Below are 56,231 nucleotides of genomic sequence, written 5' to 3'. Positions count from 1 at the left end.
GCCCGCGAAGAACTGCGGGACGACGTCGATGCGGCCGACGCCGCGCTTGCGGCCGATGTCTCCACCAATGGCTCGACCCAAGAGCTGAACGACGCCGTTACCGACGCGCAGGCTGCGCTGGATGCTCGTCAGGATCTTCTTGAGGCTGTCGAGGATGCGCAGACGGCTCTCACCGCTGACATCAATGCCGATGGCACGACCGCAGAGCTTCAGCAAACAATCGCCGACGTTGAATCTGCGCTTCAGACCCGCGGCGCGCTGGAAGGCGATCTTGCATCGGCGCAGAATGCACTCAACGCCGACATTTCCGCGAACGGCTCGAACGACGACCTCGACGACGACCTTGCAGCTGCTCAGACCACTCTGAGCAACCGCGTTACGTTGGAAACCGCAGCGACCAACGCCAACCTCGCGCTCCAGCAGGACATTGGCGCCAATGGTCCCACCACAGCGCTAAATGCGGCCGTGACCGCAGCGCAGGCTGAGATCACTCAACGCGCAGATCTCCGGGACAACGTTGCTAACGCTCAGCAGGCACTGGACGATTTCAATGCTGAGGCGGCTGCTGTTGAGAATGCGATTATCCAGATTAACCTTGGCAACCTAAGTGTTGTTGGTACCCTGATTGATGCTTTAGCTGACCTGAATATATCGATTAACCTGCCACTTCTTCTCGACGATCCAGTCCTTTACCTCTCTACCAACGGAGAAGCGATCGAAGAAGATATCGCGGAAGACCGCGCCGAATTGCAAGCCGATGTGGATGCCGCTCAGACGGCCCTCGACGCCGACATTGCCGCGGATGGCACCGATGCTGAACTTAACCAGGATTTGGATGACGCACTGTCTGAGGTAGCGGCCCGCACCGCTTTGGAGCAGGCGTCTGCCAGTGCCAACACGGCTCTCCAGACCGACATCGCGACGAACGGAACAACTCAGGCTCTCCAGCTTGCCGTTTCGACCGCTCAGGCGGACATCGACAATCGCGATGCTCTCGATCAGGCTGTCGCAGATGCCCAAGCTGCCCTGACGGCTGACGTTCTGGAAAATGGCTCCAACAGCGACCTCCAGCAGGATCTGTTGGCCGCTCAACTAGATCTCGACGAACGCACAACTCTCGAAAACAATCTCGGCGACGCTCAGCTGGCCCTCGCCGCCGATGTGAGTGCCAACGGCACCAATGCGGAGCTCGCGGCAGAACTCACGGAAGCTCAGGCGGCCGTGACGGCCCGTACCGCGCTTGAAACCGCTCTGGCGGACGCCCAGACGGCGCTTCAGACCGACATCACGACCAACGGTTCGGATGCCGACCTCGCCGACGCCGTCGGTGACGCCCAGGATGCCTTGGACGCCCGCGCGGCTCTGGAACAGGCCGTCACCGATGCCGAGGCTGCACTTGCCACGGATGTTGCCGCGAATGGCACCACCGAGGAGCTCAACCAGGCCGTGACGGATGCCCAGGCCGCCGTCGATACCCGCGCCGATCTGGTGGCGGATGTCGATGAGGCCCAGGACGACGTGGACACCATCCTCGTCGACAATCCTGAGCTCGGGGAACTCGACGATGCAATCGAGGCCGTGGCCGACGCCGAGGGCGCCATCGCAATCCGCGAACAGCTGATCCAGGACGTCGCCGACGCCCAGGGCGATATCAGCCAGCTCGTGGCGCTTCAGCAGGCGGTCGATGACGCCGAGACCACCCTCGCCGACCTCGGCGTGGATGCGATCGAAGTCATCGATGCGAGCACGGAGTTCGCGACCGACGGCAACGACCTGTTCGTCTTCACCGATCAGAGCAGCACGATCACCGGCTTCGGTGCCGCGGGTCAGGACGCCCTGTTCATTGGTCCGAACTACACCGCCGTCAACATCGGTGCGGACGTGAACCTCGGCAACGGCAATGTCGGCAATGTCGCCGGGCTGGAAGTGTTCATCCAGGACACCGGCAACGACACGGTTCTCTACTTCGAGAACCAGACGTTCGCCGGCAATGCGGGTGACGCGAACCGCTTCACGACCGTGACGCTGGCCGGCGTGGACGCTGAAGACATCTCCGTCGATGCCAACGGCTTCCTGCGCTTCAACGCGGAACTCGACCAGGTCGCCTGATAGCTCCCAAACTGCCACGCAACGGCCCCGTCTTCTCACGAAGGCGGGGCTTTTTCATTGTCTCGGAGGTCCCGTGGATTTCCCGACCTCGATCCGGAATTTCCTGAAACAGATGTTGCGGAATCTGCACCATCGGCCCTAAATCGGTCCTCATGGCCGACAGTTTTTCCAGCCTTGTCGACAAGATCCGATCCCGCTTCGTGGACCTCAGCCCGCAGCAGCGCATTGCGGCGGCGTTCGTTCTGAAACGGCCCGAGGATGTCGCCATCGTCTCCATGCGCACCCTCGCCTCCCATGCCGGCGTACAGCCCGTGACCTTCGTGCGCCTTGCGCGCACGCTCGGGTTTTCCGCCTGGGAGGATTTCAAGGAGCCGTTCGTCGAGCGGATGCGGGTGGCCCCGGCGCTCTATTCCGATCGCGCACGGCGGCTGTCGGACATCGACCCCGGCGAGCTGCACCGCAGCCACCTCAAGACACTGGAGGCCACGCAGGGCCTGAACGATGCCGCCGTGTTCGCGGCGGCGGCGGAAGCGTTCGAGCGCGCGCATAACGTATTTGTGGCCGGTTTCCGGGCCTGTTTCGGGCCGGCCCATGCCTTCGCTTATGTCTACCGCCTGTTCCGACCCGATGTGGTGCTCCTGTCCGGCATGGGCGGTAGCCTGGAGGCCGAGCTTCGCGCCGTGGACGAGGAAGACGTGGTCGTCATCATGGGTTTCCGGCCCTATTCGCGCGAAAGCGTGATCGTAGCCGAACACGCCGCACGGCGCGGGGCCACCCTCATCGCCATCGCCGACAGCCCACTGGCGCCGTTCGCGCGCGAAGCCAAGATCGTACTGACCTTCTCCACCGAGGGGCCGAGCTTCTTTCCGTCGCTCGTCTCGGCCTGGGCCATCGCCGAGCAATTGCTCGACGTCATTGTGGCGCGCGGAGGGGAAGCTGTGCTCGAACGGCTAAAATCCGCCGAGGCACAGCTTCAAGCCTTGGGAGTATTCGTCCCCGCCTATGACGCCTCCGAGGGCTGAGCGCGGCCGCTAGATCGGCTTGAGTCCCGCCTCGATTTCCGCGCGTCGCGGCTCGAGGAAAGGCGGCAGAGCGAGCCGTTCGCCGAGACTTTCCAGCGGCTCGTCCGCCGTGAAGCCCGGCCCATCGGTCGCGAGTTCGAACAGCACGCCGCTCGGCTCGCGAAAGTAGAACGAGCGGAAATAATAGCGCTCCACCTCGCCGGAATTCGGCAGCCGCGTCTCGCCGGCGATGCGTTCGGCCCAGGCGGTGAGCTGTTCGGCATCGCCGACGTTGAAGGCCACATGGTGGACGCCGCCGGCACCGGCCTTCACGCGCGGCAGATCAGGCTGCACCGCAACGTGAAGCTCAGCATCCGGGCCACCCTCGCCCATCTCGCAGACGTGGACCTGATGGATCGCGGTGTCGGGGTGGGCATAGCTGCCCTTTCGCCGCATGTTCAGGACGCCGGTCAGAAGGGGTTCGGTGCGGGCCAGATCCGGAACGCTGATGGTGACCGGCCCGAGACCCCGGATCTGATGCACGGGCGGAACCGGGCTGCGATCCCACGGATGGGCCTCGCCTCGACCGCCATCCTCCACGAGGACGAGGCGCTGCCCTTCCGGATCGGCAAAAGCCAAAGCCGGGCGGCCGGCCTGCTCGAATGCGCGGGCACCAATCCCTTCCCCGTTCAGCCGCTCCTTCCAATAGGCCAAGGCATCCCGCCCCGCGACACGCAGGGAGATATGGGTGATCGAGTGCGTGCCGGGATGCTCCCGTGCGGCGTGTGGGATGTCGAAGAAGGTGAGATCGGTGCCCGGACTGGCGAGCCCGTCGGCGTAGAACACATGGTAGGACGATACGTCATCCTGATTGACGGTCTTCTTCACCAGCCGCATGCCGAGGATGCGGGTGTAGAAATCCATGTTGTCGGCAATGGTCGCCGTGATGGCCGATACATGATGAAGGCCGCGAAGATTCTGGGCCATGATCCTGTTCCTCACCGGAGCCATTCCGGTTCACAGCGAATCTGGCAAGCGCGCGGGCCCGTAACCAGCCCCTGAACTGCACGCGCTTCATGCATCCGTGCAATCTATTGGCGGTCGACCGGCGGCAGGCTCTTCACATAGACCGCAATGGCGCGCCGGTCTTCCTCGGACAGCCGGGCTGTGTTGCGAACGACGCGCGCCATCTCGCCTCCCACCACATCGCCTTCCGGGGTCGAACCGTCTTCCAGCAGGAACGCGATGTCGTCTTCCGTCCAGTCGCCAATGCCGCCGCGCCCGGAGGTGATGTTGGGCCCGCCGATACCGCCTCCAAAACGGCGATCCTCGATCAGCCCTCCGGCAACAGTCCGCGGGGTGTGGCATTCGCCGCAATGCCCGAGCGCTTCCACCAGATAGGCGCCCCGGTTCCAAGCCTCGCCCCGCGCGGGATCTGCGGGCACTTTCTCGTCGCCCAGATAAAGCCGCTTCCAAAGGCCGACGCCGCGACGAACAAGGGCGAGGTTCAGCGGAAAATCATGACCCGGCGATGTATCCGAGGCGGCTGGAAGCGTCTGCATATAGGCGAAGAGATCGCGCGCATCGGCCGGTGTGATGTTGCGGTAGGAGACGTAGGGGAAGGCCGGATAATAATGCTGCCCCTGCGGCGACGTGCCGGCCACGAGTGCCGTGACGAATTGCTCTTGCGTCCAGCCGCCGATGCCGTGCTCCGGATCGGGTGAGATGTTGGGCGCCGTGAATGTGCCGAACGGGCTCTTCAGCCTCAAGCCGCCGCCGAGCGCCAGTGGATCCTGCCCGCCCGGTATTGCATGGCAGGAACCGCAGCCGCCGGCGTAGAAAATACGCGCCCCATTCGCCACGTCGCCCGGACCGTCGAGCACGGCGGACACGTCAATTCGCGCCGGCGTCGTCAGCGCCCAGAACGCGGTGCCGCCAGCCAATGTGATCGCGATCAGAGCCAGCGAAAAAGGACGGGCGCGCATCATCAAATCTCCCGGCCACACGCTAGCACGCACAGGCACTTAGTAAGGCTTTCGGCCCTAATCTTCACCAGGTGTTGAAGTCCCATATATCGATCCGATATATGTGCGGCGGATATAGGAGCTGCCCCAGCGTGAATGTACAGACCGTGTGCCTCGCCCTACTCGCCCACGGCGAAGCCTCCGGCTACGACCTCAAGAGGCGGTGGACGGAGGGTCCCTTCGACCATTTCGTCGAGGCGAGCTTCGGTTCGATCTATCCGGCGCTGGCGCGACTGGAACAGCAGGGCTTCGTCACGGTCCGCACGGAAAGTCAGACGGGCAAGCCCGCCCGCAAGGTATATTCGCTGACGGAGACCGGCCGGAAAGCCTTCGTCGAGGCGCTGAGTGCGCCTCCGGAGCCGGACGTCTACCGCTCGTCCTTCGCTCTGATCGCGCTGTGTGCGCCCTTCCTGCCCCGCGAGGTGATAGCAGGCGCCATAGACACCCGCATCGCGCAGCAGCGCGGGCAGTTGGCCGAGCTTGAAGCGGTGCGCCCTGAGTGCAGCTATCCGCCGATCAAATGGCTGCTCGAATGGGGCATCCGGCATTTCTCCGCCGATCTGGCACATGTCGAGGCCTACCGATCGGAACTTGAAACGCTGAGCGATACCGGCACGCCCGGCCTCAGCATCGACGTCTCTCCCGCACCCAGCAAGGGGCATTGATCGATGCGTTGGCGCTTGTTCGTTCGTCCCCTGCTGGTCGTCGGCCTGGCATTCGTGCCCTTGGCCCAGCAGGGCGGGGCTGCCGAGGAGCCGGCGGCAGCAAACGCGGAGCGGCGGCCGCCGGCCGTGACCGTGGCCCGGGCCGAGCGCCGGGAAATCGCCGAAGAGGTCAATGTTTCCGGCACGCTTGTGGCGCGCGAGGAGGTGCTTGTCGCACCTGAAATCGAGAGCGTGGCCGTGACCGAGATCCTTGTGGAGGAAGGTGACCGCGTGGAGAAAGGCCAAGTGCTGGCCCGTCTGTCCCGCACCTCGCTCGACGCCGAGGCCGCACAAGTCGCGGCCAACATCGCCCAGGCGCGCGCCCAGATCGCGGAAACTGAGGCTGCCGTGCAGGAGACCCGGCAGGCGCTCGAACGCAGCACCACCCTGCGCCGCAGCGGCACGGCGAGTGCGCAGCAATACGATCAGGCGCTTTCCGCCTCACAGACCGCCGAGGCGCGCCTCAACGCCGCTCGGGAAAATCTCAAAGTGGTGGAAGCCCAGAAGCAATTGCTCGACGTGCGGCTGGCACACACGGAAATCCGCGCCCCGACTTCCGGCATCATCAGCCGCCGCACGCTTCGGCTGGGGGCAATCGCGTCCATGGCCGCCGATCCTTCGTTCCGGATCATCGAGAACGGCGATATCGAGCTGGAGGCCGAAGTGGTCGACGCCACCTTGGCCCGTTTCGAAAAGGGGCAGCCCGTGCGCGTGACGCCGTCGGGAGTGGCGCAGGCCCTGCCCGGCAAGATTCGGCTGATCTCGGCCGAAGTGAGCCCCACCACTCGTCTCGGACGGGTGCGCGTGGCGTTGAACGACAGCGGACGCGCCATCGTGGGCACTTTCGCGTCCGGAATCGTCGAGATCGGCCGCAGCACCACCATCACTCTGCCCCTTTCCGCCGTCACGGTCGCGCGCGGCAAAAGCACGGTGCAGGCGCTCGCGGGAGAGAAGGTCGTCACCAAAGAGGTGACGACAGGGCTGAGGTCCGCCACCCATATCGAGATCGTGTCGGGCCTTTCCGAAAACGAGATGGTGGTGGCCAGGGCCGGGTCGTTCCTGCGCGATGGCGATGTCGTCACGCCGGTTGAGCTGCAAAGCGGAGAGGACGCGCCTCGATGAGGCTGAACATTTCGGCGGCATCGATCCGCCGTCCCATTCCCGGCCTCGTCTTGTTCGTCGTGCTGACGGTGCTCGGCCTTTTCGCGTTTCGCGACCTGCCGGTCACACGCTTTCCGAACATCGACGTGCCGATCGTCTCGATCAACGTCACGGAAGCGGGCGCGGCCCCGTCCGAGCTGGAATCGCAGGTCACCAAGCAGATCGAGGATGCTGTCGCCAATCTGGTGGGCGTGAAGCATGTCCGCTCGACGATTTCGGACGGCCTGTCCTCGACGTTGATCGAGTTCCACCTCGAAACCAACACTGACCGCGCCGTCAACGACGTCAAGGACGCCATCGCCAAAATCCGCGCGGAGTTGCCGCGCACCATCGACGAGCCCGTGGTCGAGCGTCTCGATGTCGAGGGGCAGTCGATCGTCTCGTTCGCCGCAACCTCACCCGGAATGACGCTCGAGGAATTGTCGTGGCACGTCGATGACGTTGTGAAGCGGCAATTGCAGGGGCTGAGCGGTGTCGGCCGCGTCGAGCGCATCGGCGGCGTCAACCGCGAGATCAAGGTGGAGCTCGATCCCGACCGGCTCCGGGCGCTCGGCGTCACCGCCGCCGACGTCAACCGGCAGGTGCGCGCGCTCAACATCGATCTGGCCGGCGGGCGCAGCGATATCGGCGGGCAGGAACAATCGATCCGCACGCTGGCCAATGCGCGGACCGTGACGGATCTCTCGGAGCTGAAGATTTCGCTGCTGAACGGCAGGCAGATAAGGCTGTCCGAACTTGGCACGGTGACGGACGGGGCTGAAGAATCCCGCTCGTTCGCGCGTCTCGACGGCGCGCCCGTGGTGTCGCTCAGCGTCTATCGCAGCAAGGGCGCGAGCGACGTCGAGGTCGCGCGGGCGGTCGACCAGCGGCTGGCGGAAATGACCGCTGCAAATCCGGATGTGACGTTCTCGAAGATCGACGATTCCGTCGAATACACCGAGGGCAATTACGAATCCGCCATGCACACCCTGCTGGAAGGCGCGTTGCTCGCCATTGTGGTGGTGTTCCTGTTCCTCCGCGACATCCGCGCGACACTCATCGCCGCCGTCGCTCTGCCCCTGTCGGTCATCCCCACGTTCTTCGTGATCGACATGATGGGATTCTCGCTGAACCTCATCAGCCTTCTCGCCATCACGCTGGTGACCGGAATTCTGGTCGATGACGCGATCGTCGAGATCGAGAACATCGTTCGCCATATGCGTATGGGCAAGTCGCCCTATCGCGCCGCGATGGAAGCGGCCGACGAGATCGGGCTCGCTGTCATCGCCATCACCTTCACGATCATCGCGGTGTTCGCCCCCGTCAGCTTCATGGGCGGCATTGCCGGGCAGTATTTCAAGCAGTTCGGCCTGACGGTGGCGGTCGCCGTCTTCATCTCGCTGCTTGTCGCGCGCCTCATCACGCCTCTGATGGCGGCCTATTTTCTGCGCCCGCACAAGCACGTGGAGGAGCGCGACGGCTGGCTGATGCGCAAATATACGGGCGCGCTGAAGGTGTCGCTGCGCCATCGCTGGTTGACCCTGTTCGCGGGCCTCGGGCTGTTCGCCGTCTCCATCTGGAGCGCGGGCCTGCTTCCCACCGGCTTCATGCCGAACGAGGACGCGGCGCGCATCGTGGTGTCGGCCGAACTGCCCCCGGGTTCCACGCTCACGGATACCGAGAAGGCCACCGACGCCATCACGGAGAAACTCAGAGCATTGCCGGAGGTGATGTCGGTGTTCGTGCTCGGCGGCACCACGCCAACGGGGTCGCTCGAAGTGCGCAAGAGCGCCATCATCGTGCGCCTCACGCCGAAGAATACTCGCCAGCTGACCCAGAAGGATCTGGAGGTCCGCGTTTCACAAATCGTGAGCGAGATCCCCGATCTGCGCGCCTTCTACGTCAACGAGCGTGGCGAGCGGGAATTGTCGGTCACGCTGACCGGCAGCAACGCCGAAGATCTCGCGCGCGGTTCGGAGATGCTGGAAACCGGCATGCGCCGGATTGCAACCTTCATCAACGTGGCGCCCGCGACGGGGCTGAGCCGGCCGGAATTGCTGATCCAGCCGCAGCTCGACCGAGCGGCCGATCTCGGCATCACCACCGACACGATTTCCGAGACGATCCGGGTCGCCACGATCGGTGACGTGGATTCCAATCTGCCGAAGTTGAACACCGGCGAACGGCTGGTGCCCATCCGCGTGCAATTGCGCGAGAACGCCCGCGCCGAATCCGGTGTGCTGCAAACGCTGGCGGTGCCGATCGCCGATGGCGGCTCGGTCCCGCTCGCGGCCGTCGCCAATATCTCATTCGGCGAGGGCCCCTCCTCCATCGAGCGCTACGACCGCCAACGCCGCATCGCGCTGGGCGCCGACCTCACCGGCGGCATGCAATTGGGCCAGGCGGTGGAAGCCGTGCTCGCTCTGCCGGAAGCCCGCGACCTACCGAAGGGCGTGACCATCGTCCAGAGCGCGGACACCGAGATCATGAACGAGGTGTTCGGCGGCTTTGCCATGGCCATGGGCATGGGCATCATGATGGTGCTGGGCGTGCTCGTCCTGCTGTTCGGCGGCGTGTTCCAGCCCTTCACCATCCTGGCCTCGTTGCCGCTGGCCGTGGGCGGCGTCATCATTGCGCTGCTTCTCAGCGGCGATGCGATCTCCATGCCCGTCGTGATCGGCATCCTGATGCTGATGGGCATCGTGACGAAGAACGCCATCATGCTGGTGGATTTCGCCATCGAGGCGGAGCGCCATGGCGCACATCGCGACGAGGCCATCATCGACGCCGGCCGCAAGCGCGCGCGTCCCATCATCATGACCACGATCGCCATGATCGCGGGCATGGTGCCATCCGCGCTGGGCATCGGACAGGGCGGCGAATTCCGCTCTCCCATGGCCATTGCCGTGATCGGCGGCCTGGCCGCATCGACGGCGCTGTCGCTGATGTTCGTGCCGAGTTTCTATACGATCATGGATGATCTCGGCCGCTTTATGGGCCGCGTGTTCGGGCGCTTCCTGGGGCCGACAGAGGATCTGGACCAACCCGCGCCTTCTCACACGAACGACCGGCCGGGGCCACATCTCGCCGAGGCCGCCGAATGAGGCGGCCCCGGAAAGGCTTCCGCTAGGCGGCGTCGGGATCGCCGTTCGACACGGGGCCATGGTCTCGCGACAGGCGCCTATAGCTCGCGAACGCGATCGGAAGCGTGATGAGATAGGCGAAGGCGACCAGGCTCAGCATTTCCCATGTGTAACTGACGAGCAAAGCCGTCAGCAGAACGATGGCCACGAAGACCGGGGCCACCATGTCGCGCCGCACGCGCGCGGTTGATTTCTTGAACGACCAGGTCGGCAATTGGCTGACCATCAGCAGCGCGACAACCACGCAATAGACGAGCGACACGGAAGCGCTCACGACCGGCAGATCGATCGAGCCGAGATGGCCGAGATAGATCGGCAACATCACCAGAAGCGCGCCCATCGGCGCCGGAACTCCGACGAAAAAGTCCTGTGCGAAGGCTGGCTTCGGCACTTCCAGCGCCACGTTGAAGCGCGCGAGGCGCAGCGCTGCAGCCACGGCGAAGACGATGGAGCCGGCCCATCCCACCGATTGCAGATCGTGCAGCGTCCAGATGTAGAGAAGGACGGCGGGCACCACACCGAAATTGACGAAATCGCACAGGCTGTCGAGCTCCGCGCCGAACCGGGACGTGCCTTTCAGCAAACGCGCCAGCCGGCCGTCGAGTGCGTCCAGAACCGCCGCCGCAACCACGGCATAGACCGCAAGCTCCATCCGGCCTTCCATGCCCATGCGGATGGCGGTGAGACCGATGCAGATCGCGAGCAACGTGATAAGGTTGGGAATGAGCACGCGGATCGGCACCGGGCCAATGCTGCGCATCTTCGGCGCGGACGCCTCTTCCGTGCCATCGTCCTGATCGTGCATCATGCCGGGACCCTCGATCATTCGCTGCGGAAGCCGACGCGCGCCGGCGCGCCCAGAAGGTCGGCGATCACGGTTTCTCCACCCACCGCAGTCTGGCCGACCGAGGCGAAAACACTCGATCCGGCGGGCAGGTAAACATCGAGCCGCGAGCCGAACCGGATGAGCCCAAAGCGTGCGCCCGGCAAAGCGTGATCGCCCTCCTCCGTCCAGCAGACAATGCGCCGCGCGATGAGCCCTGCGATCTGAACCACAGCCACCTGTCCGGCCAAACCGTCGATGACGAGGCCATTGCGCTCATTATCCTCGCTCGCCTTGTCGAGATCGGCGTTGAGGAACTTCCCGGGGCGATAGGCCACCCGGCTGACGGTGCCGCTGATGGGTACGCGGTTCACATGGACGTTGAAGATCGACAGGAAAATCGAGATGCGCTGGCGCGGCTCGGGACCGAGTCCCAGTTCAAGCGGCGGCACGGCATAATCGACGGCCGTGACGAGCCCGTCGGCCGGCGACACGACGAGACGGTCCTCCGTGGGCGTGACGCGGATCGGATCGCGGAAGAAATAGGTCACGTAGACCGTCAGGATCAGGCCGATCCAGCCGAGGGGCTGCCATAGCAGCATCAGGACAATCGCCAGGGCAAAGGCAATCGCGATGAACGGATAGCCCTCCCGGTGAATCGGAGGAATGAACTTACGGATCGAGTCGAATACGGACGAAAGCATTGTGGCCTCACGCGGAGGCCAGCGGGATAGCACATATGCGCGCTGCGGTTACAGGCCTATCGACCCCGCAGGGAAAACCCTTTCCTTCAAATATGCTCTATCAAACGGTCGACGCAGCCACCGCGACGACCGGCGGCTTGTCGAAATCGTCTTCGGCAATCGTGCTTTCGGCATCCTCTTCGTCGATGAAGTCGCCATCCTCTCCGGTGCGCGCGAGAAGTTCGCGGGCCTGATCGGCCTCGCGCTGGCGCGCCCACATTCCGGCGTAGAGGCCATTGCGCTCCAGCAGGTCCGCATGGGTACCGCGCTCCACCACCTGACCAGCCGCAAGCACGATGATCTCGTCGGCGTTGATGATGGTCGAGAGGCGATGCGCGATTACCAAAGTCGTGCGCCCGCGCGAGACGCTTTCCAGCGCCGCCTGAATCTCCTGCTCGGTGTAGCTGTCGAGCGCGGAGGTCGCCTCATCCAGAATAAGGATCGGCGGGCTTTTCAGAATGGTGCGGGCGATGGCGACACGCTGCTTCTCGCCGCCCGACAGTTTCAGGCCGCGCTCGCCCACCTCGGTGTCGTAGCCCTTGGGAAGCGCCGCGATAAAGCCGTCGATCTGAGCCATGGCGGCGGCGGCCTCGATCTCGGCATCGCTCGCATCCCATCGCCCGTAGCGGATGTTGTAGCGGATGGTGTCATTGAACAGCACCGTGTCCTGCGGGACCATGCCGATGGCATCGCGCAGGCTCGCCTGCGTCACGTCACGGACGTCCTGCCCGTCGATCGTCACACGCCCATCGGTGACGTCGTAAAAACGGAACAGCAATCGGGAGATGGTGGATTTGCCGGCGCCGGATGCGCCGACGATCGCGACCGTCTTGCCGGCGGGCACCTCGAAAGAAACGCCTCTCAGGATCTTGCGGTCGGGATCGTAGGAGAAGCGCACATCTTCGAAACGGATCGCACCACCCCTCACCTCCAGCGGCGTGGCGTGCGGCTTGTCCTCGACCTCGACGTCCTCTCCGAGCAGTCGGAACATGGCCTCGAGGTCGGTCACCGCCTGCTTGATCTCGCGGTAGACCCAACCCATGAAATTCAGCGGCTGATAGAGCTGGATCATCATGGCGTTGATGAACACGAAGTCGCCGACACTGTTGCGGCCGGCGCGCACATCGAGCGCGGCCATGCCCATGCAGATCGCCAGCCCCAGGCTGAAGATCACCGCCTGCCCGGCGTTCAACCAGGACAACGAGGTGTAGGTCTTGACCGCCGCGGCCTCGTAACCGGCCATGGAGCGGTCGAAACGCCGAGCTTCGCGCTCCTCGTTGCCGAAATATTTGACGGTCTCGTAATTCAGCAGGCTGTCGATGGCCTTGGAATTTGCGTCGGTATCCTGCTCGTTGAGGACACGGCGGATGCCCAGGCGCCATTCGCTGGCCACGTAGGTGAACCAGAAATAGACGACGAGCGTCGCAAGCACGACAAGCACGTAGCGCCAGTCGAACTGGTAGGCCAGGATGCCGAATACGAGCAGAAGCTCGATGATCGTGGGCGCCACCGTCAGCAGCGCGGTTCGCGTCAGCGTTTCGATTGCGGTGCGGCCGCGCTCGACCACGCGGGACAGGCCGCCCGTGCGGCGGCGCAGGTGAAACCGCAGGCTCAGGCGATGGACGTGCTGGAAGACGCGCAGGGCCAGCCGACGCACCGCGTGCATGACAACGGCGGCCGTCAGCGCATCGCGGATCTGCGCCAGGACCACCATCATCACGCGGCCCAGACCGTACAGTGCGACAAGCGCGACCGGGCCCGCAAAGACCATCGCCAACCATGTGCCGTCATCGACCGGCGTTCCCGCCGGCGCCGTCAAAGCATCCGTTGCCCATTTGAAGGCGTATGGAACGGAAACGGTGATGAGCTTGGTGAGGACCAGCAGGACGAAGGCAATGGCGATGCGCGCCTTCAGGTCCGGGCGGTCGCCCGGCCACATGAAGGGCTGCAGATCGCGCATCGCACGGAAGAATCCTGCGCCCTCGGCATCAACCCGACGCGGCGCGAAAGCAGCGGACTGGCCGCGCGGCGACGCAGCCGCGGGCGTGGTTGAGGTCATGGGATGGGATCTTCCGTGAAAGCCAGATGGGACCTCATATAGGTTGCCCGACGGCAGCCTGCGAGGCGTGTGTCCTCAAGAACGAGGCGGCATCACAAAGATCTGGCCCGGATAGATGCGGTTGGGATCGCGAATCTGCCCGGAATTGGCCTCGTAGATCGAGGAATAGCGAACGCCGTAACCATAGGTCTGGCGGGAGATGCGCCACAGATTGTCGCCGCGCTTCACTTCGAAGGTCTCGAGCGCCTTCACCACCGGGTTTGCCGAGGCGGCCTCGGTGGCGGCGGTCTCGGCTGTGACGCCGCTCGGGGCGGTTTGTGTGGAAGCCTGAGAGGACGCGGCGGCAAGAGCTGCGGATGCGATGGGACCTGTCGCGAACGGCACTTCCGAACGCGCGATGACCTCGCCCTTGTCGTCCACCTGGTCGGCGCGGATCGCATAATTGCCGGCATCGAGCCCCTGCTCCACCGTCAGGCTCCAGCGATTGTCCTTGCCGATGGTCGCCTCGGCCAGAACCTGACCGTTCAGGTAGATGCGCGCCCGGCCATCCGCCGGCCCGCTGCCCTGCACGAAGAGCCGACCGTTTTCCGCTTCCACGGCCTCGATCCGCAATTGGGGCGCGGCGGCCGGTGTCGCGGCCTGTTGCTTCGCCTCGTCGAGGCTGGCGACGCGATTTTCCAGATCGGTGGCGGCGTCCGGCTTGGTCGAACCGGACTGGAGCACCTGCGAAGGCTTTCCCGCTTCCCCTGCGACGACGAGCACCTCGCCGCCGGGATGATTGGGCACGGACACCGCAACCGACTTCGCCGACAATGTTCCCGCGGCCCGCAGCGTCAATTCGTGGCTGCCGGACGCGAGAGGCGGCGGTGACATCACGAACTCGCCGGCATCGTTCGCCTTGGTGCGATCGACCACATTGCCATTCGCGAGCAGTTCAACATCCGCACCTGGCTCGGCCCGGCCGGCCACAAGGGTCTGACCATCCGGCTCGACGCGCGCAATGTCGAAACTTGGAACGGCTGCGGAAGGTTTGGGTGGCACAGCCGAGGACTGATTCGGCGAAGGCGTGGTGGGCGGAGCGGAACCCTGCCCCGGAGCGGGTGCCGAAGGACCCGCAGGCGGCACCGCCGGGCTTGTTCTTGTCGTGTCTTGAAGACGCGCCAATATGGTGATCACGACGGTGATCGCGATGACGATCGCAAGAATGACGATACGGCGCGGGTTCATTTGTCAGTCTTCCTTCGAATTCACACTTTGTTCATTCAACGCGCGACCGCAACCCTTCTCTTTCACAATCATCAGCCATCATGCTTGCGTTGTGCCGGCGCGATTGTGCGGATCGCTTCGCGGCACTGAGGACACATCATGCAATTGATCAAGTCTGTTTGCGTCTATTGCGGCTCGGGCCTTGGCCGAGATCCCCGGCATGAGGAAGCAGCCCGCGTTCTGGGGCGTATCTTCGCCGAGAACAATATCGAACTCGTCTACGGCGGCGGCGGCAACGGCCTGATGGGCACCGTGGCCCGCAGCGTGATCGAACATGGCGGCCGCGTCGTGGGCATCATTCCGGAGTTTCTGGTCCGGCGCGAAGCCATGCTGGAGAGCGTCAACGAGCACATCGTGGTCGATGACATGCACACCCGCAAACGCCTGATGTTCGAGCGTTCCGACGCCTTCGTTGCCCTGCCCGGCGGTGTGGGAACGCTGGAGGAATTGGTGGAGCAGCTCACCTGGGCGCAGCTCGGCCGCCACCACAAGCCCATCATCATCGCGAACATCAACGATTATTGGGCACCGCTGCTGGCGATGTTCGAGCACATGACGGCCCACGCCTTTATCCGCGAAAGCCTCTGGGTGCCTTATCACGTGGTGAACGATGTCGAGAGCATCGTGACGGTGATGGAGCAGGCCGCCGAGGACGTTCTGGACTCTGGCAAGCGCCCCAAGAAGAGCGTGGCCGAAACGCCATTGGAGAAGATGTGACCACCGCCGCCTCTTAAGGCGCCGGCGCTTGTGCCTTGATGAGCTTGTAGGTCACGCTGTCGATGAGGGCCTGGAAGCTGGCGTCGATGATGTTGGGCGACACGCCGATCGTAGTCCAGTTCTCGCCGGTCGAGTCGGACGATTCGATGAGCACGCGCGTCACCGCCTCCGTTCCGCCGTCCAGGATGCGCACCTTGTAATCCGCCAGCCGCAGATCGGCGATGTAGGGCTGGTAGATCCCGAGATCCTTGCGCAACGCCAGATCGAGCGCGTTGACCGGCCCGTTGCCTTCGGCCACCGACATGTGCAGCTCACCGTGGACGGAGACCTTCACCACGGCCTCGCAGACGGTGGCGAGATCACCCTGCGCATTGTGCCGAAGCTCCACCGAGGTGCGGAAACCTTCGACATCGAAGAATGCTGGCACGTGGCCGAGCACGCGCCGTGCCAGAAGCTCGAAACTTGCCTGGGCGCCTTCATAGGCATAACCGGCCGTCTCACGCTCCTTCACGATCTCCAGCAGCCGCGTCAGCGCGGGGTCATCCTTGCCGAGCTTGATGCCGATACGCTCCAGCTCCGCGAGCAGGTTCGACTTGCCGCCCTGATCGGACACGAGAAGACGCCGCCGATTGCCGACGCTCTCGGGCTCCACATGCTCGTAGGTGCGTGGATCCTTCAGGATGGCCGAGGCATGGATGCCGGCCTTTGTCGCGAATGCGTTCGCCCCGACATAAGGCGCATGCCGATTGGGGTTGCGGTTCAGCATCTCGTCGAGCGTGCGAGAGGCGAGCGTCAGCTCCCGCAGCGATTCATCGGATACGCCGATCTCGAAGCGATCGGCGTATTCCGGCTTCAGCTTGAGGGTGGGAATGAGGGAGACGAGGTTGGCGTTGCCGCACCGCTCGCCGAGACCGTTGAGCGTGCCCTGAATCTGGCGCGCGCCGGCATCGACGGCCGCCAAGGCATTGGCCACCGCGCAGCCCGTATCGTCGTGCGGGTGGATGCCGATGTGTGAACCCGGGATATGGCGCGTCACTTCCGTCACGATGCGGAACACCTCATGCGGAAGGGTTCCGCCATTGGTGTCGCACAACACGACCCAGCGCGCGCCTTCCTCGTAGGCGGCTTTCGCGCATTGCAGCGCATAATCGGAATTGGCCCTGTAGCCGTCGAAGAAATGCTCGCAATCAATCATCGCCTCACGGCCGGTCGCAATCGCGGCCCGCACTGTTTCGCGGATCGATTTCAGGTTCTCGTCAGGCGTGGTGCCGAGCGCCACCTCGACATGATAATCCCAGCTCTTCGCCACGAAGCAGAAGGCGTCCGCCTGCGCGGCCAGAACGGCTTGGAGGCCGGGATCGTTCTCGGCGGATCGGCCCGGCCGCTTGGTCATGCCGAAGGCCGTGAACCGCGCGTCGCCGAAATGCCGCGCCTCGGCAAACAACGCACTGTCGGTCGGGTTCGCTCCCGGAAAGCCGCCCTCGATGTAATCGATGCCCAAGCTCCCCAACAGGCGGGAGAGAGAGAGCTTCTCCTCCAGCCCGAAATCGACCCCGGCGGTCTGCTGACCGTCGCGCATAGTCGTATCGAACAGATAGAGGCGCTCGCTCACCGCGCCACCTCCCAGGTCGAGCCTTGGGGACCATCCTTGACGATGATGCCCTGCGCGGCCAATTCGTCGCGGATACGATCGGCTTCAGCAAAATCCCGCGCCTTGCGGGCTGCCAGACGGGCTTCCAGCCGCTGTTCGATCTCGGCCACCGGCAGCGTCGGCTCGGGCGCCGTTGCCGCGCGCCAATCCTCGTACATCTTCGGCCGAAAACCGAGGAAGGCCAGCGAACCCGCCAGTGCCTTGCGGCCCGCCTGGCCGCGAAGCTGATGCAGTTCCGCGATCATCTGCGGCGTATTGAGGTCGTCGCACAACGCATCGAGAACGCCCTGCGCGGGCCGCGGATCGGCACCCTGCCCAGCTGCGTCGAACCAGGAACCAAGCGCTTTTTCCGCTTCCTGGAGGTTCTTCAGCGTCCAGTTGATGGGCTGGCGATAGTGCGTCCCAAGCATGGCCAGCCGGATGACATCGCCCGGCCAATCCTTCAGCACTTCGGTGATCGTGATGAAATTGCCGAGGGATTTCGACATTTTCTCACCTTCCACCTGAAGGAAGCCGTTGTGCATCCAGACATTCGCCATGACCGGATTTCCGAAGGCGCAGCAGGTCTGGGCCATCTCGTTTTCGTGGTGCGGGAAGACGAGATCGATGCCGCCGGCATGGATGTCGAACACCTCACCCAGATAGCGCCAGGACATGGCCGAGCATTCGATATGCCAGCCCGGCCGGCCACGGCCCCAGGGGCTGTCCCAGCCCGGCAGGTCCTGCGCGGACGGCTTCCAAAGCACGAAATCCATGGCATCGCGCTTGTAGGGCGCCACATCCACGCGCGCTCCTGCCTCCATCTCGTCGAGCGAACGATTGGCGAGTTTTCCATAGGCCGGCATCGACGGCACATGGAACAGCACATGGCCTTCCGCCTCATAGGCGTGGCCCCTCTCGATGAGACGCTCGATCAGCGTGATCATCTCGGTGATATGCTCGGTTGCGCGGGGCTCGACGTTGGGCGGCAGTGTGCCGAGCTCTGCCGCGTCGTGCCGGAAATCGGCGGCGGTGATGTCGGTCAGCTCGCGGATGCTGGTGCCCTGCTCGGCGGCGCGCGCGTTGATCTTGTCGTCCACGTCCGTGATGTTGCGGACGTAAGTGACGCGGCCGGGCCCATAGAGATGGCGCAGCAGCCGGAACAGCACATCGAACACGATGACCGGCCGCGCATTGCCGATATGCGCGCGGTCGTAAACGGTCGGTCCGCACGCATAGACCCGCACATTGGCGGGATCGAGCGGCGCGAACTCCGTCTTGGTGCGCGTCAGGGTGTTGTAAAGCCTGAGAGACATGGGCGATCCATACGTCGGGCCGCCCCGGCGATCGTGCTCTCTGGAAGGAATTCAGACAGAAACGGCCGCGGCGAGCTGAAAGCTAGCCGCAGATAATGACGATCCTGGAAATGATGATCGTGTTGGCCATTGTGGGCGGACAATGGCGGGTGGTGGCACGTCCGTCAAGCGAAGTTCGGGGTTCGGGCATCCCGCTTTTTCCTTGGCATGATATGACGTTCACACTAAGGCCAGATTTCAGAGCTCTATCGGCATGGCTCCGGGCTGCCCCAAGAGGTTGATCTTTATGTTTCGAAGGCTTCGTCGGCCCGTTTTTGCGGCTCTTGCTGTGCTCGCCACCGCCGGCGCCGCCTCAGCCCAGCAGGACCCCAGGGTGTGCGCGCGGCTCGAGGCCGAGCTCTCCTCGCTGCAAAACCAGCCGGCCGCTCGCGACGATCGGCTCGAAGCCTCCTATTCTCAAGCTCGCCGGCAGCTCGATTCCGTCACCGCGCGCTACCGAGGCATGAATTGCGGCCGCTCCAGCCTGTTCGGCCCGCGTCCGCCGCCAGAATGCCGCGCGCTCGAAAACCAGATGGAAGACCTCGAGGATCAGGTCGAACGCCTGGCCAACGCCGTCCGCCGCAGCCGCTCGTCCGCTGGCAATGACAGCCGCCGCCAGTCCCTGATGGCCGCGCTCGCCCAGAACGGATGCGGCGGCTACCAGCAGGCTGCCCCGCAGCAGCGCCGTCAGGGCGGGCTTTTCGGCCTTCTTTTCGGCAATCGCGGCGCGCCCGTGCAGGAAGCGCCCGTGCAGGAAATGCCGATGGAGCAGCCACGCTCGTCCACCTACCGCACCGTGTGCGTGCGGACATGCGACGGCTTCTTCTTCCCCGTGAGTTTCGCGACCAACGAATCGCGCTTTCCCGAGGATGAGAACATCTGCCGCCGCACCTGCCCCGGCACGGAGGCCCAGCTGTTCACCTATCCCAATCCCGGCGGCACATTGGAACAGGCGGTCTCCACCACCGGCCAGCCCTACAAGGACATGCCGAACGCCTTCAAATACCAGACCCAATTCGTGAAGGATTGCTCCTGCAAGCCTGCCAACCAGAGCTGGGCGCAGGCCCTTGCCGGCGCGGAAGATGCGAGCGTTCAGAGCGGCGACATCATCGTCGACGAGAACCGTTCGCGGCAGATGTCGCAGCCCGCGGGTGGACGCCGGACCGCCACACCGGCTGAAGCGGCGCGCGCCGCGCAGGACAGCGCCCATTCGGTGACCACCGAGGGTGTGCAGGAGGATGTGGGCGGCACCGACGTGAGCGAGCCTGAGGTGCGCACCGCCGTGCCGGTCTATGGCCCCAATGGCGGCGCGCCGCAGATCTACGCGCCTCCGCGCTAGGAGCGGTCGCGGAAGCGGTTGGTGATGGGGTAGCGGCGGTCTCGGCCGAAATTCTTCTTCGTCACCTTCACGCCCGGGGCTGCCTGCCGCCTCTTGTATTCGGCAAGGTAGAGGAGCCGCTCCACCTTGCGGACGATGTCCTCATCGTAGCCGTCCGCCACGATCTCGCGGACACGGCTTTCCTCTTCCACGAGACGCTCAAGCACCGCGTCGAGAATCTCATAAGGCGGCAGCGAATCCTGATCCGTCTGGTTCTCGCGCAACTCGGCTGATGGCGGCTTGGTGATGATGTTGGACGGGATTACCTCGCCGTCCGGTCCCAGCGCGTCGGCAGGCTTCCAGCGATTGCGCAGCTCGCACATCCGGAACACCTGCGTCTTGTAGATATCCTTGATGGGATTGAAGCCGCCGTTCATATCGCCGTAGAGCGTGGCATAGCCGACCGACATCTCGGATTTGTTGCCGGTCGTCAGCACCATGGGGCCGAACTTGTTCGACACCGACATGAGAATGGTGCCGCGCACGCGCGATTGCAGGTTCTCTTCGGTGATGCCGCGCTCGGTACCCGCGAAGAGCGACGTCAAAGCTGTTTCGAAGCCTTCGACAGGCACCGAAATCGGCACGATGTCGTAGCGAATACCCAGCGCCCTGGCGCAAGCGGCCGCATCCGAAAGGCTTTCCTCCGAGGTGTAGCGATAGGGCAGCATGATTGCATGCACACGGTCCGCGCCAAGCGCATCCACCGCCATCGCGGCGCAGATCGCGGAATCGATGCCGCCCGAGAGGCCGAGCACCACACCCGGAAAGCCGTTCTTGTTGACGTAATCGCGCAGACCCAGAACGCAGGCTCGGTAATCCGCTTCGTCGCCTTCGTCGAGGCGCGCCTTCGGTCCCTCGACGCACCTCCAGGAACTGCCGGAGCGCTCCCAACGCGTCAGCACGACGGCTTCCTCGAAAGCCGGCATCTGGAAGGCGAGCGAGGAATCCGCGTGGAGCGCGAACGATCCGCCGTCGAAGACAAGCTCGTCCTGACCACACACTTCGTTGGTGTAGATAAATGGCAGACTGCTTTCGGCCACCCGCAGCGCCGCGATATTCAGGCGCTCATCCACCTTTCCGCGCCAATAGGGAGACCCATTCGGCACGATCAGCAATTCCGCGCCGGTCTCGGTTAGGCATTCCGTGACCTCGGGTTCCCAGATGTCCTCGCATATCGGCACGCCGATCTGGATGCCCCGGAAATCCAGTGGTCCCATCAATTGGCCCGGCACGAAGACCCGTTTCTCATCGAACGGCCCGTAATTCGGCAGTTCCACCTTGAACCGTCGCCCTGTGATACGGCCGCCATCGAGAAGCACGACCGCATTGTGCACGCCATGATCGGTACGCCATGGCGTGCCCATCAGAACGGCCGGTCCGCCATCCGCGGTGTCGCGCACCAATTCCTCGACGGCGTCGTGACACGCATCGAGGAAAGCCGGTTTCAGCACCAGATCTTCCGGCGGATAGCCCGAAATGAACAATTCGGTGAAGACCACCAGATCGGCGTTCAACGACGCCGCCTCCGCGCGCGCACTGCGCGCCTTGGCCAGATTGCCGGCGATGTCGCCGATGGTCGGGTTGAGCTGCGCGATGGCGAGCGAAAGCTTATCGGAAAGGGTCATGTTCGGGATTTAGCGCGGGACCTCGGCTTCATCAAATATCCCGTGCGCATGACGCGACAGCGATGCTATGCCGTCTTGCGTTTCCGACCTGAAAAGAACGTCACCACACCCGCCCCGATGCCGAACATCGCCCATTTGAAAGGAAGGGCGTCCGCCTTTTCGCTGCGGATCGGCAGAACCGCTACCGAGCCATTTCCGGTATCGACGCCCATCTGGCCGGACGCCTTCGCCGCCTCGATCTGTTGGGGCGACACCACCCATTCCGCCCCGCGGGACTTGTCCCACATCATCATGCCAAAGCCGACCGCGGCCCCGACGATGACGGCCATCACGACACGCTTCGCACTCAACGTCATACTCTCCCAATTCTGGACACACGCAAGCGTGCTCCACCCGCTCCCGAGAGAGCGAATGGAGCCGGCTCAAACCTGACAAAAATCACTCGGCGGCGACGACGCGTGGACGCTCGCGGTTCTGCCGCTCCTTCTTCAGCTCTTCAGCCAGAAGGAACGCCAGCTCGATGGCCTGCTCGGCGTTCAAGCGCGGATCGCATTGCGTGTGATAGCGGGCGGAGAGGTCGGTGGCAGAGAGCGCGCGGGCGCCGCCCGTGCATTCCGTCACGTTCTGGCCCGTCATCTCGAGATGCACGCCGCCGGCGACCGTGCCTTCGGCGCGATGAACCGCGAAGAAGTCGACCACTTCCTTCAGGATCCGATCGAACGGACGCGTCTTGTAGCCACCGGCCGAAATGGTGTTGCCGTGCATGGGATCGCACGACCACACCACGCTGCGGCCCTCACGCTTCACCGCGCGTACCAACGCCGGCAGATGCTCGAACACCTTTTCATGGCCGAAGCGGCAGATCAGAGTCAATCGGCCCGCCTCGTTGTCCGGGTTCAACGTGTCGATCAGTTCCAGCAGATCGTCCGGCTTGAGCGACGGGCCGCATTTCAGACCGATCGGGTTCTTCACGCCCCGGCAGAACTCGATATGGGCGTGGTCCTTCTGGCGGGTGCGGTCGCCGATCCACAGCATATGGCCCGAGGTCGCGTACCAATCGCCCGAGGTGGAATCCACACGCGTCAGCGCCTGCTCGAAACCGAGCAGCAGCGCCTCGTGGCTGGTGTAGAAATCGGTCGTCCGCAGCTCAGGATGCGCTTCCGGATCGATGCCGCAGGCACGCATGAAATCGAGCGTCTCGGTGATGCGGTCCGCAATCTCGCGATATCGGCTCGATTGCGGGCTCTCCTTCACGAAGCCCAGCATCCATTGATGGGCCTGGTCGAGGTTGGCATAGCCGCCCGTCGCAAAGGCCCGGATCAGGTTCAGCGTGGCCGCCGACTGGCGATAGGCGCGCAGCAGCCGGTGCGGATCGGGAATACGCGCTTCTGGCGTGAAGTCGATGTCGTTGATGATGTCACCGCGATAGCTCGGCAGCGTCACATCGCCCTTGGTCTCATTGTCGGACGAGCGGGGCTTGGCGAACTGGCCGGCCACGCGCCCGACCTTCACCACCGGCGAAGAGGCAGCGAACGTCAGCACCACGGCCATCTGCAGAAAGACGCGGAAGAAGTCGCGAATGTTATCGGCGCGGTGCTCGACGAAGCTCTCGGCGCAATCGCCACCCTGAAGCAGGAAGGCCTCTCCCGTCGACACCTTGGCAAGCGTGCGTGTCAGCTTGCGGGCTTCACCGGCAAAGACGAGCGGAGGAAAGGTGGCGAGCTGCGTCTCGACGGCCGCCAGCGCAGCCTCGTCGGGATAGGCCGGAACCTGGACGATCGGCTTCGACCTCCAGCTATCGGGTTCCCACCGCTCCACCATGACCTGAACTCCAAATCTCCTCGGACCCTGCGCCCGGAAAACGGGCCTTATAGACCCCTCATCTCTGCAAGCAAAGCGTGCCGCCGGCTAATGCCCCGCGAGCAGTGATCCGGTCCTCGTGCGACGATGACGGCCGAACGCCGCGAGGCCGAGCATGACGCCGCCGAACACGCACATTCCACCGAACGACTCAACCGGGCTCGGCCAACGCTGTTCCCACATGAAGCCATAGATGAAACCGAAGGCTGGCTCCGCCACGAACAATTGACCCGAGATGACCAGGGGCAGACGCTTCGTTGCAATCACCCACAAATAGGAAGCACCCCACGAGCCGAACAGACCTGTCAGGATCGCCCACATCAGAAGCGGGCTCGCCTCAGGCCAATCGAAACCGATCTCGCGCATTCCAACCACGCCGAACGGCAATGCAAGCGCACCGAAAACAAGGATGCCAACGCCCGCACCGATGCCGTGCAGGCTTGTCCAGGTCAGCGAGTTCATCTGCGGCACACGCGCCAGGGCACGAGCGTTGAACACCGAAAAGCAGACCCAGCTTGCCACCGCACCGAGCGCGGCCAGAATGCCCGCCGCGATCCGCCCCTGCTCCACCCCGGTCTCGGCATGCAGCAACGCCGAACCATGCACCAGCAGCAGGCCCGCGAGGATCAGGATCAGCGGAGCTGCCAGCGCACGCCAGGGCAGACGGCCGCCATCGAAATTACCGATGATCGCCAGAAGAACGGGCAAGAGACCGATGACGAGCGCCGCAATCTGCGGCCCCGCATAGCCGATGGCAACGACAAGAAAGGAATAGAAAGCGCCATAGCCAACGAGGCCAATGCCGATGCCCAGCAGCACGTCGGCAGCCGCGAGTTTTGCCGCCCGGGCAGCCGGGATGGCGATCAGCACGACGATCGACGTCAGAGCGAAGATGACGTAGCGCGCGATCGCAAGGTCGACGCCCGAATAGGGTGCGACCGCGAGCGGCGCGATGAAGTTCAACCCCCACAGCGCGCCCGTGGTCAACCCCGCAAGAATGCCCCCGAGCATAGTCGATCTTCCGCGTCAGGCTCCGCCCGGATTGGGCACGTGGACCTTTTCGCGCAGCGTCACCAATTCCTCGGCGGCGGTGGGATGCACGGCCACGGTGCGGTCGAAATCGGCCTTCGTTGCTCCCATGCCCAGCGCGACGGCCGCCAATTGGATGATCTCGCCCGCATCCTCGCCCATCACGTGCACGCCGAGCACCTTGTCGGTCGTGGCATCGACCACGAGCTTCATGAACGTCCGTTCCTGCCGGCGCGTCAGCACATGCTTCAGGCTGCGGAACTTCGCGGTGTAGATGTCGAACGGCAGCATGCGCTCGCGCGCTTCCTGCTCGTTGATGCCGACCGCCGCGATCTCCGGGGTGGAGAACACGGCCGTGGCGACGAGCGAATGATCGAGCACCCGCTCCTGCCCGCCGAACAGCGTGTCGGCCAGCGCGTGTCCCTCTCGAATCGCCACCGGCGTCAGATTGATGCGATTGGTCACGTCGCCCACGGCAAAAATGTGCGGCACGCTGGTGCGTGAGGCGTCGTCCACCTCGATCGCGCCGTCCGGGCGCAGCTTAACGCCGGCCTTTTCCAGACCAAGTTCGGAAGTGTTCGGCGTCCGTCCGGTTGCGAAGAAAACGATGTCGAACACATCATCGTCCCCGCTCACATATGTGACGCGACGCCCGTCTCCTTCCTCTGCGACGGAGGCCACGGTGTCGTTCATCTTCAGCGTGACGCCTTCCGCAGCCATGCTGAGCATGATCTCGTCGCGGATATCCTCGTCAAAGCCCCGCAGCACTTTCTCGCCGCGATGCAGCAAGGTCACGTGCACGCCGAGGCGCTGGAACATGCAGGCGAATTCGAGCGCGATGTAGCCGCCGCCGACGATAAGCATCCGCCGCGGCAATTCCTTCAGGTCGAACACCGCATCGGACGACAGAGCCAAGTCCGCGCCGGGTATGCGCGGCGCCGTGGGATGGCCGCCGGTCGCGATGAGAATGTTCTTCGCACGTATCACGCGGCCGTCGGCGGTGAGGCGCACATTGTGCGCGTCGTCCAGCACCGCGCGGCTGCGATGGATCTCGACATTGGAGCGCGCCAGATTGTTCTCGTAGATCTCCGAAAGACGGGCGATTTCGCGGTCCTTCGCCTCGCGCAGAGCAGGCCACGAGAATTCCGGCGCCTTGGGCAGCGTCCACCCGAAACCGGCTGCGTCGTCGAAGGCATCGGCGAAACGGCTTGCAAGCACCATCAGCTTCTTGGGAACGCAGCCCCGGATCACACACGTGCCGCCGATGCGGTATTCCTCGGCAACGGCCACTTTCGCGCCATACCCTGCCGCAATGCGCGCGGCCCGGACGCCTCCGGACCCGGCTCCGACGACGAACAGATCGACTTCACTCTCGGACATGACGTCTCCCCTCACCGCGTACGTCGCCGTTCACCCGACATGCGTCAAGCTTCCATTTCGCCGGCCCATGCGTTTATCGCGAGGCTGGCATGCAAATGCAGAAGGTGTACGCTCGTCGCATGGGCTTCCCAGGGAGAGAAAGACATGCGCCCCTTTACATCCGTTTTCGCCGGGCTCGGCCTCGCCATCGCCTTGACCGCCGGGCCGGTGATGGCACAGGACTTCCGCATCATTGCGCCGGCAGCGCCGGGCGGCGGCTGGGATCAGACCGCCCGCTCCATCCAGGCGGCCATGCAGGCCGAGGGCATCGGGAAGAATGTGCAGGTAATCAATGTACCTGGCGCCGGCGGCACTATCGGGCTCGCGCAGTTCGCCACGCAGTCGAAGGGCAACCCCCACGCCCTCATCGTGGGCGGCTATGTGATGGTTGGAGCGGTCATCACCAATAACGCTCCTGTGAAGCTCAATCAGGTAACTCCCATCGCCCGTATCACCGGCGAGTACGAAACGATCGTCGTTCCCACCAATTCCGAACTCAAGGCCATGGCCGATCTGGTGGCCAAGCTGAAGGCCGATCCGGGGTCGGTCAGTTGGGGAGGTGGATCGGCTGGCGGTACCGACCACATCACCGTGGGGCTCATCGCCAAGGCAGTCGATGTTCCACCGACGAAAATCAATTACATCCCATTCTCCGGGGGTGGCGAGGCGCTGGCCGCCATTGTCGGCGGCAAGGTCACGGCAGGCATCTCCGGATACGGCGAGTTCGAAGGCCAGATCAAGGCGGGCAAGCTGCGCGTTCTGGCTGTTTCGTCAGCCCAACGTCTGCCGAATGTCGATGCTCCTACGCTCAAGGAATCCGGCGTGGATGTTGAGGTCCAGAATTGGCGTGCCGTATGGGCCGCTCCGGGTCTCAGGGACGAGGACAAAGTTGCGATCGTCGCCGCGTTTGAAAAGCTCAATGGCTCAAAGACGTGGGCCGATACCCTGAAGACGAAGGGCTGGGAAAACACGTTTCTCGCCGGCGACGCCTTTGCCGACTACCTAGAAGACGAAATCGAGCAGACTCACACTGTCCTCAAGGACATCGGACTCGCAAAGTGAGCGACGCGCCGAACCCTGCCACCCCGCACCGCCCCGATTGGGCGGTGCTCGTCATTGCCGCGGCGCTTGCCGGCGTCGCGGGCGTCGTCGCGTGGGACGCCGCTCATCTCAGCACCGCAGTCGCCAGCTATTCGCGTGTCGGCGCGGCGGCCTTTCCCTACGCCATTGCCGCCATGCTGGCGCTCTGCGCAATCGGCACAGCGATCTCGGCTTTCCGCACGGATTTTCCTGCCCGCGAACCACTGGAATTCGGGCCGCTTTCCTGGATCATCGCGGGGCTCGTGCTGCAGATCGCGCTGATCGGCTATGCCGGCTTTTCGATTTCCACCGGCCTGCTGTTTGCCCTCGCGGCGCGCGGCTTCGGCGGCAAGCCGCTCTGGATCACCATCCCCGCGGGCATCGCCTTCGCTTTCCTGCTCTACCTCATCTTCTCCCTGGGGCTGCAGCTCAGCCTCCCGCAGGGACCGCTCGAACGGCTGGTCTGACCCATGGAAAGCCTCGAACCGCTTCTTCAGGGCGCCGCCGTCGCCATCCAGCCGATGAACCTGCTTTATGCCTTCATCGGCGTGACGCTGGGCACGGCGGTGGGCGTGCTGCCGGGCATCGGCCCGGCGCTCACGGTGGCCCTGCTGCTGCCCGTTACCTTCAAGCTCGATCCGGCGGGCTCGCTCATCATGTTCGCCGGCATCTATTACGGCGGCATGTATGGCGGTTCGACCTCATCGATCCTGCTCAACACGCCGGGCGAGAGCGCCTCGATGATCACCGCGCTGGAGGGCAACCGCATGGCGCGAGCCGGGCGCGGCGGGCCGGCGCTGGCCACGGCCGCGATCGGTTCTTTCGTCGCGGGCCTCATCGCGACCATCGCACTGGCCTTTCTGGCGCCGGTCGTTGTCGATATTGCGCTGTCGTTCGGCCCGGCGGAATATTTCGCGCTGATGGTGCTGGCTTTCACCACCGTCTCGTCGGCCTTCGGATCGTCAGCCTTGCGCGGCCTGACCAGCCTCTTCATCGGCCTAAGCCTCGGCCTGATCGGCATCGATCTCCAAACCGGCCAATCACGCCTCGCCTTCAACGTGCCGGATCTGCTCGACGGCGTCGAAGTCACCACGGCCGCGGTCGCCATGTTCGCTCTGGGCGAGACATTCTACATCGCGGCGCAGGGATCGCGAGCGCATGAGACGATCGAACCGGTGCGCGGCTCGCTCTGGATGACTAAACTGGATTGGGCACGGTCCTGGAAGCCTTGGCTGCGGGGCACGTTCCTCGGTTTCCCCATCGGCGCCCTTCCGGCAGGCGGCGCGGAAATTCCCACCTTCCTGTCCTATTCGCTGGAGCGGCAGCTTTCCAAGCACAAGGACGAATTCGGCAAAGGCGCGATCGAGGGCGTGGCCGGGCCGGAAGCGGCCAACAACGCCTCGGCGGCGGGCACGCTGGTGCCGCTGCTGACGCTTGGCCTGCCCACCTCCGCAACCGCGGCGATGATGCTGGCCGGCTTCCAGCAATACGGCATCAATCCCGGCCCGCTCCTGTTCACGACGAACGCGGATCTGGTCTGGGGTCTCGTCGCCAGCCTGTTCATCGCCAACGCCATGCTGCTGGTGCTGAATCTGCCGCTGGTCGGCCTCTGGGTGCGCCTGCTGGCGGTGCCACGGCCCTGGCTCTATGGCGGCATTCTGGTCTTCGCGACGCTCGGCACCCTTGGCGCAAACCCGTCCCAGTTCGAGCTTTCCATGCTGCTCGGTCTCGGCCTGCTCGGCTTCCTGATGCGGCATTTCGATTATCCGATCGCACCCGTCATCATCGGCCTGATCCTCGGACCGCTGGCGGAGCAGCAATTGCGGCGCGCCTTGTCGATCAGCCAGGGCGACCCATCAGCCCTCGTGGACTCGGGCCTCGCCGTCGGCATTTATGTGGTCTGCGTCATCGTCTTCGCGGCGCCGCTTATCTTGAAATTCCGGGAATGGCGGAGATCGAAAGCGGCGGGACTGGAAGATCCGGAGGCGTAACCTCCAAAAGAAAAAGGCGCGCCGGGAGCGCGCCTTTTATGTCGCCAGCCGGTGTTCGGCTGCTCACATATCGTGGCCCTTTTTCGACATCTCAGCCCGGATCTCGTTCATCACCTCGACGCTCACGCGCTGCGACCATTCCTGGGCAAAGCCGAAGCTTTCGCGCAGGATTTCCGGCAGCGCACCGGTCATCTTCTGGCCGACCGGCGACTGGTAGAACTTGGCGATGTCCTTCAGTTCGTTCTCGGTGAACTTCGTCGCGTAGACCTTTGCGATCTCGTTCAGCAATTCGTCGTCCCGGCTCGACAGCTTGGTCGTGAGGCTGGTGATGATCGGATCGAGGTCCGGCTGCAGCATCGGACGCGTGCGCAAGATCACGTTGCGCGCGTCCTGCAGCAGGCGCGGCACGATGCTGTCGAACGACGACCCGGCACCCGTGAAATCAAGCACGGCGCGCGCAAGCGCCAGATGTTCCGGCGATGGCTGCGCGGGCGCCTGCGTCTGCGCGTAAGCCGGCATGGCAAGGCTGCCGGCAAGAACCAGCGCCCAGCCGGTTTGGCGGATGTTCGGAAACAGCATCAAAGACCTCCAGGACGTCAGTGGGCGGGACGCACGATGTGCTCGACGCCGTTCGGTCCGGCGACAAACGCTTCGCTTGCGAGCCGGACGAACAATCCGTGCTCCACAATCCCGGGAACAGAATTCAAATTACTGGCCAGCACTTCGGCGTCGGTGATCCGGCCGAGGCGGGCATCGATGATGAAGTGACCTTCATCCGTGACCAAAGGATGACCTCCGTCAGCACGGCGGAGCACCAGTTCGCCGCGGCAGCCGGCATCGCCGATGGCCACATCGATCGCGAGGCGCGTGGCTTCCACGCCGAACCGCACCACCTCGATGGGCAGAGGAAACGCGCCCAGCACGTCGACCTTCTTGGAGGCGTCCGCAATCACCACCATACGCGCGCTGGCATTGGCGACGATTTTCTCGCGCAGAAGCGCCGCGCCGCCGCCCTTGATCAGGACGAGCTGCGGATCAAGCTCATCGGCACCATCCACGGTCAGGTCAAGCTCGGGCGTCGTGTCCAGATCGGTCAGCGGAATGCCCAGGTCCTCGGCCTGACGGCGGGTCGCTTCCGACGTCGGTATGCCGACGATGGAAAGCCCAGCCTTCACGCGCGCGCCCAGCAGATCGACAAAATGCGCAGCCGTCGAACCCGTGCCGAGACCGAGCCTCATGCCCGGCTTCACGAGTTCGAGAGCTGCCGCAGCCGCCGCGCGTTTCGAATCAGTCATCATTCCCTGCCTGTGCAGCGGGCCAGCTTCCAGCGTGGGTTTAGCAGCGCCGAAGTCCTTTCGCCAAGGTCAGCGGGCCTGAGGCGTACAAACCACCCGCTCCGCCAGCACATAGCACACGCTGATATCGCCGGTGCGCGTGTTCACACGAAAGATACCGCCCTCGCCTGCGTGGTTCGACGGCAGGAGATCGTAATCTCCGGGGATTGGCTGCGGCCCACCCCCTTCGCCCGCGGAATAGCACAGCGTAACGCCGACCGAGCCCTCGCTGAGCGCATATTGGCAGGCGCCCATTTCGCCCGTCAGCCGGTTGACCTTGTAGAGACGGTTCAAGTCCGTCTGCGCCGGCGGCTTGAAACGATATTCCTGGGCCTGGGCGAGACTCGGCACGATTGCGAGCGCCGTCGCGGCCACGCAGAAGGTCCGGACCGCCGCACGGAAGGTATCGATGAACATGGGTGATCGTCTCGTCACGAAGGGGAAGCGATGATATTAGCGGCAGGAACCAGCCGTCCCAATCTCCCAAAAACCACATGAGGCGATCATGCGCCAGCCAACCGCCGTTTTCGATCTCGACGGAACCCTGGTGGACAGCGCGCCCGATCTCGTGGGCGGGCTCAACGTGGCGCTGGCGCTCGAGGACCTCGAACCCATCACCACCGCCGAATTGCGCAGCCTGGTCGGCGGTGGTGTTCGAGTCATGCTCACGCGTGGGCTCGCCCTGCGCGGATGCACCGTCTCCGAAGCCCGCTTCAACGAACTGGCGGCCACGTTTCTCGCCCATTACGAGGTGCATATCGCCGACGAATCCACGGTTTATCCGGAGGTCGAAGCGGTCCTCGATTCGTTGGCGGCCGAGGGATATCGCCTGGCGGTCTGCACCAACAAGCCCGAGCGGCTGTCGTTTCTCCTGCTCGATGCGCTTGGCCTTCGCGGCCGGTTCCAGGCCGTATGCGGGGCCGACACGTTCACGGCGCGCAAACCCGACCCCGTGCATCTTCTGGGAACGATCGAAAAGGCCGGCGGCGATCCCCGCTCGGCGGCAATGATCGGCGATTCGGTCACCGATCTCGACGCCGCGCGCAACAGCGGCGTTTCCTGCATTCTCATGGATTGGGGTTATACGGAGATTCCCGCCGCCGAATTGGGCGCCGACCTGGTTCTGTCGCACTTCCGAGACGTTCCGGACGCCTTGCGGAAATGGATCAGCGTGCGCAATCCCTCTTGAATGCTGTTGGCTCGCTAACCGGCGGATCTCGGCTTGACAGCCGGGCCCGCGCCTCATACCAAATCGCCTCAGGATGGGCGCGTAGCTCAGCGGGAGAGCACACCCTTCACACGGGTGGGGTCGTTGGTTCAATCCCAACCGTGCCCACCATCCTCACCTTCCATCGTCGGCGAACGAAGCAAATGTGGCAGAAATGCCGCGCTGTTGCATGAACGTTGCATTTTGCTGACGGGAAGGTTGAACCGGGCCCAATCCACGCGCTAAGCGGATCAGGTGTTTTTACGGTGTCTCGACACCTAATCTGGATGCGCCCTCAATGCGTTCTGGTGACCTTCTTGCTCTCGCCGCGATCGCCGGCATGGCTGTTTCCCTTGCTCTGCCGGCACGCGCCGCGGCGATGGTGGATCCCAATACCGGACAGCGTATCGTCGCCAAATACCGGATGGCCGCTTCGCCCATCGCGCGCGAGGTCGTTCCCGCGCCCGCCGGGCACAAATCGGGCACGGTTATCGTCAACACCACCGAGCGGCGCCTTTATCTGGTGCAGGCCGATGGAACGGCGCTGAAATACGGCATCGGCGTCGGCAAGGACGGTTTTCAGTGGCACGGCGTCCATTCCGTGACCATGAAGCGTGAATGGCCGGATTGGCGTCCCCCGGCGGCCATGCTGAAGCGCCGGCCGGATCTGCCCCGTTTCATGCCTGGCGGTGTCAATAATCCGCTGGGTGCGCGCGCCATGTATCTGGGCTCGACCATCTACCGTATCCATGGCTCGAACGAGCCGCAGACCATCGGCCAGGCGGTATCCTCCGGCTGTTTCCGCATGACCAATGAAGACGTCATGGATCTTTACGAGCGCGTAAAGGTCGGCGCCAAGGTGGTTGTGTTGCGCTGATCCAGCGGGGGCTGGGGATCGGCGAAGGGGCTGGCGGACGCGCCGGCCCCTTTTCTTTTGGAGAGACCGAAACCGAGACTCAGCGGGTCAGGCCCTTCTCGGCCAACGCGTTCAGATAGCCAGTCCAGATCTGGTCCCGCCGATCCACCAGACCGCGCAGATACGACCAGGTGTAAATGCCGGTCGAATGGCCATCGCTGAAGCCCAGCCGCACGGCATAGGAGCCGATGGGCTCAATCCGGCTGATGGTGACGTCCTTCTTGCCCGCGACGACCACCTTCTGGTCCGGAGAATGACCCTGAACTTCCGCGCTGGGGCTTTCGACACGCAGATATTCCGCTTCGACGACGTCCTCGCGCCCGTCGTCGTAGGTCACGCGCAAGGCGCGCTGGTCGTCGATGAGCCGGATTTCGACCGGCCAGGGCTGCGCCTCTTCCATCGTCATCCGTCCGTCAGCTCAGCGCGCGCAAGCCGGCTTCGGGTGCCGCTTCAGCCGCGCTCAGCACGTCGAGGAAGTCCCGGCACCACGCGGCAACATCGTTCTCGCGCAGCTTCGGCATCATGGAGTTGAAGCGCTCGCGCCGCGCTTCCACCGGCATGGAAATGGCGCGGCCGATGGCGTTCGCCGTGGCTTCCACGTCGTAGGGATTCACGATCAGCGCCCCGTCCATTTCGCGAGCGGCCCCGGCGAAGCGCGACAAAACCAGAACGCCGGGATCGTTCGGATCCTGCGCCGCCACATATTCCTTGGCTACGAGGTTCATGCCATCGCGCAGCGGCGTCACGAGTCCGGCTTTCGCGATCCGGTAAAGCCCGGCCAGCGCCGCACGGCTCAGCGTCTTGTTCACATAACGGATCGGCGTCCAGTCGACCTCGCCCAGTGCGCCATTCACCCGCCCGGTCAGCTCCGCGATCTCGCGCTGCATGGTGGCGTATTCCGGCACCTCAGAACGCGATTTCGGGGTTACCTGCAGGAACGTCACCTGCCCCTTCGCGCTGGGGCTCATTTCGCAGAAACGCGAGAACGCCTCGATGCGCTGGCCGATGCCCTTGGAATAATCCAGCCGGTCGACGCCGATAACCATGTCGCAATTGTGCAGGCTGTCGCAGGTGCGTTTGACGATGGAGTTCTTCATGCCCTCCTGCGCCATGGTCACGAAGGTTTCGGTGTCGATCCCGATAGGGAAATCGCCCACCTGGAAGCGGTGCCCGTAGCTTTCGAACCAGCCATTGCCGAGCGATTTGCCGAAGCCCTCGCGCAGCATGCAGGCGGCGAAGTTCTCCACGTCATAATCGGTCTGGAAGCCGACGAGATCGTAGGCCGCGAGCCCGCGCATGATCGTGTCATGCACCGGCAGAGTGGAGAGCACGTCCACCGACGGCCATGGAATGTGATGGAAGAATCCGATGCGGTTTTTCACGCCCATATGGCGCAGTTCCGCCGCCATCGGGATCAGATGATAATCGTGCACCCAGATGAGATCGTCCGGACGGATCAAAGGGGCGAGCAACCGGGCGAACGAGCGGTTCACACGGAAATAGCCCGCCATGTCCTTGCGCGAGAAGTCCGTCAGATCGAGCCGGTAATGGCACAGAGGCCACAGCGCGCGATTGGCAAAGCCCGTGTAATATTCATCGACGTCGCGCCGGTTCAGATCGGCCACGGCGTAGGTGACGTTGCCGTGGTCGCGAATCTCCAGCCATTCGATCTCGCGGTCGCCGCTCGTCTTTCCGGACCAGCCGAACCACAAGCCACCGCGGCTCTTGAGCGCTGCTTCCAGCGCAACGGCAAGGCCTCCCGCAGCGGCCGTTCCGCCTTTTGCCGAGGGGACGGGAACGCGATTGGAGACAACAACCAGACGTGCCAAGAAACAGGCCCTTTCGCGGCGCGCAGGCCCAGAACGGACGGCGCTGCCTTGTTTTCAATTTAGTCCTTTAACGCTGGTTCGGCCAGTCTCGCCAACCATTCGCGGACGGATGTGGGACTCGACAAACGCTCCTTCGCTTCGGTGGGGCGCTCGTCCTGTCCCACACGAATCGACCGCCCGTTCAAGGCATTAACCGCACGAAAAGCCGATTCATCGGTCCAGTCATCGCCGATGAACAGCGGCGATCGTCCAGCGAACGGCGAATCCTCCATGAATATCTCGATGGCGCGGCCCTTGTCGGCGCGGCTCGGGCGCACTTCGACCACCATCTTGCCGGGCTGGATTTCGAGACCCTCGCCCGTGGAGCCGACCACCCGTGTCACCACGTCCGCAACCTCGGCGCCCATTTCGGGGCGCGCGCGATAATGCACCGCAACCGCGCGTCCCTTCTGCTCCAGGAGAAGCCCCTCCCATTCGTCGACGAAGGCTCCAAGCTCCGAGACGATCCGCTCCATCTCCGGATGCGCGGGGAGATCGCGGCGGGAACCATCGGGAAGCCGCATCTCGGCGCCATGAATGCCCGCCACCGCATAAGTGAACGGCGTGAAGAAGCGGTCGATCACAGCGATCTCCCGGCCCGTCACGAGAGCCAGCGCGCCGCCGCAGGCTTCCCCGAGCCGGTCCAGCAATTCGGGCAGCCCCACCCCGATCATGACCGCTTCCGGGCTGGGAGCGATGTCAAGCAGAGTGCCGTCCACGTCGAGAAACAGAGCCGTGCGGCCGAGGTCGACCGCTCCGGGAAGGGGAAACGAACCGAGAGGCAGGCTCACGCCGGGATCGGTGGTGACACTCATCGTCGCTTCTCCTCGTCAGCGTATCGGCGAATTCCAGCCGGCCTCAGTCCACCACGATCCGCGGCGCGGCCCGCGCGCCCGTTCCGGTCTGAAGGCGGTCCCACACTTTGTCGGCGATGCCGGCATAGATCGCGGCATGCTCGCCTGCCGGCTCAGCAGCAACGACGGGAGTGCCCGCGTCCGACAATTCGCGAATGCGCGCATGAAGCGGCACGGCGCCCAGGAACCGCACGCCCAGGCGATCGGCTTCCGTTTCCGCACCGCCATGGCCGAAGAGATCGGTGCGATGGCCGCAATTGGGGCAGCAGAAATAGCTCATGTTCTCGATGACGCCGAGGATCGGCACATCGACCTTTCGGAACATGGCCACGCCCCGCCGCGCATCGGCCAAGGCCATATCCTGCGGCGTGGAAACGATGACCGCGCCGGCAAGCCGCGTCTGCTGGGCCATGGTCAGCTGCGCATCGCCCGTGCCCGGCGGCATGTCCACCACCAGCACATCGAGCGTGCCCCAGTTCACGTCGCGCAGCATCTGGGTAATGGCGCTCATCACCATGGGCCCGCGCCACACCATGGCGGTGTCCTGATCGATCAGGAAGCCGATCGACATCAGCTTCAACCCGTTCGATTCGATGGGCTCGATGGTCTTGCCCTGCGAGGCGGGCTTCCAGTTGATGCCGAACAGCAGCGGCATCGAGGGGCCGTAGACGTCGGCATCGAGCAGGCCTACGCGCAGGCCCTTGCGTGCCAGCGAAAGGGCCAGATTGGCCGCAGTGGTGGATTTGCCGACGCCGCCCTTTCCGGAGGCAACGGCGATGATGTGACGAACGTCAAGCTCGGAGCCCGCGGTCTGTGCAGGCTGGGGGCGGCCACCGGGCCCGCCCGAAGTGCGTGCGGGCGCGCTGCCCTGCGCGCGCTCGGCGGTCAGCACGACCATTGCTTCCGCAACACCGGGCACGGTTTTTACTGCGGCTTCGGCGGCGCTTCGCAAGGTCTCCAGCGAAGCCGCGCGCTGCGGCGTGGTGGCAATCGCAAAGGAAACGCGGCCATCCTTGATGGCGATATCGGACAGATCGGGCGAATCGGCCAACGTGCCTCGGCCGTCCGGTGCGGGCACGGCTTTCAGCGCACGCAGAACGTCATCCCTCGAAACCGCCATTTCACCCTCTCGTCTTCGGGCGCCAACATAAGGCCGAAGCGGCGGGGGTCAATCGGCGGATGGATGTGTTCTAATCGGGCCGGTCGGGTTTTTCGGGATCGCCTTTCTTTTCCGGGCGATCCCATCGGCTGCCGATCTCGCTCCGCAATTCCACCGGAGCTTCCGCAACCGCACGGGCCACGGCCTGGTGGACCTCTTCCTGAAGAAGAATGGATTTCGTCCGCAATTGCGCGAAGGCCGCGTCCAGTCCGCCAGCATCGAAAGGTTCGGCCCGCATGGCGGAACGCACGTCGCGCCGGGCGCCCCACACCTCACGAAACGCCGCGCGGATTTCGTCCCGGTCGTCGTGAAGCTTTGTTTCGATCAGGTCCATCATAGGCTTGGGCGCTCGGCCGATCGCGGCAATGGCGCCGAGACGAGCGACGCGGTCCTCCGGCCCCAGCAATTTGGGCACCAGGAAAAAGCCGACCATGAACACGTTCGCCAGCAGCGAGACCGCGCAAAGGGCCAGCAAGACACGGCGCGGCGTCATCATGGATCGACCACCAGGCCCGCGGCTTCCATGTCGAGCGCGGCAAGCTCCATCCGATCGCCCGGCCCGGCCATGACCGTGCCGGTCCAGCCGCCGAAGCCGAAGATCAGCACCGCAAGGCTCAACGCGGCGATCAGGCCGCGGCTGCCGCCGAATGCCATCAAGGCTCCGCCAGATCGCGCGCGTCTCCGCTCCAGGGCTTGCGTCAGCCGGCCGATCTGCGGCGCGGCCAGCGGTTCTGCCGCCATCGCCCCGCTCAGCAGGCCCTGCACCCGCAAGGACGCCTCCAGAGACCGAACGGCGCGCGGGTCGCGGAACAGGAGCTGCCGCCCCTCGAGCTGCATATCGGCAGGCCAATTCTTCATATCGGCGCCGTATCGGTCGAGCGCATCTTCGAACTGCGACAGTTTCATCATCATCACAGCCCCTCCCGTTCCATCAGCCGCACGCGCAAGGTCCTGCGGGCGCGCACCAGAAGAGATTCCACGGCCTTCTCGCTCACGGAGAGCACCTGCCCGATTTCCGCGTTGGAGCGCTCGCCGTCGATTGATAAAAGCAGGGCCGCACGCTGGCGGTCGGGCAAATTCCGCACGTCACTCATGACGGCCTCCAATTCCGCACTGGCCGCCACGCGCCGGTCAGGTCCTGCATCGTCGGCAGGAGGATCGAACGCATCGGCAAACGGCAGGAAGCGGCGCAGCCGCGCACGCCGCTGCCGGTCGATGCACAGATTGACTGCGACCCGGTGGAGCCACGTCGAAAACTGAGCCTCGCCGAACCGCCAGTCCGGCATGGCCTTCCACGCTCGCCAGAAAGCCTCCTGGACGACATCCTCGGCATCGTTTGCCGATCCCAGAAAGCGGGACGCGAGAACATTGATGCGCGGCGCATGGCGGCGGGTGAGCACGGCGAACGCGGCCGCGTCGCCGGCGCCGGCCGCAGCGATAAGCTCCTCATCGCTGGCTGACGGGTCACGCATCTTGCTCGCACGAAGGGGTCAGAATCGATCACGGTCCTTACCATTCCGGTCGTGCCATGATCCATGCGCTGCCTCAACTTCCTCACGCGTGATCGTGCCGTCTCCATTGGCGTCGAAGCGCTCGAACAGGCGCTCGGCCCGCTTGCCATCCGGATGTCGGAAGCGCTCGTGACGGGCGAAATGGTGACGCGGGCGCTCTCCACGTTCACCCTGCCAATCCCGTCGTGCCTCGCGGGCGGCCTCCTGCTCCTCCCGGTCGATGGTGCCATCGCCATTCTTGTCGAGACGGGCAAACCGCTTCTCGGGACCGGCGAGAAATTCCTCTTTCGAAACCGATCCGTTGCGATCGCTGTCCAGGCGTCCGAACCAGCCGTGCGCTTGGTTGTCCACGGGCTGGCCACCATTGCGGGCCGCCTCGATCTCCGCGCGGTCGATCGTTCCGTTCTTGTCGGTATCGAGCAGATCGACCAACCGGTCGAGCACGTCGGCTCCCGGCTTCGCACCATCCTGCTGCGCTGCGACAGGCCCCGACAGGGCGCCCATCAGGGCCGGAAGGGCGAGAGCCCCGGCAATCGCCGTCGCAGCAAGAAATCGCTTCATCAGACGTGGCATCCCCAACTCCATCGAAAGAGCCCTCGAATGTCCGTTTAACGAGCCATCTCCGTGCGCCCTGCGCGGTTTGCGGAAATTCCTTCGACGACTCCCCCACCCGTCGCAATCGCGTCAGAGGCAAAGTCGAATCAAACACAAGCGAAAGCATAAAGACGCGGTCAACCATATTGATGAGCCGCGCTTTAAGGTTTCCCCGGTCTAATGCCATTTGATCAACATGGCACCAATGTCGAACACACTGAAGCGAACGTCGGGGCTGAATGTTGGCGGGTCTCTGCTCGCCGGCGACGATGCCGCATGGACGATGAACGAGATCCGACGGCGGCTGGCGGAGACGTCGAGCGACGAGGCCGTGCAGGCGCGCGAGAAGCGCCGCCACATCAATCAGAAGGTTCGCGAGGCACGCGAGCGCCTGACGTCCGACACCGGCACCCGGCCCGCTTTCGACATCGAGCTGACGCGCGTCTACGCCCGAAACAGGCACAATGCGGCCATCGCCGTCACGATCATCGAAGCGGCTTTCGGCCTGGCGCTGCTTCTCTGGCTGCCTCCGGCCACGGTCGTGGTGTGGCTGCTGGGCGTTCTCTCCTGCCACGCACTGATTCTGCTGCAGGTGCGTCGCTTCCTGTTCGGCAAATCCCAGACGCTTCCGCTGCGCTCCTGGCGCAATCGTTTCGCAGCGGCAGAATTCGCCCATGCGACGGCATTTGCGCTCATCGTGCCTCTGCTCAGCCTGGTGCCGGCGGAAAGCGCGGCGATCTTCGTCATCTTTTCCATGCTGCTCGGCGTCTCGGCCCGCACCATGCTGACGGCCAGCCTCGGCACTGTGGTTTATGCCGGCTCGCTGCCGATCACCGCGGCCATCGCCATCTTCTTCCTTCTGATGCCGGACCCGTCGCTGCGCAGCCTCGCGGTTCTCGCGCCGCTCGCCCAAATCTTCTTCATCTTCCTCGGCAAGCGCATGTTCCGGGCGTCCTTGATGAGCCTGCAATTCCAGGCCGAGAAGGATGCGCTGATCGGCGAGCTCGAACAGGCCAAGGCCAATTCGGACGAAGCGCGGCGCCGCGCCGAAACCGCCAACATCGCGAAATCATGCTTTCTGGCGGCCATGAGCCATGAATTGCGGACGCCTCTGAACGCCATCCTCGGCTTTTCGGAAGTGCTCAAGGCCGAGGTCTTCGGCCCCCACGTCAACGCGACTTACCGGGAATATGCCGGCGACATTCATTCCAGCGGCGAGCATCTGCTCAATCTCATCAACGAATTGCTCGATCTCTCCCGCATCGAGGCCGGCCGTTACGAGCTGAACGAAGAAGCGATCAATCTCGGATACGTCGTCGAGGATTGCCACCATCTGTTAAAGCTTCGCGCGAAGAACCGCGGCCTGAAGATCACCGACGTCTTCGCGCCCGACATGCCTTTGCTGTGGGCTGACGAGCGGGCCGTCCGCCAGATCACGCTCAACCTGCTGTCCAACGCCATCAAGTTCACGCCGCAGGGCGGCGAGATCACGATCGAGGTGGGCAGCGATACGGACGGCGGCCAATTCATCTCGGTGCGCGATACCGGGCCGGGCATTCCGGAGCACGAGATTCCGCTTGTCCTTTCGGCGTTCGGCCAGGGCGCCATCGCCATTAAGACCGCCGAACAGGGCGCGGGCCTCGGCCTGCCCATCGTCCAGGGCCTTGTGGACCTCCACGGCGGCACGCTCTCCATCAAGAGCCGCCTGCGCGTGGGAACGACGGTCACGGTGTCGTTTCCGGCTTCGCGCGATGTGAGTGCCCTGCCCCCGATCCCGTCCGAACAGGAAGACTGGTTTCGCCGCGCAAGCTGAGCCGAAAGGTTCACTTCGCGGCAAGGGTCTCCTATCTTGCCGTGACAAGCTCAGGGCGGAGACACGTGCGAAACACCCTAATGTTCGTCGCCATCGCGGCCATCATCACCACGATCATCGGCCTGATCGCCGCCGATTCCTTCGATCTCATCGGAAATGATTCCGCAGGCACGATCGCCTCCCTGGTGGCGATGACGTGTCTCGCCGTGCTCATCGGCAGCCGTGCGATGGGGAATTATCAGGGAAAGGGTGGCACCATGCTGTGGCACGCCGCCATCTGGCTCGGCATCGGCCTGGTCGCCGCTTTGCTCTATCGCTGGCGTGAGCCGCTCGGGCTGGGCTGACCTCTTCCACCTAGAAGAGGTCGAGGACGAAGCGTCCGGCAACGACCAGAAGAAACAATCCAAGAGCCAGTTCGAGCTGACGGGGGGAAATACCGTGGGCGATCCGTGCGCCCAGCGGCGCGCTGAGCATCGCCACGGGTGCCAGAAGAGCCGCGCCGATTGCCGAGACATAGCCCACGGAAAACGGCGGCAGCAGTGCCATTTCGGGCCAACCCGCAATCATGAAGCCGATCGCACCGGGAACCGAGATCAGAAGTCCCAACCCTGCCCCGGTGCCCACGGCCTGATGCATCGGCCGGCCATGCACGGCAAACACTATGTTGCCGAGCGAGCCGCCGCCGATTCCCACCAGAGATGAGAACAGCCCGATCCCGAATCCATAGACAGTCATGCCCGCCACACCGGGAAGATCATCGCGAAGTTTAAGGCTGCGCGTGCCCAGGATCAGCATTTGCAGACCGATGACGGCGCCGAAGATCGCAAAGGCCAGCTTCAGCACGCCGGACGAAACGAAGGCGGCGATCACCGCACCCGCGATCGTTCCGAACGCCACCGGCAGGGCCCAGATACGCAGAGCCTTGAGATCGGCAGATCCTCGCCGGTGATGGGACAGAAGCGAGCGGATGGACGTGGGTATGATGATCGCGAGCGAAGTGCCGACACACAGATGCATGCGCACCGCTTCGGGCACGTCCATGAAGGTGAAGAGCTGATAAAGCACCGGCACGAGGACGGCGCCACCGCCCACACCGAGCATGCCGGCCAGAAGGCCCGAAATCAGCCCGCCAACGAGAAGCGCGCCGACCATCCAGCCCAGATCGGCGATGGGGATTCCCGCAATCATCTCAGGCAGCCGAGGCGGAATACGTATCATCGACCAAGGCGAGCGCATCCAGCAGGACGCCGGCCATCGCGCCCGACTTTACGGCATTGATCGCTAGATGGCGGCGATACGCGCGCGCCCCGCGCCGGCCCGGAAACAGGCCGAGCATGTGCCGGGTGATCTCGCTCAATCGCCCCCCGGCCGCAATGTGTGCGTCGATATACGGGATCAGGCTCTCGACCGCGGCGCGGATCGTCGGAAATTCCGGCTCTTCACGGAACAGCATCGGATCCACCGCGTGCAGCAGGCCGGGGTCATGATAGGCAGCGCGCCCCAGCATCACGCCATCGACATGGCGCAGATGCTCCGTGCATTCCGCAAGATCCGTGATCCCGCCATTGATAATGACAGGAAAATCCCCGAGCCGCTGTTTCAGCCGATAGACGCGGCCGTAATCGAGCGGAGGCACGTCCCGATTTTCCTTGGGCGACAGGCCCTGCAGCCAGGCTTTGCGCGCGTGGACGATCAGCGCCGACGCACCTGCCGCCCTCACCTCATCGGCCATATCATCCAGCGCAGGCTCAGTGTCCTGTTCGTCGACGCCGATCCGGCACTTCACACTGATCGGCACGCGCACCGCCTGCTTCATGGCGGCCACGCACTCGCCAACGAGCGCCGGCTCCCGCATCAGGCACGCGCCGAAACGCCCGTTCTGCACGCGATCCGACGGACAGCCCACATTCAGATTGATCTCGCGATAGCCGAAATCCTCACAGATGCGTGCGACAGCGGCCAGATCGCCGGGATCCGAGCCGCCGAGCTGCACCGCCAGCGGATGCTCCTCCGGCGCATAGGAAAGAAGACGCTCGCGAGGGCCATGAAGGATCGCGCCCGTGGTCACCATCTCGGTGTAGAGCCGGGCTCGCCGGCTGAGCCGCCGATGAAAAACCCGGCAATGCCGATCCGTCCAATCCATCATGGGTGCGACGCAGAAGCGCATATCGCTGGCATCGCCGGTCATCGTGTCCACATCAATCGTTCCAGGCCGTCACTGCTCACGGCCGCACAAGTGATCATCGCGTGTGTATGAGATGGCATGTCGGCTGGGCGGGTGCAATTCTTGCCATCTACCCACCCCGCCGGGTTTTCGGCGAAACGTTCGGACGATGCTGATGCTGGAACTGTTCTTCACCGCGAAACCCATGAAGCCTTGCGCTTCTCCGCACGGCGTCCGACCATCCAATTCATTCTTGTGACCCGGGATGGACAATGACCAAGCCGACCCGAAATTCGAACCCCGGCCGCGGCATGCCTGAAGATCTCGAAATCATTCTGCTGATCACGGCGCTCGTCGGCGGCACGATCCTTGAAATGCTGCACCTGTTCGCGTGGCCTCTTCGCTGATCCCTGTTTTATTCGCGAAGCCAACACGAAAAACCCCGCCCCGGCATGGCCGGAGCGGGGTCTTTTAATCCGTCAGTCCTTGCGGACCTTTAGATCAACGGCCGAAGAGGCTGTCGAACTTGACGTTCAGGCGGCCACGAACGACGTCGTTCGAGAGGTCGATGTCGAGGCCATCGAAGGCGTCGTCGAAGGACTCATCACCGAAGTCGTAGTGCAGGTACTCGACGCCGAGCGTGATGTTCTGCGTCAGAGCGAACTCGACGCCCGCACCGGCAACCCAGCCGAAGTAGTTGGCGTCATCGCTATCGATGCCGGTCGCGCCGGAGAAGTCCAGGCCGGTGAAGGCCGCACCACCGGTGCCGTACACCAGGAAGCGGTCGAAACCGAAGCCGAGACGGCCGCGGGCCGAAGCCAAGTAGTTCTGCTCGATGCCGCCGAAGAACACTTCGCCAACTTCACCATCTTCGTCGTTATCGACGTACGAGCCGTCGAACTCAAGACCGAACACGATGTTGTTGACCTGCCAGTTGTAACCAACCTGGCCACCGATCACGAAGCCTTCGAGATCGCCGAAGTCGATGTCGCCTTCGCCAGAAGCGTTGCTCTCGCCCCAGTTCCAACCACCGTGAACGCCGAGGTACAGGCCTTCCCAGGTGTTAGCGACAGGAACGTCAACGACCGCAGGAGCTTCGGCCGGGTACACAGGCATGTCGGCAGCAGCAGCAGCGCCAACCATTGCGAAAGTGGCCACACCGGCCAGAAGGATATTGCGGATCATCAGGATGCCCTCGTTTTCAACTCAACTGATGCCCCGAAATTAACTCAGCCCGGCCGCAATGTCCGTGCCTTTCGCGCAACAGTGCTCGGAAAGCGATTTTCGCAGAGGGCGCGAAAAGGCGTTTTCTCGAGAAATCATCCTCGAAAAACTGGGCCACACAGATTGTTCGGTGGTCCCCCCGGACCCCTTTTTGCCGTAATCGCTGCCGCTTTCGGATCGATCATTAAAGGACCTGATCGCGGCTAACGCCTTCGACATACACGAGAATGCACGCCGGACATGACCAAATCAAGACATTAGAGAATCAATAAGGGGTGCGGCGGGAATGTGTCGGGCTTCTTTTGAACGATGCCGACCCGAAGCAGCGCTATTTTCTCGCCTCGATCCGCTCGACATAGTGCTTGATGTCCTCGATCTGGCCGTTGAGACGCCGCAATTCGTGCAATGTCTCGTGTCGCAAGGCCAGATCCTGCTGCTGAACGGCACTGTTCAAGCGCAATTGCGCAGCCATTTCGCGAATCGCATGTGCATCGGCAATCGTCACCGAAGGCACGACAATGTCCTTGGACGGCGGAGCAGCCTTGAGCATTCCGCGCAGATAGGCCCATGCGGCTACGAGAAAGGCGCCGATGCTCAGCAGCACCTGCACCCAGGGCGGAAGCTGTTCCACGAGCGCTATTCCTTCGCCGCCTTGGCCATCCGGAAGTCCCGGCCGATCTTGTAGACGCACACGATGTCGGCCAGCAGCAGCCACGGATAGACCGCGACGCCGATGGCCGTGGAGCCCGAGCCGAACAGGCCGAGGCTGAATTGCAGCCAGAAGAAGCACGACAGGAACGCCGCCACCGACCGGAAATGATAGGTCGGCATCCACGCGCCGTTGATGGTCAGTGCCACCAGCCGGATCGCACCACCGACAAGGCAGAACAGGCCCCAATGCTCCTCGGTGGCGATGCGCGCGAGCCCCTCATAGACCGGGCTCGCGGCGAAGGTCTCCTCCGGCCGCAGCAGCATCAGTCCGGTCGAGAACAGGATGCAGGCCAGCACCCATTCGGCGAAGCGGTCGATGAAGGTGCTGCGGAACCGCAGGAACATCGGGGGCATCAGCGCCGCACCACGCTGCCGATGGCGGCCGCCGCCTGCGGCAGGATCTTCGTGGCCGCCTGGCGTTCGTTAGAGCCCTGCCAGACATGCACGCCCATCACGCCGAACCGGGCGCCGATGTAGATGCTGACGAGACCGGACGCCGCGACAAGCGCGTTCAGGGCCACCGGATCGAACACCACGGTGTAGGCGAACAGCAGGAACCACAGCGGGCATTCCGCCGTCAGCTCCCAGGCATGGACACCCCTCCATTTGCCGAGCAGGCCATCACCCGCCGCCGTCTCGCGGATGGTCTGGTTGACCTGTTCCACCGCCACGACAGCCGTCTGCGCCTGGGCGGCGGCTTCAGCCTCGACCATGCGTGCCGCGGCATCCCATTGCGCGATGGCCGTTTCGTCCACCTTTCGGATCTCGGAGGGCGGCGTGGCGTCCACCTTCTGCGAGACGGCATCCGGCGTCGGTTCCGCGCCGAGCACGCCGGCAAGGATCTTGCCCGCCGCCGCACCAGCCGGCCCCAGCAGCGCGCCACCGATGGCCGGAGCGCCGGCCGCGATGAGCTTTCGCCCGAGAGAGGCCCAATCCATCACAGCTTCTCCTTGAAAACGGTCCACCACGTGCGGATCTCGTCGCGGTAGCGCCAGGCGAGGAAGGCGAGGACGAGCAAGGTGACGGCCGCCACGCCGCCGACGATCCAGCCGGTGGGCAGGCCGTCCACGGGTGCGATCGCAGTCCCGCCGCCGGTGCCCGCGCCGCCGGCGCCGACCAGCCCGCTCTTGGTGGCGGCATCGAGCATGCGCTTGAGCTGCGCTCGCGTGGCCGGCCCGGCGATGCCGTCGACCACGAGATGCGGGTGCGCCTTCTGCAGCGCCCGCACGGCCACCTCGGTGCCGGCGCCGAAATCCCCATCGATCGCACCCTTGTAGAGGCCGAGCGTCTGGAGCCCCTTCTGCAGCTCGACCACGCCCTCGCCCTTCGCGCCGCGCCGCAGCACACCGGACGGCTCGATCGGGCCGGGCTCGACATCCGCGCCGTCCCGCACCGCCGGCGTGATGCCGTGCGCGTATTTGCCCAGCAGGATGAGGTCCGCCTCGCGCTGGCGGCGCAAGGTGAGGCCGCGCACCACCCTGCCGCCGGCCTTGTTCCAGAGGCCAAGACCCGTCCGGATCGCGGCTGCACTGGCCCGGTTGCGCCAGGAGGTAACCCACGACGCCTTGCCGATCGCGCCGGTGTTGAAGTGGAACGACAACCCGCCGTCGAATTCATGCGTCTTCGCCCCCGGCATGGCCTTGGCCACGGCCGGCTCGTAATTGCGCTCGAGCGCAAGGCCGAGCAGGTGGCGGCTTTCAGCGCGCGTGATCGTCATGCCGGCCTTCGGCGTCACCACGCCAGAGGCCTGCGTCAGGCCGACGCCGATGGTCCAGACGCCGGCAACGTCGCGATAGGCCGTCAGCACCTCGCCCTCGTCCGCGACGAGCTGCGCGATGCCGGCCGCGGAAGTGCGGGGCATGGTCTTCTCCGATGAAAGATTGGGTCAGTTCTTCAGCGCTGACCGGCACACGTCCGGGTCGCCGGCAATGCCGCGCGCGGGGGCCGAGATAGCCTTATTTCGCGCTTGCGCGGGCGCACCACGAGCTAATAGGCTGATTTGCATCAATAAATCGGGGGTGCGAAGTGGCCGAAGTGACGATAGGTCCCAAGGATGCCGCGCGACTTCGGGAAATGGGTATTTCCCTGCATCCCACCACCGCCATCACCCTCAACCCTCGCTGCTCGTTCGAGCCGCCACTCTATATACAGAGTGTCAAATCCGGATCCGCGGTGCAGGCGGGGGCCTTTACCTCATCCGCCGCGCGCCTTGGATCGGTGAGCGTGGGGCGCTATTGCGCGATCGGACCGGACGTCGTGTTCGGCGCCAATGAACATCCGACGGACTGGCTCAGCGTCTCGCGGATCACGCACGTGCGCGGGCTTCACGGATGGGCGAAATTCCTCGATCCCGAAAATCACGAGGCGGCCGAGGGCAAGGTTCAACGCTTTCGGGGCGCCCTCGCCGACACAAAGATCGGCAACGATGTCTGGATCGGCCAGGGAGCGTTCATCAAATCCGGGATCACCATCGGCAGCGGTGCCGTGGTTGCGGCGCGATCAGTCGTGACGAAGGACGTCCATCCCTACAGCATCGTCGCCGGCACCCCGGCCCGCCACATCCGGCACCGTTTCCCGCCATCGCTGATAGAGCGTCTCCTGACGCTGCAATGGTGGAAATACAACCTCTATGATTTCCAGGGCATCACCTATTCGAACGTCGAGGAATCCCTGGATCTCATCGCGGATCAGATCGGCAACGGCAGCGTGAAGGAATACACGCCAACAGCCGTGACGCCTGATCTGATCGCCACCCGGCTTGCGGCAAGCCCTCAGCAAAAACGGACCTGACGCGCATCGGTCGCCCGCCGGCAGCGCTTGCAAGCGGACGGTGAAGCGGATGGCGCCCAGCTACAGCACCTTGCGCATTTCGAGCGCGCTGAAAGACAGCTTCAGCGCAACATCCTGCGTTCCGCTGGGCGTGGCCTGCACGCACACTTCGATCCCAGCGCCGGCATAGGTTGAATCCGTCTTCGCCAGGCGGGGCGTTCTCATCGTGCCGCCATGCGCCACAGGCGGGATCAGCGGATCGGCGCCCTGCCCGAAATTGTCCGCCGCAAATTTCGACGCGGTTCCACCCGTGAGATATTGCACGAGCGACGTGCAGCAGACGCCTTTGGCACCGGCATCCACCTTGAACTCGCAGAACGCCTCGACGACATCGCCCGGCTGGACAGACCCATTGAACTGCGCAACGGGCCAGATATTGATCCGCGTCGGCGCGGCATTGTTCGTGATCGAGCCGGACAGTTCCAGCACCTGCCATTCGCCGCCTTCGTCACGCGGCTCCTTGCTGAATATTGCCGACACACCGGCCGGCAGGGCATTGGTGGATTTTACGCCATCCGCGATCACGCCCGTAGCGCCGCCCCCGATTTGCCCGCCGGTGCCCAGCATCAGGCCATTGGGGAAAAGGTTGCCGCGCGGGTTCAACGTCGGATGGTAGAGGTCGGTCGCGTCGGCCAGCGGAACGCGAGCCGTCGGCTGGAGCGTTCGCAGCACCTTCTCGATCTCCGCGCCGATCAGATAGGCCCCGTGGCAATTCGGATGCAGCAGATCGGGCATGACGATCGGATTGGTTTTCGGCCCGCCCGTCACCGCATCGCCGAGCGTCATGGCGCAATCCACAACATGGAAGTTTCGGCGGAGATAGTGCTGCGCGCGGATGAACTCGCGGATCTGGCGAACATGGCCCCTGCGGTCGTCGGCGTTGAAGGGGGTGTCGGATCGGGGCAGCGGAGGAAGCGCAATCACCACGATTCCGACCGCCTGCAAGCCGTCAAAGATCTGCTGCAGATTGCTCAGGCTGTTTTGCGGCGTCAGGCCGGGCCGCCCCGAGATCGGCAGGATGTCGTTCGTCCCCGCAAGCACCACGCACACCGAGGGGCGCGCCGCCAGCACCGCCGGCAGCCGTTCCAGCATCTGGTCGGTGCGCTGGCCGGATATTCCGAAATTGAACTCGTCGGGCATCCAGAAACGCTGACCACCGAGCATTGTCATCCAGGTCGTGAAGCCGCGCGCGTTCTTTACCCTGTTGGCGACGAACGATCCGCCCATGGCGGTGATGCTGTCGCCCAGCGCGGCGATGGTCGGAACACGCCCGCTCTGCGCCAGCAGTGCAGCCTGCAGCGATGCCGCGTGGGTTCCGGGGTTTGCGAGGTCGATGATATCAGCCATTGAGATCCTTCCGGGCACAAAAAAAGCCGCCCTGGGGCGGCTGGTCATCGGTTGGTAGGCGCGCCGTTCAGGGCGCCGGCACAGCGAGATGGAATCCGTCGAGCGTGACGTAAGAGCCGTTCAGCATGAGGAGCGCGTAGCCATCCGGCGGCACCGGCAGGCCGCCGTGCGCCCCGCGCATCAGCAGCATGCGCAGGGAAAGTCCCAGTCCCGCCATCAGCCTTCCACCGTCGCCACGGTGCCGGTCGCCGAGGTCACGCGCCGCACGGCGCACGGCGCGATCCATCCGGCAGCCACACTCCTGAAGGCAATGGTCTCGTTATCGGGGTTGTCGAAGGGCACGATGGTGATATCGCCGCCGGTCAGATGCGTCACCGTCTTGGCGGCGGGGTCGAGATCCTCATTACCCGGCACCACCACCCGCATGCGGGTGCCGAGGCTGGAGGCCGTGCGCGCAAAATTTGCGAATGGCGATTTGGACATGGTCTACCTCACGAAAAAGCCACCCTTTGGGGCGGCAGGGGTTGATGCTGCTTCGAGATCGGCACCGCGCGCAAAATATCGCGCCGCAATGATGCCTCGCTTGTGGAATGTGTATGCTGCCCGTCCCTTCAGCCGTTCCGGGTGCCGACATGCGTTCCGAAGATCCCCGCGCCATCAAGCTGTCCGATTACCGGGCGCCGGATTTCCTGATCGACGAGGTCGATCTCGACGTCTCTCTCGATGGCGCGAACACTCGCATTGTCGCGGAACTGGCCCTGCGCCCGAATTCCGCGGGTGAGGCGGGCCGCGCATTGGTCCTGAACGGCGATGAGCTGCGCCTGGCCGAGCCAGTCCTGTTGGACGGCGCCTCGATTCCGGATGGCGAAATCGACGTCACGGCCGATCGGCTCGTCCTGCACAATCCACCGAGCGAGCCCTTCCGGCTTCGCATCGTCACCGCGCTCGATCCCGCGGCCAACACCAAGCTGATGGGGCTCTACCGTTCCAGCGGCACCTATTGCACCCAGTGCGAGGCCGAGGGGTTTCGCCGCATCACATTCTTCCTCGACCGCCCGGATGTGCTGTCCACCTACCGCGTTCGTATCGAAGCCGATCGCGGCGAGGCCCCGCTCCTATTGTCGAACGGCAATCCGCTCGAGCATGGGGATGTGCCCGGCACCGGCCGCCATTACGCCATCTGGCACGACCCGTTCCCCAAGCCGTCTTATCTGTTCGCACTGGTCGGCGGTGATCTGGCCGGGGTCAAGGACACGTTCCGCACTGCTTCCGGGCGGCATGTCGATCTCGGCATCTATGTCGAGCACGGCAAGGAACATCGCGCGTCCTACGCCATGGACGCGCTGAAGCGCTCCATGCGCTGGGATGAGGAAGTGTTCGGCCGTGAATACGATCTCGACGTGTTCAACATCGTCGCCGTGTCCGACTTCAACATGGGCGCGATGGAGAACAAAGGTCTCAACGTGTTCAACGACAAATACGTCCTGGCCAGTTCGGAGACCGCGAGCGACGCCGATTATTCCGGCATCGAGGCCGTCATCGCCCACGAATATTTCCACAATTGGACCGGCAACAGAATCACTTGCCGCGACTGGTTTCAGCTCTGCCTGAAGGAAGGCCTCACCGTCTTCCGCGACCAGGAATTCACCGCCGACATGCGCTCGCGCCCCGTCGAACGCATTAGCGACGTGCGCGGCCTGCGGGCCGTCCAGTTCCTGGAGGATGCCGGCCCGTTCGCCCATCCGGTGCGGCCGGAGGCCTACCGAGAGATCAACAACTTCTACACGGCCACCGTGTATGAAAAGGGCGCGGAGGTCATCCGCATGCTGAAGACGCTGATCGGCGCTCCCGCCTTTCGCGCCGGCATGGACCTTTATTTCGAGCGCCATGACGGCGATGCCGCCACCATCGAGCAATTCATCACCTGCTTTGAGGAAGCCGCGGGGCGCGACCTCGCGCAATTCCGGCTGTGGTACTCACAGGCCGGCACGCCGAAGGTCGACATAACGACCGGATGGGATGCAGCGCACGGCACCTACACGCTCGATCTGACGCAGAGCGTGCCGCCGACCCCCGGCCAGGATTACAAGAAGCCCATGGTGATCCCCCTCGCCTTTCGATTGTTCGGCGAGAACGGACAGCCGCTTCCTGAAGCGGCGGACGGCGATCTTATCGTTCTCGACGAGGCCAGCCGCCGCATCAGCTTCAACAATCTCGGCAGCCGGCCGGTGCTGTCGATCAATCGCGGCTTTTCCGCCCCCATCGACATCGGCACCGATCTCACGGACGAGGATCGTCTTTTCCTTGCCCGCCATGACGACGACCCCTTCAATCGCTGGCAGATGATCCAGACGGTCGCGACCGGCGTCCTGATCCGATCCGTCGCTGCCATCCGCGAAGGCGGCGCACCGGTCGAAGAGCCGCGTCTCACACAGGCGCTTGCCGGCGCGCTCGACGATGCGACGCTCGATCAGGCCCTCCTCGCCCAGCTCCTAACCCTGCCGACCGAAGGCGATTTGGCCCGAGAGATCGGCACTGACGTCGATCCGGACGCCATCTTCGGGGCCCGCCTTGCGTTGAAGCGCGCCTTGCTGGATGGCCTCGAACCGCGCCTTGCCGCCCTCTACGACGGCATCGACGGCTCGGCGCCCTACACACCGGATGCCGCCGGCGCGGGCCGCCGGTCGCTGCGGGGCGTGCTGCTGGATCTCCTGTCCGCGCGCCGCGACGAGGAGGCGGGCCAGCGGGCCCATGCGCAATACCAGACGGCCGACAACATGACCGACCGCATGGCCGCGCTCGGCGTCCTGTCCCAGATTCCAGGCTCCGCGCGGGAGGAGGCGCTGGCTGATTTCGGGCGCCGCTTCGCCGGCGACGGGCTCGTCCTCGACAAATGGTTCGCGCTTCAGGCCGCCATCCCGGAGCCCGGAACGCTGGAACGCGTGCGCGGGCTGATGTCGCACGCGGCCTTCAGCCTCATGAACCCCAACCGCGTCCGTTCCCTGATCGGCGGGTTCGCCTCCGGCAATCCGACCCAGTTCAACCGTCCGGACGGTAAAGGTCATGCCTTCCTTGCCGAAATCGTCGTCGCGCTCGACCCGCACAACCCCCAAGTCGCAGCCCGTCTCCTCGGCGCCTTCCGAAGCTGGAAGAACCTGGAGGCCGACCGCCGCGCCAGCGCCGAGCGCGCTTTGCGGCATATCCAGTCCGCAGGCTCTTTGTCGGCTGATGTTAGCGATTTGGTAACGAGGGCGTTGAGCTAGCTCTGGACAAATCACGTCACATTGATTCGAATGCGATCAATCCGGTGCAGTAACGTGTCACCGCCGGATCCACGTAGATCGCAACCGGAAAGGGAGCCCTCGCTATGGCGCAGGCTCACACGACAACTATGTCCGCTCGACCGGAAAAGCTTCGTGTGTTCAGCGGGCTTCCAAAACTGCTGTCAGGTCTGTCCGGAGGTCATTGGGCGGCCCATTATTTCTCGCTTGTTCTGGCCGTCATCTTCATCCTGGGCATCAGTGTTACGGCCGTCTTCTACAGCCTGGACGCCCGTACGCGCACACTCGAGGATTCCAGCCAGCGCCTCGGCCTGATGGCTGACCGGCTGGCCTCCGATCTCAGCCGGGCTGACGTGCAGGGCGATGCGGCTCGTGAGGCGGAAGCCTTCATTCACGGAGAAGGCGCTCGTTCCTTCTCCGGTGAAGGCCGTGGCGTTCTCATCACCGATGCCCATGGCAATATCCTGGCCATCACGGGTTCTGCCCTGGCCTCGCCGGGCAGCTCGCTGGATGCAGCCCTCGGTCCCGCTCAGGCGCTGACGACATTCGCCGATCAGGCCGGCGTCATGAACATCGTCACTCCGGTCGAAGGCCCTGCTCTCGCCACGGTACGCAATCTTCCCGCGCCGTTCGGCCAGATGGCCATGGTTCAGCCCGTCTCGGCCGCTCTCGAAGGCTGGCATGCCGACACACGCATGCTCGGCGCCTTCGTGGTTGCGCTGGCGGCCTTCGCCGCCCTGCTCACCGCCGCCTTTCACATTCAGGGTGCGCGTGCACGCCGGGTGCTCGACACCTCCGAAAATCTCCAGCGTCGTGTCGATACGGCTCTGTCCCGCGGCCGCTCCGGCCTGTTCGACTGGGATCTCGCACGCGGCCGCATCTTCTGGTCGCGCTCCATGTATGAACTGCTCGGCATGGAACCCCGCGCCGAGCTCATTTCCTTCGGCACCTTCTTGGGCGTGGCTCACCCGCAGGACATCGACCTCTACGAACTGGCCGACGAATTGCTGCGCGGCGATTCCAATCTCATCGATCGCGCCTTCCGCGTCCGCCACGCCTCCGGCGAATGGGTGTGGATGCGCATCCGCGCCGAAGTCGTGCGTCCGGCCGGCGGCACGCCCCGCGCCATCGGCATCTGCGTCGACGTGACGGAAGAGCGTGGGCTCGCCGAGCGCACGGCCACAGCCGACCTTCGCCTGCGGGACGCGGTCGAGACCATTTCCGAAGCCTTCGTCCTGTGGGATTCGGAGAGCCGCCTCGTCCTCTGCAATTCCAAGTTCCAGCAATTCTATGACCTCGACGACAGCATCGTCGCAATCGGGACGCCCTATGAGAAGGTCATCTCAGCCGGCCGCGCCCCGGTCGTGCGCACCCAGATCCGCCACGAAGGCCGGCCTGAGGAAGGTGCACGCACCTACGAAGCGCAGATCGAAGACGGCCGCTGGCTCCAAATCAACGAGCGCCGCACCAAGGATGGCGGTTTCGTCTCCATCGGAACCGACATCACCTCCCTCAAGCGGCACGAGGAACGGCTGCTTGAGAGCGAGAAGCGGCAGATGGCCACCATCGCCGACCTGCAAAAGACGCGTCAGGCGCTCCTGCTGCAAACCCAGCAGCTCCAGGACCTCGCCGAGAAATATGCCGAGCAGAAGGCCGAGGCCGAGGCCGCCAACAAGACGAAGTCCGATTTCCTCGCCAACATCAGCCACGAACTGCGCACGCCGCTGAACGCCATCATCGGCTTTTCCGAGATCATGGGTTCCGGCGCGTTCGGCCCGTTGGGCTCTGCGAAGTACGAGGAATATTGCCGAGACATCGGTGACAGCGGCAAATACTTGCTCGACGTCATCAACGACATCCTCGAAATCTCGCGCATCGAGAGCGGCCACCATCGCCTGAACCTCGAAGACGTCGATCTCGACGCAACCGTGCTCGACGCGCTGCGCGTCATCATGCCCATGTCGCAGGAGAAAGGCCTCGCCCTGCGCGCAGAGGCCGCGACCGGAATGGTCGCCCGCGCCGATCGCAGGGCCCTCAAGCAGATCCTGCTCAATCTTGTCTCGAACGCCGTGAAGTTCACCCCGCCGGGCGGGCGTGTCACCGTCCGTCTGCGCCCACTCGGCGGCGCCATCAACATCTATGTCGAGGACACCGGTATCGGTATCCCGCGCGAGGCCCTGTCCAAGCTGGGACGGCCGTTCGAACAGGTCGAGAACCAGTTCACCAAGACGCATAAGGGTTCGGGGCTCGGCCTCGCCATCGCCCGCTCTCTCGTCGAACTGCACGAGGGCACGATGCGCATTCGCTCCACCGTCGGCGTCGGCACCGTCGTCCTGGTCCGGATCCCGCTGCGCGAAGTCACTCAGAACGAAACTCAGACGGCGCTCGCCAGCTGAAAGATCAGCCGGGCACCAGCCGGTTGAAGATCTCCCGAACCTGCTCCTGCCGGTGCCGCAATTCCGCATCCAGCGCCGGGAAGTCCGGCATGTTGCCGGAGCGCGCCAACAAATTCTTCAGCCCAGTGCTCGCCGTCGCCGGGTCGAATGGCGCCGAAAGGCACAGCCGCAGAACCTGTGTCAGATTGTGCTGAAGGTCGGTCGCACCACGCAGCACCTCCCAATCGCCTTCAGCGATCAGCCCGGCATTTCGTGCCTCGTCCAGCACGAGAGCGGTCGATGTGTGCAGGATCTCCCGGTGCTGGTTGCCATGGGCCAGTTGCAGATATTGCGCGATGAATTCGAGGTCGATCAGCCCGCCTACTGCGTATTTGATGTCCCACGGATTGCCCGAGCCTTTCTCCTTTTCCAGCGTGGCCCGCATGCTGCGCACTTCGGCGGCTATGGTGGCAGGCTCGCGCGGTCGCTCCAGCACTTCGAAGATCGCGTTCAGGATCTCGCCCTGGAAATCCTCTTCTCCCGATATCGGCCGCGCTCGGGTCACGGCCATGTGCTCCCATATCCAGGCCTCATTGGCCTGATAGCTGCGAAATGCGCTGAGCCGTGTCGCGAGCGGCCCCGCCCGGCCCGAGGGCCGCAGCCTTAGATCGACCTCGTAAAGCGCCCCCTCGCTCGTCGGCACAGACAACGCCGCGATCAACCGCTGCGTCAGGCGCGCATAATACTGGCTTGGCGCCAGCGGACGTGGGCCATCAGATTCGGTGGCCTCATCGGGGTGATCGTAGATCACGATCACGTCGAGATCGGACGCCGCCGTCATCTCACGGCCGCCGAGCTTGCCCAATGCCAGTGCCGACGCGCACCCTCCCGGAATGCGCCCGTGCGCCGTCTCGATCTGTTTCAAAGCCTCGGCATGGAGGCGCTCGATCAGAAGATCCGCCAGCCGCGCATAGGCCGCGCCGGCCCGGTCGGCACCGATCGTGCCGGACAAAACGCGCATGCCGATCAGCACCCGCTGCTCCTGTCCAAAGATGCGGGCGCGGTCCAGAACGTCCTCGTAGATCACCGCTTCCGCGAGGGAATGGTCGAGCCGCTCCGCCATTTCCTCACGCGTCGGCAGGCGGGCGAAGAAGGCCGGTTCGAACACCGCGTCCAGTACGTGCGGCCGCTTCGACACGATCTCGGCCAGGCGCGGCGCGGTGCCGAGCGCATCGGCAATCAATCCGAGGAAGCCGGCATTCGATCGCAGGATGGCGAAGAATTCGATGCCTCCGCGCAGGCCGCCCAGCAGCCGATCGAAAGCCCGTAGCGCCAGATTTGGGTCCGACGTCTGGCCAAAGGCCTGCAGCAAAGCCGGCACCAATTCCGTCAGCAATTCGCGTGCGCGGGCTGAACGCGTCGCGGGCGTGCGTCCATGGTGCCAGCCACGCACGAGTTCGGACACCTGCGCCGGGTCAGAAAAGCCCATTTTCTGCAAGGTTGCCAGCGTCTCGGGATCGTCGTGGTCGCCGGTGAAAACAAGGCTGCCGAGCGAGACGTCGAGCGGCGGCGCGTCCTCGAACAGATGCTCGTAATGGCCCTGGACGATCTGCAGCTGCTCCTGAAGCGCATCGGCGAAAGCATCGCGCCCGTCGAAACCCGCAAAGCGCGCGAACCGCTCGATCTGCCCCGCATCCTCCGGCAGCGAATGGGTCTGTTCGTCGGCCACCATCTGCAACCGGTGTTCCAGCCCACGCAGGAAGCGGTAGGCCGTAACGAGGTCGCCCTGCACCCCGGCATCGATCCAGCCTTCGCGCACCAGGACCGACAGCGCCTCCTCGGTGCTGCGCACCCGCAGGGCCGGATTGCGGCCGCCGGCCACCAGCTGCTGGGTCTGCACGAAGAACTCGATTTCGCGGATGCCCCCACGGCCGAGCTTGAGATTGTG

Annotated in this window: 53 protein-coding genes and 1 tRNA gene (2 of these 54 cut by a window edge); 19 read left to right on the top strand and 35 right to left on the bottom strand. The window is 64.2% G+C overall.

Translation table 11 applies throughout. The features are described from left to right. A protein-coding gene (locus tag ACQ6S1_RS00560) for a coiled-coil domain-containing protein (protein WP_445039231.1) crosses the window boundary here: on the top strand, window positions 1-2,109 show its 3' portion. It extends 729 nt beyond the left edge of the window; the window shows 2,109 of its 2,838 coding nt (coding positions 730-2,838); the start codon falls outside the window, past its left edge; it ends in the stop codon at window positions 2,107-2,109. A gap of 152 nt (window positions 2,110-2,261) precedes the next feature. After that, on the top strand, window positions 2,262-3,131 hold the full coding sequence (locus tag ACQ6S1_RS00555) for a MurR/RpiR family transcriptional regulator (protein ID WP_445039230.1): 870 nt from the start codon (window positions 2,262-2,264) through the stop codon (window positions 3,129-3,131). A 9-nt stretch (window positions 3,132-3,140) separates the two neighbouring features. On the opposite strand, the gene ACQ6S1_RS00550 is transcribed toward ACQ6S1_RS00555, so the two are convergent. Together ACQ6S1_RS00550 and ACQ6S1_RS00545 are read right to left on the bottom strand one after the other, a co-directional pair. Next, window positions 3,141-4,097 (bottom strand): ring-cleaving dioxygenase, encoded by a 957-nt coding sequence (locus tag ACQ6S1_RS00550; protein WP_445039229.1) that lies wholly within the window; start codon window positions 4,095-4,097, stop codon window positions 3,141-3,143. Between the two features lie 104 nt (window positions 4,098-4,201). Next, window positions 4,202-5,098, bottom strand: a complete 897-nt coding sequence (locus ACQ6S1_RS00545; protein ID WP_445039228.1) for a c-type cytochrome — start codon at window positions 5,096-5,098, stop codon at window positions 4,202-4,204. A gap of 128 nt (window positions 5,099-5,226) precedes the next feature. On the opposite strand from ACQ6S1_RS00545, the gene ACQ6S1_RS00540 reads away from it, so the two are divergent. The 3 genes from ACQ6S1_RS00540 to ACQ6S1_RS00530 are packed head-to-tail and all read left to right on the top strand — an operon-like array spanning window position 5,227 to window position 10,082. Continuing rightward, complete coding sequence (locus ACQ6S1_RS00540) at window positions 5,227-5,799, top strand: PadR family transcriptional regulator (RefSeq protein ID WP_445039227.1); 573 nt, start codon at window positions 5,227-5,229, stop codon at window positions 5,797-5,799. Window positions 5,800-5,802: 3 nt separating this feature from the next. Next, window positions 5,803-6,960, top strand: coding sequence for an efflux RND transporter periplasmic adaptor subunit (locus ACQ6S1_RS00535; RefSeq protein WP_445039226.1), 1,158 nt, complete (start codon window positions 5,803-5,805; stop codon window positions 6,958-6,960). After that, window positions 6,957-10,082 (top strand): efflux RND transporter permease subunit, encoded by a 3,126-nt coding sequence (locus ACQ6S1_RS00530; RefSeq protein WP_445039225.1) that lies wholly within the window; start codon window positions 6,957-6,959, stop codon window positions 10,080-10,082. The genes ACQ6S1_RS00535 and ACQ6S1_RS00530 overlap by 4 nt, the downstream gene beginning before the upstream one ends. Before the next feature lie 22 nt (window positions 10,083-10,104). Here the strand turns inward: ACQ6S1_RS00530 and ACQ6S1_RS00525 are convergent, their stop codons facing one another. The 4 genes from ACQ6S1_RS00525 to ACQ6S1_RS00510 form a co-directional block, all read right to left on the bottom strand. Next, a complete protein-coding gene (locus ACQ6S1_RS00525) occupies window positions 10,105-10,947 on the bottom strand; it encodes a CDP-alcohol phosphatidyltransferase family protein (RefSeq protein ID WP_445039224.1) in 843 nt (280 codons plus the stop codon). Beyond that, window positions 10,944-11,648 (bottom strand): phosphatidylserine decarboxylase, encoded by a 705-nt coding sequence (locus ACQ6S1_RS00520; protein WP_445039223.1) that lies wholly within the window; start codon window positions 11,646-11,648, stop codon window positions 10,944-10,946. The genes ACQ6S1_RS00525 and ACQ6S1_RS00520 overlap by 4 nt, the downstream gene beginning before the upstream one ends. Window positions 11,649-11,748: 100 nt before the next feature. Further along, the gene (locus ACQ6S1_RS00515; RefSeq protein WP_445039222.1) at window positions 11,749-13,746 is read right to left on the bottom strand and encodes an ABCB family ABC transporter ATP-binding protein/permease; all 1,998 of its coding nucleotides are present in this window, start codon (window positions 13,744-13,746) and stop codon (window positions 11,749-11,751) included. Between the two features lie 75 nt (window positions 13,747-13,821). Next, window positions 13,822-14,973, bottom strand: coding sequence for a LysM peptidoglycan-binding domain-containing protein (locus ACQ6S1_RS00510; RefSeq protein ID WP_445039221.1), 1,152 nt, complete (start codon window positions 14,971-14,973; stop codon window positions 13,822-13,824). 138 nt (window positions 14,974-15,111) lie between these two features. Between ACQ6S1_RS00510 and ACQ6S1_RS00505 the strand changes: the two genes are divergently transcribed. Continuing rightward, complete coding sequence (locus ACQ6S1_RS00505) at window positions 15,112-15,729, top strand: LOG family protein (RefSeq protein ID WP_445039220.1); 618 nt, start codon at window positions 15,112-15,114, stop codon at window positions 15,727-15,729. A 13-nt stretch (window positions 15,730-15,742) separates the two neighbouring features. On the opposite strand, the gene cimA is transcribed toward ACQ6S1_RS00505, so the two are convergent. Further along, complete coding sequence (gene cimA / locus ACQ6S1_RS00500; RefSeq protein ID WP_445039219.1) at window positions 15,743-17,341, bottom strand: citramalate synthase; 1,599 nt, start codon at window positions 17,339-17,341, stop codon at window positions 15,743-15,745. Further along, complete coding sequence (gene cysS, locus ACQ6S1_RS00495; protein ID WP_445039218.1) at window positions 17,338-18,675, bottom strand: cysteine--tRNA ligase; 1,338 nt, start codon at window positions 18,673-18,675, stop codon at window positions 17,338-17,340. Before cysS ends, cimA begins: the two co-directional genes overlap by 4 nt. A 373-nt stretch (window positions 18,676-19,048) precedes the next feature. Between cysS and ACQ6S1_RS00490 the strand changes: the two genes are divergently transcribed. Next, a complete protein-coding gene (locus ACQ6S1_RS00490; protein WP_445039217.1) occupies window positions 19,049-20,053 on the top strand; it encodes a DUF2865 domain-containing protein in 1,005 nt (334 codons plus the stop codon). Here ACQ6S1_RS00490 and ACQ6S1_RS00485 read toward each other — a convergent pair. The 5 genes from ACQ6S1_RS00485 to gorA form a co-directional block, all read right to left on the bottom strand. Then, a complete protein-coding gene (locus tag ACQ6S1_RS00485; RefSeq protein ID WP_445039216.1) occupies window positions 20,050-21,717 on the bottom strand; it encodes an NAD+ synthase in 1,668 nt (555 codons plus the stop codon). The genes ACQ6S1_RS00490 and ACQ6S1_RS00485 overlap by 4 nt on opposite strands. Window positions 21,718-21,782: 65 nt before the next feature. After that, window positions 21,783-22,073 carry a hypothetical protein gene (locus ACQ6S1_RS00480; protein ID WP_445039215.1) on the bottom strand — a complete coding sequence of 97 codons (291 nt, stop codon included), beginning with the start codon at window positions 22,071-22,073 and terminating at the stop codon, window positions 21,783-21,785. Between the two features lie 82 nt (window positions 22,074-22,155). Continuing rightward, entirely contained in the window at window positions 22,156-23,538 is a 1,383-nt protein-coding gene (locus tag ACQ6S1_RS00475; RefSeq protein WP_445039214.1) for a class II 3-deoxy-7-phosphoheptulonate synthase, read from the bottom strand. An 87-nt stretch (window positions 23,539-23,625) separates the two neighbouring features. Then, window positions 23,626-24,588, bottom strand: coding sequence for a DMT family transporter (locus tag ACQ6S1_RS00470; RefSeq protein ID WP_445039213.1), 963 nt, complete (start codon window positions 24,586-24,588; stop codon window positions 23,626-23,628). A gap of 15 nt (window positions 24,589-24,603) precedes the next feature. Beyond that, window positions 24,604-25,986 carry a glutathione-disulfide reductase gene (gorA, locus tag ACQ6S1_RS00465; RefSeq protein ID WP_445039212.1) on the bottom strand — a complete coding sequence of 461 codons (1,383 nt, stop codon included), beginning with the start codon at window positions 25,984-25,986 and terminating at the stop codon, window positions 24,604-24,606. Between the two features lie 144 nt (window positions 25,987-26,130). On the opposite strand from gorA, the gene ACQ6S1_RS00460 reads away from it, so the two are divergent. Genes ACQ6S1_RS00460 through ACQ6S1_RS00450 form a run of 3 tightly spaced genes read left to right on the top strand, consistent with a single transcriptional unit; the run spans window position 26,131 to window position 29,096 of the window. Continuing rightward, a complete protein-coding gene (locus ACQ6S1_RS00460; protein WP_445040220.1) occupies window positions 26,131-27,087 on the top strand; it encodes a Bug family tripartite tricarboxylate transporter substrate binding protein in 957 nt (318 codons plus the stop codon). Continuing rightward, window positions 27,084-27,572 (top strand): tripartite tricarboxylate transporter TctB family protein, encoded by a 489-nt coding sequence (locus ACQ6S1_RS00455; protein WP_445039211.1) that lies wholly within the window; start codon window positions 27,084-27,086, stop codon window positions 27,570-27,572. The genes ACQ6S1_RS00460 and ACQ6S1_RS00455 overlap by 4 nt, the downstream gene beginning before the upstream one ends. Window positions 27,573-27,575: 3 nt before the next feature. Next, a complete protein-coding gene (locus tag ACQ6S1_RS00450; RefSeq protein ID WP_445039210.1) occupies window positions 27,576-29,096 on the top strand; it encodes a tripartite tricarboxylate transporter permease in 1,521 nt (506 codons plus the stop codon). Window positions 29,097-29,159: 63 nt separating this feature from the next. Here ACQ6S1_RS00450 and ACQ6S1_RS00445 read toward each other — a convergent pair whose 3' ends face one another. The 3 genes from ACQ6S1_RS00445 to ACQ6S1_RS00435 all read right to left on the bottom strand — a co-directional run bounded on the left by ACQ6S1_RS00445 (window position 29,160) and on the right by ACQ6S1_RS00435 (window position 30,847). Next, the gene (locus ACQ6S1_RS00445; RefSeq protein WP_445039209.1) at window positions 29,160-29,675 is read right to left on the bottom strand and encodes a DUF2059 domain-containing protein; all 516 of its coding nucleotides are present in this window, start codon (window positions 29,673-29,675) and stop codon (window positions 29,160-29,162) included. 17 nt (window positions 29,676-29,692) lie between these two features. Continuing rightward, a complete protein-coding gene (gene rpiA, locus ACQ6S1_RS00440; protein WP_445039208.1) occupies window positions 29,693-30,394 on the bottom strand; it encodes a ribose-5-phosphate isomerase RpiA in 702 nt (233 codons plus the stop codon). Between the two features lie 66 nt (window positions 30,395-30,460). Beyond that, window positions 30,461-30,847, bottom strand: coding sequence for a hypothetical protein (locus ACQ6S1_RS00435; RefSeq protein ID WP_445039207.1), 387 nt, complete (start codon window positions 30,845-30,847; stop codon window positions 30,461-30,463). An 88-nt stretch (window positions 30,848-30,935) separates the two neighbouring features. Between ACQ6S1_RS00435 and gph the strand changes: the two genes are divergently transcribed. From gph to ACQ6S1_RS00420, 3 genes are all read left to right on the top strand, one after another. Next, entirely contained in the window at window positions 30,936-31,619 is a 684-nt protein-coding gene (gene gph / locus ACQ6S1_RS00430) for a phosphoglycolate phosphatase (RefSeq protein WP_445039206.1), read from the top strand. Window positions 31,620-31,694: 75 nt separating this feature from the next. Then, window positions 31,695-31,769: transfer RNA gene (locus ACQ6S1_RS00425), tRNA-Val, on the top strand. A gap of 166 nt (window positions 31,770-31,935) precedes the next feature. Beyond that, entirely contained in the window at window positions 31,936-32,514 is a 579-nt protein-coding gene (locus tag ACQ6S1_RS00420; RefSeq protein ID WP_445039205.1) for a L,D-transpeptidase, read from the top strand. Between the two features lie 79 nt (window positions 32,515-32,593). Here ACQ6S1_RS00420 and ACQ6S1_RS00415 read toward each other — a convergent pair whose 3' ends face one another. The 8 genes from ACQ6S1_RS00415 to ACQ6S1_RS00380 all read right to left on the bottom strand — a co-directional run bounded on the left by ACQ6S1_RS00415 (window position 32,594) and on the right by ACQ6S1_RS00380 (window position 38,506). Then, entirely contained in the window at window positions 32,594-32,959 is a 366-nt protein-coding gene (locus tag ACQ6S1_RS00415; RefSeq protein ID WP_445039204.1) for a gamma-butyrobetaine hydroxylase family protein, read from the bottom strand. A 7-nt stretch (window positions 32,960-32,966) separates the two neighbouring features. Next, on the bottom strand, window positions 32,967-34,382 hold the full coding sequence (gene otsA, locus ACQ6S1_RS00410; protein WP_445039203.1) for an alpha,alpha-trehalose-phosphate synthase (UDP-forming): 1,416 nt from the start codon (window positions 34,380-34,382) through the stop codon (window positions 32,967-32,969). Between the two features lie 59 nt (window positions 34,383-34,441). Beyond that, window positions 34,442-35,236 (bottom strand): trehalose-phosphatase, encoded by a 795-nt coding sequence (otsB, locus tag ACQ6S1_RS00405; protein ID WP_445039202.1) that lies wholly within the window; start codon window positions 35,234-35,236, stop codon window positions 34,442-34,444. A gap of 43 nt (window positions 35,237-35,279) precedes the next feature. After that, the gene (locus tag ACQ6S1_RS00400; protein ID WP_445039201.1) at window positions 35,280-36,395 is read right to left on the bottom strand and encodes an Mrp/NBP35 family ATP-binding protein; all 1,116 of its coding nucleotides are present in this window, start codon (window positions 36,393-36,395) and stop codon (window positions 35,280-35,282) included. 70 nt (window positions 36,396-36,465) lie between these two features. After that, the gene (locus tag ACQ6S1_RS00395; protein WP_445039200.1) at window positions 36,466-36,930 is read right to left on the bottom strand and encodes a periplasmic heavy metal sensor; all 465 of its coding nucleotides are present in this window, start codon (window positions 36,928-36,930) and stop codon (window positions 36,466-36,468) included. Continuing rightward, window positions 36,927-37,346, bottom strand: a complete 420-nt coding sequence (locus ACQ6S1_RS00390; RefSeq protein ID WP_445039199.1) for a hypothetical protein — start codon at window positions 37,344-37,346, stop codon at window positions 36,927-36,929. The genes ACQ6S1_RS00395 and ACQ6S1_RS00390 overlap by 4 nt, the downstream gene beginning before the upstream one ends. Beyond that, window positions 37,346-37,906, bottom strand: coding sequence for a sigma-70 family RNA polymerase sigma factor (locus tag ACQ6S1_RS00385; RefSeq protein WP_445039198.1), 561 nt, complete (start codon window positions 37,904-37,906; stop codon window positions 37,346-37,348). The genes ACQ6S1_RS00390 and ACQ6S1_RS00385 overlap by 1 nt, the downstream gene beginning before the upstream one ends. An 18-nt stretch (window positions 37,907-37,924) precedes the next feature. Beyond that, a complete protein-coding gene (locus tag ACQ6S1_RS00380) occupies window positions 37,925-38,506 on the bottom strand; it encodes an EF-hand domain-containing protein (protein ID WP_445039197.1) in 582 nt (193 codons plus the stop codon). Window positions 38,507-38,744: 238 nt separating this feature from the next. Here ACQ6S1_RS00380 and ACQ6S1_RS00375 point away from each other — a divergent pair, with 238 nt between their 5' ends. Together ACQ6S1_RS00375 and ACQ6S1_RS00370 are read left to right on the top strand one after the other, a co-directional pair. Then, on the top strand, window positions 38,745-40,352 hold the full coding sequence (locus ACQ6S1_RS00375; protein WP_445039196.1) for a sensor histidine kinase: 1,608 nt from the start codon (window positions 38,745-38,747) through the stop codon (window positions 40,350-40,352). A gap of 65 nt (window positions 40,353-40,417) precedes the next feature. Then, on the top strand, window positions 40,418-40,696 hold the full coding sequence (locus ACQ6S1_RS00370) for a hypothetical protein (RefSeq protein ID WP_445039195.1): 279 nt from the start codon (window positions 40,418-40,420) through the stop codon (window positions 40,694-40,696). A gap of 10 nt (window positions 40,697-40,706) precedes the next feature. On the opposite strand, the gene ACQ6S1_RS00365 is transcribed toward ACQ6S1_RS00370, so the two are convergent. Then, entirely contained in the window at window positions 40,707-41,540 is an 834-nt protein-coding gene (locus ACQ6S1_RS00365) for a sulfite exporter TauE/SafE family protein (protein ID WP_445039194.1), read from the bottom strand. A 1-nt stretch (window position 41,541) separates the two neighbouring features. Next, window positions 41,542-42,540 carry a tRNA dihydrouridine(20/20a) synthase DusA gene (gene dusA / locus ACQ6S1_RS00360; protein ID WP_445040219.1) on the bottom strand — a complete coding sequence of 333 codons (999 nt, stop codon included), beginning with the start codon at window positions 42,538-42,540 and terminating at the stop codon, window positions 41,542-41,544. A 248-nt stretch (window positions 42,541-42,788) separates the two neighbouring features. On the opposite strand from dusA, the gene ACQ6S1_RS00355 reads away from it, so the two are divergent. Next, complete coding sequence (locus tag ACQ6S1_RS00355; protein WP_445039193.1) at window positions 42,789-42,923, top strand: hypothetical protein; 135 nt, start codon at window positions 42,789-42,791, stop codon at window positions 42,921-42,923. A gap of 94 nt (window positions 42,924-43,017) precedes the next feature. On the opposite strand, the gene ACQ6S1_RS00350 is transcribed toward ACQ6S1_RS00355, so the two are convergent. From ACQ6S1_RS00350 to ACQ6S1_RS00330, 5 genes are all read right to left on the bottom strand, one after another. Beyond that, a complete protein-coding gene (locus tag ACQ6S1_RS00350) occupies window positions 43,018-43,701 on the bottom strand; it encodes an outer membrane protein (RefSeq protein ID WP_445039192.1) in 684 nt (227 codons plus the stop codon). Window positions 43,702-44,068: 367 nt separating this feature from the next. Further along, window positions 44,069-44,371, bottom strand: coding sequence for a hypothetical protein (locus tag ACQ6S1_RS00345; RefSeq protein WP_445039191.1), 303 nt, complete (start codon window positions 44,369-44,371; stop codon window positions 44,069-44,071). Window positions 44,372-44,376: 5 nt separating this feature from the next. Beyond that, a complete protein-coding gene (locus ACQ6S1_RS00340) occupies window positions 44,377-44,805 on the bottom strand; it encodes a hypothetical protein (protein WP_445039190.1) in 429 nt (142 codons plus the stop codon). Beyond that, on the bottom strand, window positions 44,805-45,389 hold the full coding sequence (locus tag ACQ6S1_RS00335) for a 3TM-type holin (protein WP_445039189.1): 585 nt from the start codon (window positions 45,387-45,389) through the stop codon (window positions 44,805-44,807). Before ACQ6S1_RS00335 ends, ACQ6S1_RS00340 begins: the two co-directional genes overlap by 1 nt. Beyond that, entirely contained in the window at window positions 45,389-46,312 is a 924-nt protein-coding gene (locus ACQ6S1_RS00330) for a glycoside hydrolase family protein (protein WP_445039188.1), read from the bottom strand. Before ACQ6S1_RS00330 ends, ACQ6S1_RS00335 begins: the two co-directional genes overlap by 1 nt. A gap of 173 nt (window positions 46,313-46,485) precedes the next feature. Here ACQ6S1_RS00330 and ACQ6S1_RS00325 point away from each other — a divergent pair, with 173 nt between their 5' ends. After that, the gene (locus tag ACQ6S1_RS00325; protein ID WP_445039187.1) at window positions 46,486-47,241 is read left to right on the top strand and encodes a CatB-related O-acetyltransferase; all 756 of its coding nucleotides are present in this window, start codon (window positions 46,486-46,488) and stop codon (window positions 47,239-47,241) included. 60 nt (window positions 47,242-47,301) lie between these two features. Here the strand turns inward: ACQ6S1_RS00325 and ACQ6S1_RS00320 are convergent, their stop codons facing one another. The 3 genes from ACQ6S1_RS00320 to ACQ6S1_RS00310 form a co-directional block, all read right to left on the bottom strand. Then, entirely contained in the window at window positions 47,302-48,627 is a 1,326-nt protein-coding gene (locus tag ACQ6S1_RS00320) for an SGNH/GDSL hydrolase family protein (protein ID WP_445039186.1), read from the bottom strand. 67 nt (window positions 48,628-48,694) lie between these two features. Next, complete coding sequence (locus ACQ6S1_RS00315) at window positions 48,695-48,844, bottom strand: hypothetical protein (protein WP_445039185.1); 150 nt, start codon at window positions 48,842-48,844, stop codon at window positions 48,695-48,697. Next, window positions 48,844-49,110: a spike base protein, RCAP_Rcc01079 family gene (locus tag ACQ6S1_RS00310; protein WP_445039184.1), complete on the bottom strand. Its 267-nt coding sequence runs from the start codon at window positions 49,108-49,110 to the stop codon at window positions 48,844-48,846. Before ACQ6S1_RS00310 ends, ACQ6S1_RS00315 begins: the two co-directional genes overlap by 1 nt. A gap of 149 nt (window positions 49,111-49,259) precedes the next feature. On the opposite strand from ACQ6S1_RS00310, the gene pepN reads away from it, so the two are divergent. Then, window positions 49,260-51,890, top strand: coding sequence for an aminopeptidase N (pepN, locus tag ACQ6S1_RS00305; protein ID WP_445039183.1), 2,631 nt, complete (start codon window positions 49,260-49,262; stop codon window positions 51,888-51,890). A gap of 128 nt (window positions 51,891-52,018) precedes the next feature. Beyond that, the gene (locus tag ACQ6S1_RS00300; protein ID WP_445039182.1) at window positions 52,019-54,304 is read left to right on the top strand and encodes a PAS domain-containing sensor histidine kinase; all 2,286 of its coding nucleotides are present in this window, start codon (window positions 52,019-52,021) and stop codon (window positions 54,302-54,304) included. 4 nt (window positions 54,305-54,308) lie between these two features. Here the strand turns inward: ACQ6S1_RS00300 and ACQ6S1_RS00295 are convergent, their stop codons facing one another. Beyond that, window positions 54,309-56,231 carry the 3' portion of a bifunctional [glutamine synthetase] adenylyltransferase/[glutamine synthetase]-adenylyl-L-tyrosine phosphorylase gene (locus ACQ6S1_RS00295; protein WP_445039181.1) on the bottom strand. It continues 987 nt past the right edge of the window, so only the last 1,923 of its 2,910 coding nucleotides appear in the window; its start codon lies off the right edge, out of view; its stop codon occupies window positions 54,309-54,311.

Source organism: Terrihabitans aquatilis, assembly GCF_052542005.1.
Note: the sequence above shows the minus strand (reverse complement) of the source record. Positions and strands in the feature narration are given on the sequence as shown.

Coding starts and splice junctions, on each gene's coding strand:
- ACQ6S1_RS00505 (WP_445039220.1), top strand. CDS start 15,112: ATGCAATTGATCAAGTCTGTTTGCGTCTATTGCGGCTCGGGCCTTGGC.
- ACQ6S1_RS00510 (WP_445039221.1), bottom strand. CDS start 14,973: ATGAACCCGCGCCGTATCGTCATTCTTGCGATCGTCATCGCGATCACC.
- ACQ6S1_RS00330 (WP_445039188.1), bottom strand. CDS start 46,312: ATGCCCCGCACTTCCGCGGCCGGCATCGCGCAGCTCGTCGCGGACGAG.
- gph (WP_445039206.1), top strand. CDS start 30,936: ATGCGCCAGCCAACCGCCGTTTTCGATCTCGACGGAACCCTGGTGGAC.
- cysS (WP_445039218.1), bottom strand. CDS start 18,675: ATGTCTCTCAGGCTTTACAACACCCTGACGCGCACCAAGACGGAGTTC.
- ACQ6S1_RS00315 (WP_445039185.1), bottom strand. CDS start 48,844: ATGGCGGGACTGGGACTTTCCCTGCGCATGCTGCTGATGCGCGGGGCG.
- dusA (WP_445040219.1), bottom strand. CDS start 42,540: ATGACCGGCGATGCCAGCGATATGCGCTTCTGCGTCGCACCCATGATG.
- ACQ6S1_RS00415 (WP_445039204.1), bottom strand. CDS start 32,959: ATGACGATGGAAGAGGCGCAGCCCTGGCCGGTCGAAATCCGGCTCATC.
- ACQ6S1_RS00300 (WP_445039182.1), top strand. CDS start 52,019: ATGTCCGCTCGACCGGAAAAGCTTCGTGTGTTCAGCGGGCTTCCAAAA.
- ACQ6S1_RS00535 (WP_445039226.1), top strand. CDS start 5,803: ATGCGTTGGCGCTTGTTCGTTCGTCCCCTGCTGGTCGTCGGCCTGGCA.
- ACQ6S1_RS00350 (WP_445039192.1), bottom strand. CDS start 43,701: ATGATCCGCAATATCCTTCTGGCCGGTGTGGCCACTTTCGCAATGGTT.
- ACQ6S1_RS00395 (WP_445039200.1), bottom strand. CDS start 36,930: ATGATGACGCCGCGCCGTGTCTTGCTGGCCCTTTGCGCGGTCTCGCTG.
- ACQ6S1_RS00445 (WP_445039209.1), bottom strand. CDS start 29,675: ATGCTGTTTCCGAACATCCGCCAAACCGGCTGGGCGCTGGTTCTTGCC.
- ACQ6S1_RS00420 (WP_445039205.1), top strand. CDS start 31,936: ATGCGTTCTGGTGACCTTCTTGCTCTCGCCGCGATCGCCGGCATGGCT.
- ACQ6S1_RS00340 (WP_445039190.1), bottom strand. CDS start 44,805: ATGCCCCCGATGTTCCTGCGGTTCCGCAGCACCTTCATCGACCGCTTC.
- ACQ6S1_RS00555 (WP_445039230.1), top strand. CDS start 2,262: ATGGCCGACAGTTTTTCCAGCCTTGTCGACAAGATCCGATCCCGCTTC.
- gorA (WP_445039212.1), bottom strand. CDS start 25,986: ATGTCCGAGAGTGAAGTCGATCTGTTCGTCGTCGGAGCCGGGTCCGGA.
- ACQ6S1_RS00335 (WP_445039189.1), bottom strand. CDS start 45,389: ATGGATTGGGCCTCTCTCGGGCGAAAGCTCATCGCGGCCGGCGCTCCG.
- ACQ6S1_RS00530 (WP_445039225.1), top strand. CDS start 6,957: ATGAGGCTGAACATTTCGGCGGCATCGATCCGCCGTCCCATTCCCGGC.
- ACQ6S1_RS00550 (WP_445039229.1), bottom strand. CDS start 4,097: ATGGCCCAGAATCTTCGCGGCCTTCATCATGTATCGGCCATCACGGCG.
- ACQ6S1_RS00380 (WP_445039197.1), bottom strand. CDS start 38,506: ATGAAGCGATTTCTTGCTGCGACGGCGATTGCCGGGGCTCTCGCCCTT.
- ACQ6S1_RS00475 (WP_445039214.1), bottom strand. CDS start 23,538: ATGGTGGAGCGGTGGGAACCCGATAGCTGGAGGTCGAAGCCGATCGTC.
- ACQ6S1_RS00400 (WP_445039201.1), bottom strand. CDS start 36,395: ATGGCGGTTTCGAGGGATGACGTTCTGCGTGCGCTGAAAGCCGTGCCC.
- ACQ6S1_RS00480 (WP_445039215.1), bottom strand. CDS start 22,073: ATGACGTTGAGTGCGAAGCGTGTCGTGATGGCCGTCATCGTCGGGGCC.
- ACQ6S1_RS00320 (WP_445039186.1), bottom strand. CDS start 48,627: ATGGCTGATATCATCGACCTCGCAAACCCCGGAACCCACGCGGCATCG.
- otsB (WP_445039202.1), bottom strand. CDS start 35,236: ATGAGTGTCACCACCGATCCCGGCGTGAGCCTGCCTCTCGGTTCGTTT.
- ACQ6S1_RS00485 (WP_445039216.1), bottom strand. CDS start 21,717: ATGACCCTTTCCGATAAGCTTTCGCTCGCCATCGCGCAGCTCAACCCG.
- rpiA (WP_445039208.1), bottom strand. CDS start 30,394: ATGATGACTGATTCGAAACGCGCGGCGGCTGCGGCAGCTCTCGAACTC.
- ACQ6S1_RS00450 (WP_445039210.1), top strand. CDS start 27,576: ATGGAAAGCCTCGAACCGCTTCTTCAGGGCGCCGCCGTCGCCATCCAG.
- ACQ6S1_RS00470 (WP_445039213.1), bottom strand. CDS start 24,588: ATGCTCGGGGGCATTCTTGCGGGGTTGACCACGGGCGCGCTGTGGGGG.
- ACQ6S1_RS00435 (WP_445039207.1), bottom strand. CDS start 30,847: ATGTTCATCGATACCTTCCGTGCGGCGGTCCGGACCTTCTGCGTGGCC.
- ACQ6S1_RS00545 (WP_445039228.1), bottom strand. CDS start 5,098: ATGATGCGCGCCCGTCCTTTTTCGCTGGCTCTGATCGCGATCACATTG.
- ACQ6S1_RS00520 (WP_445039223.1), bottom strand. CDS start 11,648: ATGCTTTCGTCCGTATTCGACTCGATCCGTAAGTTCATTCCTCCGATT.
- ACQ6S1_RS00525 (WP_445039224.1), bottom strand. CDS start 10,947: ATGATCGAGGGTCCCGGCATGATGCACGATCAGGACGATGGCACGGAA.
- ACQ6S1_RS00460 (WP_445040220.1), top strand. CDS start 26,131: ATGCGCCCCTTTACATCCGTTTTCGCCGGGCTCGGCCTCGCCATCGCC.
- ACQ6S1_RS00355 (WP_445039193.1), top strand. CDS start 42,789: ATGACCAAGCCGACCCGAAATTCGAACCCCGGCCGCGGCATGCCTGAA.
- pepN (WP_445039183.1), top strand. CDS start 49,260: ATGCGTTCCGAAGATCCCCGCGCCATCAAGCTGTCCGATTACCGGGCG.
- ACQ6S1_RS00515 (WP_445039222.1), bottom strand. CDS start 13,746: ATGACCTCAACCACGCCCGCGGCTGCGTCGCCGCGCGGCCAGTCCGCT.
- ACQ6S1_RS00390 (WP_445039199.1), bottom strand. CDS start 37,346: ATGATGATGAAACTGTCGCAGTTCGAAGATGCGCTCGACCGATACGGC.
- ACQ6S1_RS00365 (WP_445039194.1), bottom strand. CDS start 41,540: ATGATTGCGGGAATCCCCATCGCCGATCTGGGCTGGATGGTCGGCGCG.
- ACQ6S1_RS00385 (WP_445039198.1), bottom strand. CDS start 37,906: ATGCGTGACCCGTCAGCCAGCGATGAGGAGCTTATCGCTGCGGCCGGC.
- ACQ6S1_RS00375 (WP_445039196.1), top strand. CDS start 38,745: ATGTCGAACACACTGAAGCGAACGTCGGGGCTGAATGTTGGCGGGTCT.
- ACQ6S1_RS00310 (WP_445039184.1), bottom strand. CDS start 49,110: ATGTCCAAATCGCCATTCGCAAATTTTGCGCGCACGGCCTCCAGCCTC.